Genomic DNA, 57671 nt, shown 5'->3' with positions numbered 1-57671 from the left:
TATCGCGAAGAGCACGATATAAACAGAGAAATGATCGAGCAAATTCCTATTTTCCTAAAAATCAGAGAGATTTTTTTATATGTTTTGTTTTTAGAAAAGTGGGATTTGCAGAATCTTAAGGATTGGCAGACATTTACTCTTGAAGATTTAAAGCATAAAATCGGGAATAATTTACCCTATTCAAATGTCGATTTTAATGAATTGATTGACAATATTAGTTAATATTAAATAAAATATAACTATCAAACGAAAAGGAATGAATTTGGGCCGATGAAGTTATAATCTTATTTTTCAGAACATGATTCGAATAAACGAAAAATGTTGAACCTGAAGAATAGGATGAGTGTGTCCTTTTTTATGTCCTGATCGCATACCCATAAAAGGCCTTATTAGGCTTATTTGTCGACCGATCATACATAAAACTCTCTTCAGGTTCATTTGAAGGGAGTTTTTTTATGAATAAAAATCATGGTACCTTATTAAAAGTAAACGGTTTAGATATAAGCTTTAACTTACGAAAAATTTTGGACAATATCCAATTTGAAATTAAAAATGGGGATCGAATTGGTCTTGTTGGTTATAATGGCACTGGAAAAACAACGTTAGCCAATATTTTAACGGGAAAAATTCCGCCTGATAAAGGCAGCATGGAAGCCTCCAGCGATTTAAGAATCGGTTATTTAACCCAGTCGATTGATTATCAAATGAGTGATTTTCACCAGTCACTAACGCTTCATACGGAAAATGAAGTATTGCAGCATGCCAGCGAATTAGGTCTTAAAAAAGCCTATGATTGGGAGGAAGATCGATTATCCAACTTAAGTGGAGGAGAAAAGCTTAAACTAGCCTTGTCCATGGTTTGGGCTTCAAAGCCAGGTTTTTTAATCCTCGATGAACCAACAAATCATCTGGATTTTAAAGGAATAGATTGGCTAATTTCAGAATTGGAGAAATTTAAAGGAGCGGTTCTAATTATCTCTCACGATCGGCATTTTTTGGATAAGACGGTTTCGAGAATATTTGAGATAGAAAACAAAAAAATCCATTTTTTCAATGGTAACTATAGTGAGTATCAAAAGCTGAAACAAAAGCAATTAGAGGATCAACAACATCAATATACCGTGCAGCAAAAGAAAAAAGAAGAAATCGAAATGCAAATTGATCAGCTAAAGTCGTGGTCGGACAAAGCTCATCGTAGTTCCTCAAAGCAAAGCAGAGATTATGGCTTTAAGGAATATCACCGGGTAAAAGCAAAAAAGCGTGACGCACAAGTAAAATCAAAAATGAAACGGCTGCAGAATGAATTGGAAAAAAATAAGATAGAAAAGCCTTTAGATGAAGCAAAGGTAAGATTTCAGTTTGAGAATCAGGGAAAAAGAGGCAAGCGGATTATTGAGGCAAAAAATCTCGCAAAATCATTCGGTGATCGAGGTCTATTTAAAAGCTCTCAGTTTTACATTAATCAAGGTGAGCGAATTGGATTATTAGGGGAGAATGGCTGCGGAAAAACCACCTTGATAAAGATGTTTCTTGGGCTTGTTCCTCATTATGAGGGTGAACTATGGCTAAGTGATTCGCTAAAAATAGCGTATTTAAGCCAAGATGTCGATGACTTACTTGTTGAAAAATCGGCTCTTGAGACACTTGGATTTACAGATCGAGATCACATCCTTCAAGCTCGGACCTTGTTTGCTAATCTCGGCTTGAAAGAGCAGCATATCACGGCGCCTATTAGCACTTTAAGTCTTGGTGAAAGAACCAGAGTAAAATTGGTCGATATGTTGATGAAGGACTATGATGTCCTTATTCTTGATGAACCCACCAATCATCTTGATTTACCAAGTCGTGAGCAGTTAGAAAAAACACTAAATGAGTTTACCGGGACGATCATTACCGTTTCCCATGACTATTATTTTTTAAATAAGCTTTGTGACCGGATACTTGTGTTCGAAAACCAAACCATTAAACGGATTGAAATGAAGCCTGAGGAATTTTTAAATAAAGATGCAAAAAAGAACAATCACGAAGAGACACTTCTGGTTATTGAAAACAAAATTGCCACTATTTTAGGCGAATTATCAATTATTGATCAAAAAGACCCTAAATATGTGCTTTTAGACCAGGAATTTAACGAGCTTTTAAAGCAAAAAAGAAATTTAATCGGTTAGAATGTGAAAAGAGCAGGGGATTCCTGCTCTTTTTGCACCGCTAAGGAATTTTATCTGCGTAAAAATCAGGTTTATCTGCGGAAATTAGAGTTTTATCTGCTAAAAGATTAAGTTTATCTGCGAAAAACGCTCATTTATCTGCGAAACAACTTATCGCATTAATTTTGCGCCAATAATTGAAGAAGTTTTCTCTCTTTTTCTAATCGCAGACCCGATTTCCATTCATCGGCCGACAACGTTCTAGTTTTTTCCCATGCAAAGATATCAGTAAGACTGTCTTCCAGTGGTCTAAACGTAAGTCCGTTTGCAACGGCCTTATCAATATTGATAGAAAAAGTACCTTTCCAAGGCACTGTTAAATCAGAAGCTAAGGGGTAATTCTCAGGTACATAAAGAGGCAATTCCGTCCAAGGCGCCACCCCTTGATCTACAAGAAATTTTTCATCTGCCCAAACGAGTTCAGCGTCAGAACCCGTTACTTTGATACACGCTTCAAGAAACTCACTCATACTTAATGGGTAATTTGGTCCTGTTGCATTGAAGGTTCCAGCTGTTCCAACCTCCATCATCGACAAAATCCATTTAGATAGATCTTTATTGTCAATGACCTGAACTCGGCGCATAGGACTTCCAGGTGCGAGAACTTTGCCGCCCTTTGAAATTCTATGTACCCAATATGGAATTCGGTCCGTATAGTCATTCGGACCAATCAACTGTCCAGCCCGAATATTTAAAACACGTCCAGGTAAATTTTGCAAGGCAATCCGCTCACATAATGCCTTAAAATGCCCATAATGTTCATAAACCGGACCGTTTAAATCTTTAGTAAGAACATTTGCTTCCTCAAGGGACATTTCTAATACTGGATAGGTCTCATCTAAATTTTCTGGAATCCAGTCTTTATAAACAGAAATACTCGAGATAAAAGTATATTGCTTGACCCGATCCTTCAATAATTTAGTTGTATTTTGAACAGTAAAGGGAATAAAACCACTGGTATCCAATACCGCATCCCAATATCGATTCCCTAATTCCTTTAAATCACCAAATCGATCCCCCTTAATGATCTCAACATCTTTAAAACCATCATTTTGATTGCCTCGATTAAAAATCGTCACGTCATGATTTTTTGCAAGCGCTTCTTCTACAAACGTTCTTCCTAAAAAGCGACTTCCGCCTAAAACGAGAATTTTCATAAAATCCCTCCTTTTTCGATATTCATTTTAGCGAATTTTCAAAAAATATCAACAATGAAATGCACAATTTCTCAAAAGATAAATGTATTGCATCTATTCAATATATTGTTACAATAACTATTGAATGTAAGAAAAATCAGCCATAGATGCAACTTATACATATTGATGAGGAGATGTTCATAAAGTGGAAAGCTCATTTTTACAATCAGTTTATTATGAAAACGGCATATTAAAAATATTAGATCAAACCAAAATTCCTAATGTAACGGAATTCCTTGAAATCACGAAAATAGAAGATGCCTGGGATGCCATTAAACAATTAAAGGTACGCGGGGCTCCGGCAATTGGGATTGCAGCGGCATATGGGTTATTACTTGGAATCCAAAGTGCGCCGGAACATTCATTTGACGACTTTTACAAAGCATTTAAAAAGCAATTAGACTATTTGGCTACTTCACGCCCGACGGCAGTAAACTTGTTTTGGGCATTAAAAAGAATGGACGAGCGGGCTCAAAGAGAGAAGGATCAACCAGTTGCAATCATTAAACAAGGGCTTGAAAATGAAGCCCATCTGATTCGCACTGAAGATGAGGAAGTCTGCCGCACGATTGGCGAGCATGCATTAACCCTTCTACACGATGGAATAGGCATACTGACACACTGTAATGCTGGCGGCATTGCAACAGCACGATATGGTACGGCACTTGCCCCGCTTTATTTAGCCCAAGAAAAAGGCTGGGACATCAAAGTTTTTGCCGATGAAACAAGACCATTATTGCAAGGTGCCCGTTTAACAGCCTGGGAACTGATGCAAGCAGGGATTGATGTCACGTTGATTACAGACAGTATGGCAGCCATGGTAATGCAAAAAGGCTGGGTTCAGGCAGTCATAGTTGGCTGTGATCGGGTTGCGGCTAACGGAGATGTAGCAAACAAAATTGGTACCTACGGTGTTGCACTGCTTGCAAAGGCCCATAATATTCCGTTCTATGTTGCTGCTCCTATTTCAACCATTGACTTAGAAACTAAAACCGGCACAGAAATTCCAATTGAAGAAAGAGATGCTTCCGAAATTACAGAAGGATTCGGAAAAAGAACGGCACCAGAGGGTGTAAAAGTATTTAACCCGGCATTCGATGTGACACCGCATGAATTGGTTACAGCCATCATTACAGAAAAGGGTATACTAAAAGCAAATTATCAAAAAGAGCTTCCTAAACTTTTTAAAGCGTAAGGATGGTAGGCTGGATGGCGTTGAAATCTGAAATTCAATACAAACAACAAATTTGTGATATCGGCAGAAGAATTTATGAAAAAGGTCTTGTTGCAGCAAATGACGGCAACATTTCAATCCGCGTCTCTAACAATGAATTTCTCATCACCCCTACAGGAGTCAGTAAAGGGTTTATGACTCCTGATATGTTATTAAAGGTAGATGCAGATGGCAATGTGATCGATGGCAATAACCGGCCAACTTCAGAAATGAAAATGCACTTGCTTGTTTACCAGGAGCGGCCGGACATTAATGCCGTTGTCCACGTTCATCCGCCCTATGCCACGGCTTTTGCGATTGCTGGCCTTCCATTAAACCAGGCCATTTTGCCGGAATCGGTCGTTTACTTAGGAACCATACCGCTAGCAGAATACGGAACTCCATCTACTCAGGAAATCCCAGATGCTGTTCAAAAATATGTTCATCACCATCAAGGAGTATTACTAGAAAACCACGGAGCCTTGACATGGGGAAGGGATCTGGAACACGCCTATTATTTAATGGAATCAATGGAGTTTACAGCACAAATCAATTGGATTGCCAAACAATTAAATGGCGATAGAGAGCTATCAACTGAACATGTCCAAACTCTGCTTGAAATGAAAAGGAAGATGGGTATAAAGGGTCTTTCACCACTGGGAGCAAATGTTCCCGAAGGACTACATGCAATGAAAATCACACCTTCACTCGAAAAATCCCTAACAGAACACGATTTAAACTTTATTGTTGGTAAGGTTACGAGAAACGTCATAGATGAATTGAAAAAATTACTATAGTAACGGATTCATTTGTCACAGAATCGGCATAACCAACCTTTGTTTCAACAGGGATTATAGTGTAAAATCGTAGGTAGCAAATAATGATTGAATGAAGGAGAGTTCGGGATGATGAAAAAAATCATTGCTGCTGTTGTATTAATTTCCTTATTAACTGTAGCAATTGTACAAGCAATGGAAAAAAAGACAGAACCCGATTCCGCAAGTACAACAACAGCTGCCAAAGAAGGGCTGGCCATAGGGGCAAAAGCACCTGATTTTGAACTAAAGACATTAACTGGTGAAACAGTAAAGCTATCAAGCCTAAAAGGGAAGAAAGTAATGCTTAACTTCTGGGCAACATGGTGTCCGCCATGTAAAGCAGAGATGCCTGAAATGGAGCAATTTTACAAAGAAAAGGGTAAAGATATCGTCATCTTAGCAGTTAATATAGATCCGCAATTAGATGTACAGAAATTTATCGATGAAAATAAGATTACTTTTACCATCCCACTTGATACAGAGGACAAAGTAAATGGTGCCTATCAAGTTTTATCAATCCCAACTACTTACTTTATCGATAGTAATGGGATTATCCAGAATAAATTTACTGGAGCTATGACCCTCGATAGCATGAAGGACTATTCAAGTAAATTAAAGTGAACACCTGGCATTGGTTTAAACCAATGTCTTTTTTTTATAATTTAAAAATAAAAAACATTATAATTTTCAAAAAGTTGTAATAATTGCAACCGTTTCCGGGCATAATAACTGTTACAATAGGACATAAGGAAGGTGATAGTGATGAGAAAACCTAGAAAACGCTCATTCGCAGAACTTGTATCAGAAAATAAATCTCAACTTTTGAAAGACCGTGCTGCGATGGAAAAAATTGAACAGCGCTTAGAAGAAAAACGCCTCGGTAAAGCAGAGTAATCACAATGTTTTCCAATCATGGTTCGTAATCCTTATGGGCAAAATGTAACTAAGGAGGGATTATGACTATGGGTAAAGGCTATCAAACAAAACGGTTTAGACCTGATCATCTTGGGACACAACCTAAAGGGATTAGTGGAAATAAAGGAAATAAAATGAATGATACATCTGGAAAGCATGCTCAAGTAATACAAACAAAAGGTGAATAATTTTATGGATACAAGACCCTAAAGGCTAACGCCAACGGGTCTTTTTTGTTGAAAATAATCACATAATTTTTGACCTCCGTTACAAACTATATCTGTACCCTTTACAATTACAAGGAGGACTTACAAATGGAATATAATAACAAGCCAAACCCAGATGATCGCAGTGATAATGCGGAAAAATTGCAGGCAATGATTCAAAATACACAGGATAATATTCAAAAAGCTGAACAATCGCTTGCTTTTACAGATAGTGAACAGCAACGCCAGCAAATTGAAGCAAAGAATGAGCGCCGACGTGAAAGTGTTGAATCCTTCCGTGCAGAAATTCAGGACGAAACTTGAAAAATTAACAGCAAACCTGTAACAAGGATCTAGTCAATCGACAGGTCCTTTTTTTAGTGCCAATCCTTATGGTATGTTAAGATATAAGAGAAATTTTTTATAAAGAAGTGATGACCATGAATCTCCGAGTAAACAACCAAGAAATAAACGCCCAGGACATCATTCGCTGGGAGAAGGAATTAGACGAAACGGGTTTTATATCGGATGAAAGTAAGTTAATAAATACTTTAGGACAAGTAAGAAATCCGATCACCTTATCAAAGCTTTTAACCATCGCTGCTATTTCGCGTAAGGGTAGAAATTTAGAGGATTCATTGGCCGTTGTTTGGTTGGAAAAAGCATTAGAGTTGAACCCGAATAATCTGAAAGCAAAAGAATATATGCTTCAGTCCGATTGGAAAAAATACAAGGAAATTCTATCTGCCCTTACCTTTCCCCCTATCCGTGAAACGGATAATCGAACGGCTAAAAAGAAAACAGCTGAACAATACATACAAGTGTGTCAAATATTTTTGGAAATTGCAGACCACGCACAAAACGAACTAGCAGAAAAAATGAACCTGTCAAAAACGCTTCCTGATAAAAAACTTTCGAGAAAGTATCAAGAGTTATTCGAATTGATTTCATCTGCGGTTGAGGAAACAGCAAATCTGTTAAAATCTGCCGAGGAATATGATCAATCGATAACAGGTGTTTTTCATACCTCCACCTTTTATGATGATTTAAAATCACATTTAGCTTCTGTGGAAGATATAAAAGGGCAATGGCAAGAGCAATTTCTAGAGGAAGAGTCCTCAGATGAGACCATCACCATAAATGCCTTGGACCAACTTAACACCATGGTGGGCATGGAACAGGTTAAACAGCGGGTTAATGATTTTTACCGATTTATCAAATACCAAAAGTCGCGGAAGGAATTAGGTTTTCAAATTAAAGATGATCTTAGCCTAAATATGATCTTAACTGGTAACCCGGGAACCGGAAAAACAACCCTTGCCCGGCTTCTAGCCAAAATCTATCATGAATTAGGAGTATTGCCTCGTGAGGAAGTGATTGAGACAAATCGGTCACAGCTAGTAGGGGCATTTGTTGGACAAACAGAAGAAAATGTTCGAACTATCGTGGAACGCTCGCTTGGCGGCGTGTTATTTATTGATGAAGCTTACAGTCTTAAGCGTGAGGGCCAGTCTGGAAATGATTATGGTCAAGCTGCTGTAGATACACTTGTTTCTTTAATGACAAGTAAAGAGTTCGGGGGAAAGTTTGCCGTTATTTTAGCAGGGTATCCCGATGAAATGCGTTCCTTTATAAACGCTAATCCCGGTTTACGAAGTCGTTTTCCACAGTCTAATTTTATTCATCTGCCGAATTATTCAAATGAAGAACTAGTCTCGATTGCTGAAGAAATTGCTACTGATAATGATTATTTTCTAACAGATGAAGCGAAAATCGAAATTATCAACCGCCTTGATATGGAGCGCGTTGACGAAACTTTTGGAAATGCCAGAACCGTTAGAAACATCGTGATGGATGCCATTTTTAAAAAGGGATCAGAAAAACAGGTTAATACCGTCGACTTTCTAGATTATATGTTATTAGGCCAGGAAGATTTTCAGATTGAGAAAAAGAAAACGACTAATTCTCCAAATGATCAATTAAACAGCTTAATTGGCCTTAATTCCATAAAAGAGGCAATGAAATCACTGATATCTTTCGTAAAGATGCAGCAATTCAGAAGGAATCAAGGATTTCCAACGTTACCGATTCAGTTACATGCGGTGTTTACAGGAAACCCGGGGACAGGAAAAACAACAGTAGCTAAACTTTATGCTGAGCTGTTAAAAGAATGTAGCATTTTAAAAAGAGGTCATCTGATCGTCGCTAGCCGGGCTGATTTTGTGGCAGGATATGTCGGACAAACAGCCGGAAAAACAAAAAAGAAGATTAAGGAAGCCCTAGGGGGTGTTCTTTTCATTGATGAGGCCTATTCGCTTTTGGGCCATACCACTGGTGATTTTGGAAAAGAGGTCATTGACACCCTTGTCGATGAAATGACCAAGCACAACGAAAATTTGGTTGTCGTACTGGCTGGATATCCAAATGAAATGGAAGATCTCCTTGAGAGTAATCCAGGACTTCGTTCACGATTTAAGAAATTCTTTTTCTTTCCTGATTATTCACCTGAAGAGATGCTCGCGATTATGGAAGCATACGCTGAAAAATTCCAATATCATTTAACCGAAGAAGCAAGACTGTTGTTATTGGAGACGATCAAAGCAGGAAATTTTAAAGGGAATGGCCGTTTTGCAACTAATTTAGTCGATGAAATCATTCAGGCACAAGCCTCTCGATTAATGAGTGGAGAGGAAATAAATCTGCTCGAACAATCATTATATCTTGAAATTACCGATGTAAAAAACGCCTTAATAAAAATGTAAAATTATAGGTTAAGAAAGGAACATTTTTGTGGATAACTATTTTGTTTCACTAAGAGAAATTCAGCTTTACTATGCAGATACCGATATGATGGGTGTCATTTATCATGCCAATTATTTAAAATTTTTTGAACTTGGCAGAACCGGATTTATTGAAGATATAGGCTATAGTTATTTGTCCATGGAGGAGGCCGGTTATTATGCTCCTGTCTACGATATACAAATCACCTATAAGAAGCCGTTACGCTATGGTGATAAAGCTTTTGTTAAGACGTGGGTGGAACTAAATGACGGTATTAAAACCATCTATGGGTACACCATTATCAACGGGGATGAGGAAGTATGTGCAGAAGGGACCTCAACACATATTATTGTAAAAAAAGATAATTTTAGACCAACTTCTTTTAAAAAATCATTTCCGGAATGGTATTTAAAGTACGAGGAAATCAAGAAAAAGGATTAAGGCACCTGAGGTGATGAAATGGCTTTTGGCATAAAAAGGCAAGATGTAAAGGACTGGAAGCGAAAAATTGATAACGGTGAAATTGCATTTTTAACACATTATTGGCTTGATGACCGATTCCCTGAGTGTAAAACTGTCACAAAAGTAGGCTGTCAGGATCTGGATAGATTAGCAACTTGGGGCAGGAAATATGGCTTAAGAAGAGAGTGGATTCATCACCGAAAGGATGGCTATTCTCATTTTGATTTACTGGGAGAGCGGCAAAAGGAGATCCTAACGCAAGAGGGTCTAGTGGAGCATATTTGGAAAATTTAAAAAGGCACAGTTGAGAAATAGCGATTTTTCAACTGTGCCTTTTTATTATCCTTGTTTTTTATATTCAAAAACAGGCTCCTCGTAATCGGAATGATAGTTAATAAATAAATCGTGATCGTCAAAATACCATAAATCTTTTTCTTCAATGTAAAAAGTAATGTCATCCATTGCCGTTTTAGCCCCGATATCGACAGGCTCTTCAGTGGAAACACCAAGTGAAAATCCACTTTGGACCGTGCTGCATCCACCATATCTTACAAAAAACCGGACAAAGTCACCGTTTTTTAAATTTAGTTCCTCTTTATACCATGCTGCTGCAAAATCAGAAATCTGAATATTCATATTTGCTCCTTTCCATTTCCTTTTGATTATATATGAATTTTTTAAATAGGTATAACAATGACTCCTGTTATAAACAAAAGGGTTGTCACAAAGCCATGAACGATGATCGAGGGAAAGATACTTTTCGATTTAACGGTCAATGCTCCTAAAAGAATTCCCAAGCAGGAAAAACCAAAAATTAATAATGGAGAAATTCCATACATGGTTGTATTCACTCCGAATGCTACGCTTGTTACGAAAATAGCAAATTTATTTCCTGTAAAGCTGGATAGGCTCGGGAGGAACATGCCTCGCCACAAAAATTCTTCTAGTACCGAATTAATAATTGAAAGCAATAATATATAGAAAATAGCTTGGCCATGTAATTCGTCTTTATAAACGATAAACAGAATAAGAATCAAACATAAACCGATACATGAGATCACGATTATCTTTAGTTTGATTTTCGGTCTGTTACAAAATATAAAAATCTTATGATTAAATTTTTTGAAAATATATGAAACCATTATGATTGGTATTAGCACCAGTAATTGGCCCGTTATAACCAATAAGATAGAAGATAAATTAAACCCTTCTATTAATGTGTCCATATAACCAAGCAGCAAATACCCAATAAAAAAGGCAATAATACTCCAAGTAAAAATCCGTTCTTGTTCATTTAAGAATGCCAGCAAAATCAATATTATCATAAGAAAAATAAAGAAAACTGAATACAATCCCCTTGTGAATACGTATGTCATGATGATAAATTGTAAACTTAGCAACATTCCTTTTATATCAATTGCCTTCATCCCAATTCTCCATTCTTAATTAAAAGGCCCCGCATTATCGGAGCCATTGAAGCATATATGCTTGAATTTCTTTGTATTTAGCATCTGCATTTTGCAGTCCAAACCCGCCTGCTTTTTCTAATGGTACCACACGGAAATGATGATATTTTTGGCTTGATACATACGTCGGATAAAATACTGGATTCGAAAGCTCAATGGAACTCTTCTTTTCTGAAATATGTTTGAAAATATCGATAGTGGCTAATCCGCCAATATCCTTATAATTTCCGTATTGGGCTGAAATAAAATTGCCTAATGAATATACAACAAAGGTCTTTCTGCCATCTTTTGTTTGAATCCAATCCATTGGCTGAAGTACATGTGGATGTGATCCAAAAATGATATTTACGCCTTGATTTGCGAGAAAATTTGCTAGATCCTCTTGCTCCTTCGTAGGGATTCGTTGATACTCATTTCCCCAGTGAAGGCTCATCACAACCACATCTGCTTCTTTTTTGGCCCGCCCAATTTCTTCCGCCATTTTGTCCCGATTAATCAGGTTAACAAGAAATTCCTTTCCTTTTGGAACAGGGATTCCATTAGTCCCGTATGTATAGGCAAGAAAAGCAATCTTAATTCCATTTTTATTAATAATCCGTAATTTTTGCCGATCCTTTTCATTGATGTAACTCCCAACATGAGGTAAGTTAATACGATCTAAATAGGCCGATTCCGATTGGATTCCTTTTTCTCCTTTATCTAAACTATGATTATTAGCCGTAGATACAATGTCGACTCCAGTATCAACCAAGGCATTTGCAACCTCATGGGGACTGTTAAACCGAGGATAACTGGACAGCCCGAGTTCCGTTCCACCTAATATACTTTCTTGATTGGCAGTTAGGACATCTGGATTTTCTAATAATGTCTTGACATTTTCGAACATTGGGACGAAATTATAGGAAGCACCGGTGAAAGCATCTTGATAAACCGGATTATGGATGAGAATGTCACCAATTGCCCCGATTGTCACTTTTTCTGTCATTTTTCTTTCAACAATCAAGGATGGGCGCAGCCGATGAGTTTTATAAGGATGATATTTTTCCTTTTTGTCAGTGTTTTTCTGCTGAAACAGGAGGTAGACGACTCCGAAAATACATATAAAAATAATGATGAAAGATTGGACAATGACTCTTTTTTTCATATGTTCTCCTAACAGTGGTTAGTTCGTTATTATTACTATATAATATTTAGGATAAAGAATAAAATCATTCTCCAGAAATAAAGAAAGCGGAGATTCCAGTTAATGGCAGCTCCGCTTTTTCAAAGAATTATTCATTTTGGTCCATATATATAAGAAACTCAAGTAATTCATCAAAATCTCTGGTCACCTTTTTTTGTTCGGTGTCGGAAGGTTCAGATGGTGAAAATTCAACAATAAATTCATTCACATCCGTACTATCTGAGACAACAGTAGAAAAAAGATAGTCTTGCTTAATCTTTTGCATCTAAAACACCTCCAAGAGGATGTATGATTGATAACTTTATTTTACCTTAAATAACACGAAATGAATGGAATAATTATGAAAATTCTATGAAAAAAGCTCTAAAGGACGTTTGGACGCCTTTAGAGCCACTTTATTTTCGGTTCGGTTTTGTTGATGATTCGTTTAATATTTGCACGGTGCCTGTATATGACAAACGATACTAATAATATGACTGCAATAAGCAGCGGCATGTCCCATTGGTAGGTTATACCTGAAATTAAAGTAAATAGTATGGCAATAAGACCTGCAATCATCGAAGACAGTGAAACATATTTCGTTATGTACAGACTGATAAAGAAAGCGACCAATACTGTAATAAACATCCATGGAGCACAGAATAATAGAACTCCGCCTGACGTGGCTACTGCTTTTCCACCGCGAAACCCGGCAAAAATAGGGTAAGTGTGCCCAACTACAGCAAAACCACCAGCCAGTAACGGATTTAAGTCAATATGAAAAAGGTGTGGCAATGAAGCGGCTAATGTTCCTTTTAAAATATCAGCAAGAGTCACTACTAAACCTGCTTTCACCCCAAGTGTACGAAAAGTATTCGTTCCACCTAAATTTCCGCTCCCATGTTGACGAATATCCGTTTTATAAAAAGCTTTTCCAATAATTAAACCGGAAGGGATCGAGCCAAGCAAATATGCCAGGATCAAAACTAAAATAATTTGAACCATTCATGATTTCTCCTTCTATAATAGATCCAGTCCTTTTATTTTACCATGTATTTTTGAAAAAACACTATTTTGCATGAAATGGTTTTCGAAAAAAGAAATATTACTTTCTCAGGAATCGTTTTTCCAATCGTAAAAATACTTTCTCAATATCTAAAGATGCCTGACGATTAAAACAAAGGGGAAAACTCATGGCTCGTGTTGACTATCATAAAACAAATATAATATCAAAAAAGCTAATAATCAGCGGTTTAATTGGTGCCTTATTGCTCATCATTACATCGATTTTTCTATTATTCTATCCTTTTGCCTCAACCGAGAAAGAAACCTATTTTCAAGGTCAGTATCCGATCCTTTATCAAGGAAAGCAGCATGGGAATGCCTTTATGTCAGGTAATACCGTGTTTGTTCCACTTTCATTTTTAAAAGATAAAATTGATCCTACTATCCTTTATGATGAAAAATCAACATCCGTTATCATCACTACGAAGGATAAAGTCGTGCAAATGCCGACCGATTCTTTGACCTATTTTGTCAATCAAAAGGAGGTCAAATTGCAACTGTCGCCAATTCTATCAAAGGATGGAGAAATTTTCGTTTCACTGGATTCGATTCTTTCCTTTTTCCCGATTCAATATAAGAAATTGCCGGAAAGTGAAGCTATATGGATTCAAAGGGATAGAGAAAGATACGTGATTGCAAGAATAATAGATCAGGACACGAACAAAGAAAAAATTAGACTTCGTACAAAGCCAACCTTGCAAGCACCATATGTAGCAGAGATGAGCAAAAAAGAAACTGTCAGAATCGAAGCTGAAAAGGAAGACTACTATCTTGTCAGGAAGTCGGACGGGAGAAGCGGTTATATCAAAAAGGACTACATACAAAAGGGGAATACCGAGAAGATCACCATAAACCAGAAAAGTAAGACCTTTCAACTCCCTAAAATAAATGGGCCAATCCAATTAACATGGGAAGCTGTTTACAATAAAAATCCAAATACTGCAAAAATGCCTGAAATGGCGGGTGTTAATGTGGTTTCACCCACTTGGTTCTCTCTTGCTGGAAACGATGGGTCCATTAAAAATCTTGCTTCAAATGATTATAGCAAATGGGCGCATGCAAAAGGTTATCAAGTCTGGGGAGTGTTTTCAAACGCCTTTGACCCTAAGCTAACTCATGAGGCACTGAAAAATTTTGAAACAAGGCAAAATCTGATTCGGCAATTACTGCATTATAGCCAAATGTATCAATTGCAAGGGATAAATTTTGATATCGAAAATGTAAGTCCGGAAGATGGTCCGCTTGTTACTCAATTCATACGTGAAGCAGCCCCCTACTTGCATGAAGCAGGGTTAATCGTTTCCATGGATATCACATTTTCCGCTGGTGAGAATAATAACTGGTCGTCCTTCTACGAAAGAAGAAAACTTGCAGAATTGACCGATTATTTAATCGTAATGGCCTATGATGAGCATACTGGAGAGTCAACTGGTTCAGGTAGTGTCGCAAGTTTACCCTGGGTTGAACGCAATTTGCAAAATCTGCTCAAAGAGGTTTCTAATGAAAAATTGATTCTTGGTGTTCCTTTGTATGCGAGACTTTGGAAGGAACAAACCATGTCCGACGGCACGATTAAAGTAACGGCCACGGCGCTGTCTATGGATAAAGTAAAAGCTTGGCTGTCTGAAAAAGGAATTCAGCCATCGTACAATGAGGAAACTGGTCAAAATTATGCAGAGTATTATGCTGAGACGGAGAAATCTTCCTATAAAATTTGGATTGAAGATGACCAGTCACTAAAAAAGCGGGCTGATTTAGTGATTAAATATAAACTTGCTGGAATTGGAACATGGTCTAGACTTTTTGGAGATCAAACGGCCTGGACAGCCTTGAATTTATATTCAGAAAGGGCCGTGTCGAAAAAATAGGGTTGGTAAAACTAGCGTAGGCCGGTTTTTTATTTCAAAAGTAAGAACATTTATAGGCAAATTTATTACAAAAATATGGAGAATTTTCAAACCATTTGTTAATCCATTGAAAGCCATGCATACTCCCCATATAATTTAGGTAAAATCAACTGTAAATATTAGAAGTGAAACCGGCAAGGTCGACATAATCAATGGTCGGTTTATCTTTATATAGTGGAGTAAGTCTATCATTTAGGGAGTGAGGGGTATGAACAAGCAAATGGAAAACGAATGGAGCTATCAAGAATTACTAGAACAATACAAGGAAAACATTAAACTGAATAGATATTTAGAGAAACGCAATCAGGAACAGTCCATAGAAATTAAACAAAAGGAGCAAATGTTAATTCACCAATCCCGATTGGCAGCAATGGGGGAGATGTTAGCCAGTATAGGTCACCAGTGGCGCCTTCCTTTAAATAGTTTAACCTTAATGATCCATGACCTAAAGGATGCCTTGGAATTTGGTGAAATTAACGACAAATATCTTGATCGTTTCTCAAGAGAAAGCATGAATCTTATTACACAAATGTCAGAGACGATAACTGATTTTCGAAAATTTTACAAATCTGATAAAGAAAAGGTCCTATTTTCTATTGGTGATTCCATCGAAGATGCTCTATCTATTTTTTCATTAAGCCTGCAAAATCATGGGATTGAGGTCCAATTTGAATACAGAGGCCAACAGATGGCTTATGGGCTGCCAAATGAATTTGTCCAGGTAGTGCTTAATATTTTAACCAATGCTCGGGATGCCTTCATCTATAAAAACATTTCAAATCGAAAAGTAACCATAAAATTAACAGAAACAGACAAAATTATTAAAGCAGAATTCACTGATAATGCTGGTGGAATCGACTCATCTGATATTGTTAAAGTGTTTGACCCATATTTTACTACAAGGCAGCAAGGTACGGGTCTGGGCCTGTATATGACAAAAATGATTATCGAGAACATGAACGGCTCTGTAACGGTTGAAAATACCAGCAATGGTGCTCGATTCAGCTTGTTAGTTCCAAAGGTGCCAGCCTCTAAAATAATAGAACCAGTTTCTGTTAAATAAATTCTTCTAGAACTGTATGATTATGTTTTTCCGTTTGAAAAAGGTAAAATAAAGAAAATACAGGAGTGGAAATGATGGCGATTGAAAATCCAAGCCGCGAAGAAATTAAGGATATATTAAAAAAAGCTAAAAGGATTGCTGTAGTTGGGTTAAGCAATAATCCAGATAAAACTTCTTATCAAGTTTCTGCAGCTATGCAAGATGCTGGATACGAAATTATTCCGGTGAATCCGACGATTGATCAGGCACTTGGCGTTAAAGCGGTGGCATCATTGAAGGATGTTGAAGGTCCAATTGATATTGTTAATGTTTTCCGCCGTTCTGAACAGTTATTTGATGTGGCAAAAGAATTTGATGGGATCGGAGCGCCAGTCTTTTGGGCTCAGCAAGGACTTGTCAATGAAGAAGCCTATGAATTCTTAAAGGCTAAAGGCTACACCGTCATTATGGACCGTTGTATTAAGGTTGAACATGCTCTAACAAAATACTAAATTTTTACCAAAAAGCTGCTGACAAAATGAGCGGCTTTTTACATTTTTCCTCCTAAAAAGGTTCCAAAATCTTATTACAAAAATATGTTGTTTTAAAATACTTATTTGCCAAATCGAAATAAATCGCTAAAATAAAGCATAGACGCCACAGGAACTTGTGGTAAAATTATGTAGCAAACACTCGTTCTAATTTATTGGATTATTATTTTTATAAAAGATTTATTTTTAGCAAATAGAGAAGTTGTTTTCTTTTTGTAGGGAATGAAAGGGGTATTTTAGTGGCAAGGAATCAGCAAGCTTTTGATTATAATGATGACGCCATACAGGTACTGGAAGGTCTAGAAGCCGTAAGGAAGCGTCCAGGTATGTACATTGGCAGCACCGATTCACGAGGTCTACATCATCTCGTTTATGAGATTGTAGACAATTCAGTCGATGAAGCTCTCGGCGGATTTGGTGATCACATCATTGTAAAAATACACAAAGACAATTCAATCAGCGTTATCGATAAAGGGCGCGGAATGCCTACTGGAATGCACAAAATGGGGAAACCAACACCTGAAGTTATTCTTACCATTCTTCATGCAGGCGGAAAATTCGGCCAAGGCGGTTATAAGACAAGCGGTGGTTTGCATGGTGTAGGTGCTTCTGTCGTCAACGCTTTATCCGAATGGTTAACTGTAACGATAAAAAGAGACGGTTTTATCTATGAACAACGGTTTGAAAATGGCGGGAAGCCGGTTACGACACTCGAAAAAATTGGTAAAACCAATCAAACGGGAACTACGATTCATTTTAAACCAGATGAAACCATTTTTTCGACCACAACTTATAACTTTGAAACCTTATGTGAGAGGTTAAGAGAGTCTGCCTTTTTATTGAAAGGATTAAAAATCGAAATTATCGATGACCGTAATAACCTTCATGAAGTTTTTCATTATGTAAATGGAATTGAAGCCTTTGTTGAATACTTAAACGAAGAAAAGGATGTCCTTCATCCTGTAGATAGCTTTGAAGGTACACAAAATGGCATTGAGGTTGAATTTGCTTTTCAATTTAACGATGGTTATTCCGAAAATGTTTTATCCTTTGTCAATAATGTCCGCACGAAAGATGGCGGTACACATGAAGCGGGCGCCAAAACAGCTATGACGAGAGTGTTCAACGATTATGCCCGTAAGGTTGGATTGTTGAAAGATAAGGATAAAAACTTAGATGGTTCTGATATTCGCGAAGGATTATCTGCTATTATTTCCGTGAGAATTCCCGAGGAGCTGCTTCAATTCGAAGGGCAAACAAAAGGGAAATTAGGTACAAGCGAAGCAAGATCTGCTGTAGATGCTGTTGTCTCCGAACAACTTTCTTATCTGTTAGAGGAAAACCCAGATATAAGCTCCCTCCTAGTGAAAAAGGCAATTAAAGCTTATCAAGCGCGTGAAGCAGCAAGAAAAGCTCGTGAGGATGCTAGAAGCGGCAAAAAACGAAAGCGTTCCGAAACCGTTTTATCTGGCAAACTGACACCTGCCCAATCAAGAAATCCTCAAAAAAATGAGCTTTATCTTGTAGAGGGTGATTCCGCTGGTGGTTCTGCAAAACAAGGACGTGATCGTCGGTTTCAAGCAATACTTCCTTTAAGAGGTAAAGTTATTAATACTGAAAAAGCGAAGCTCTCTGACATTTTTAAAAATGAAGAAATCAATACCATTATTTATGCTATTGGCGGTGGAGTAGGTACTGATTTCAATGTTGAAGATATTAACTACGATAAAATCGTTATTATGACCGATGCCGATACGGATGGTGCACATATTCAAGTATTATTGCTTACATTCTTTTATCGTTATATGAAACCGCTCGTTGAAGCAGGAAAAGTGTTTATCGCCCTTCCACCACTTTATAAAGTGAGTAAAGGAACAGGCAAAAAAGAAATCATTGAATATGCCTGGAATGAAGAAGAACTTCAGGATGCATTAAAAAAGGTTGGCAGAGGTTACATCATTCAACGTTATAAGGGTCTTGGTGAAATGAATGCCGATCAACTTTGGGATACGACAATGAATCCGGAAACACGGACGTTGATTCGTGTAAAAATCGATGATGCTGCAAGAGCGGAGCGTCGAGTTACAACCCTAATGGGTGATAAAGTAGAACCACGACGAAAATGGATTGAAAGTAATGTGGCATTTGGATTAGAAGAAGATGATTCCATTTTAGAAAATGAAAATATTACTGTCGTTGAGGAGGGGACTGAAGGATGAGTGCAAGCGAAAAATTTCGTGACTTACCTCTAGAAGATGTTCTGGGTGATCGTTTTGGTCGCTATAGTAAATACATCATTCAAGAACGTGCCCTCCCAGATGCCAGAGACGGTTTAAAGCCTGTGCAGCGAAGAATTTTATTCGCGATGCATGTTGAAGGAAATACCAATGATAAGGGTTTCCGTAAATCCGCAAAAACGGTTGGTAACGTAATCGGTAACTACCACCCGCACGGTGATTCCTCTGTTTATGACGCAATGGTGCGGATGAGTCAGGACTGGAAAGTCAGAAATGTTCTCGTCCAAATGCATGGAAACAACGGAAGTATGGATGGAGACCCACCTGCGGCTATGCGTTATACAGAAGCAAGGCTTTCCGCCATTTCTGCTGAATTATTGCGCGATATTGACAAACGAACAGTTGATTTTATCCCAAACTTTGACGACACAGCAAATGAACCGACTGTATTACCGGCGATGTTCCCGAACTTACTTGTCAATGGATCTACTGGAATTTCAGCTGGTTATGCAACGGAAATTCCTCCCCATCATCTTGGTGAAGTCATCGATGGCGTCATTATGAAAATGGATCAGCCGGATATTTCCGTGGATGAATTAATGACTGTTATCAAAGCTCCTGATTTTCCGACTGGCGGGATCATTCAAGGTATCGATGGTATTAAAAAAGCCTATGAAACTGGTAAAGGAAAAATCATTATTCGTGGAAAAGCGGAGATTGAAGATGTTCGCGGCGGCAAGCAGCAAATCGTCGTCACAGAAATTCCTTACGAGGTCAATAAAGCGAATCTTGTTAAAAAGATGGATGAGTTTCGTCTCGACCGTAAAGTAGAAGGTATTTCAGAGGTTCGTGATGAAACGGACCGCACGGGTCTACGCATCGTCATCGAACTAAAAAAAGACGCCGATGCTGAGGGTGTTTTAAACTACTTATATAAAAATAGTGACCTTCAAGTTCCATACAATTTTAATATGGTTGCGATTCACCGGAAGCGCCCGAAACTTATGGGGTTACGCGATTTACTTGATGCCTATATTGAACACCAAAAGGAAGTTGTTACAAGAAGGACTGAATTTGATCTTACTAAGGCTAAGGAACGACAGCATATTGTTGAAGGCTTAATGAAGGCTTTATCCATCCTGGATGAAGTCATCGCTACTATCCGAGCGTCAAAGGATAAGCGCGATGCGAAAGACAATTTAATTGCCAAATATAGCTTTACAGAACTGCAGGCGGAAGCGATTGTTTCTTTACAGCTTTATCGCTTAACCAACACTGATATCACGGCACTAAGAAATGAAGCTGAAGAATTAGCGAAAAAAATTGAAGAGCTTACAAGTATCTTAGCAAGTGAAAAGAAGCTTTTCTCTGTTATTAAAAAAGAATTGAAAGACGTTAAAAAGCGCTTTGCTGATGAACGTCGTTCAAAAATTGAAGCAGAAATTGCCGAAATTAAAATTAATCTTGAAGTTACGGTGGCTAGTGAAGATGTGATCGTAACCGTTACGAAAGATGGTTATGTAAAACGGACAAGCCAGCGCTCCTATGCAGCTTCAGGCGGTCAGGACTTTGCGATGAAGGAAACAGACCGATTGCTGGCACAGCTTGATATGAATACGAAGGATGTCCTGCTCCTCTTCACAAACAAAGGAAATTATTTATTCTGCCCTGTTCATGAGCTTCCGGATATCCGTTGGAAGGATCTTGGACAGCATGTTGCTAATATCATACCGATTGATCGTGATGAAGAAATTATTCAGGCGATTCCGGTGAAGGATTTCGACTCGGATGCCTTCTTAGTGTTTGTGACAAAAAACGGAATGGTAAAGAAAACCGAGCTAAAAGCCTATAAGGCACAGCGTTACTCCAAACCACTTGTCGGGGTAAATCTGAAAGATGATGACCAACTCGTGGATGCCCATCTTACGGATGGAACGAAGGAAGTCTTCTTAATTTCCCATTATGGCTATGCCCTATGGTTTGATGAGGAAGAAATCAGTGTAGTCGGTCAAAGGGCTGCAGGTGTGAAAGGAATTAACTTAAAGGATGGCGACTATGTTGTAGGCGGAAAAATCATTTCTCCTGAAAGCAGTGAATCTGTTGTTATTGCTACTCAGCGCGGGTCTGTGAAACGAATGAAATTGAAAGAATTCGAAAAGGCAACTCGTGCCAAACGTGGTGTAGTCATCCTAAGAGAGCTTAAAGCGAATCCGCACCGTATCATGGGCTTTGAAATGGCAAATGATCAAGATGATATTTTTATCCAAACAGAAAAAGGATTTATTGAGACATTGAAAACGGCAGATATTCGATTTAGTGACCGCTATTCAAATGGTTCGTTTATCCTTGATGAAGGAGATAACGGAAAAGTGACGACCGTCTGGAAAGAGGAAAAACAGGAATCTCCAAGTGAATAATGTTATTGAATAGACTCTCTTATTAAAGGGAGTCTATTTTTTTTCTATAGAATTTCTCATCAAACTTTAATCCAAAAATCATTTAGTTAAAATTGACGATGATTTTGTTGAGGAATATAATTAGGCTACCTAATTATTAGGAAGGTAAATAAAAATGGAGGTGTGATGATGGCAGACCGTGAAAGCCCCACTGCACAAAAACTACTTAAATCATTTATTCAATTCAGAAAAACAGGATGGCATGATAAAAAAATAAACGGATATAATCCAAGCGAGTACAAGGTACTTGCAGTCATTTATGAGGGGGCGAATAAGAAAAAAACAGAAATGAAGGTTTCTGAAATTAGCCAAAAATTAGAGGTCACGCCTCCGACCGTAACCCAAATTATCAATAACCTTGATAAAGGCGGTCTAGTTGAAAGAACTATCGATCCTGAAGATCGGCGTGCTGTCAGAATTAAACTTACCCCAAAAGGAATAGAACTAACCGAGAACGCAAGAAAAGCATTTATGGAAAAATATCTGGGATTAGTTGATTACCTGGGCGAAGAGGACAGTGAGAAGTTGGCTGATTTATTAAACAAAGTCCATAAATATTTTTATGAACTAAAACGTTAAATGGAGGGAGTGGAAGAACCATGTTGAAATTAAGAAAATTCCTAAAGCCATTTCGATTGCCCATTATTTTTGTTTTAAGTCTTGTCCTTCTGCAGTCCATTTCTGAACTCTATTTACCAACCTTAATGTCCGATATTGTTGATAAAGGAGTCGTAACTGGAGATACCAAATACATTTGGAAAATTGGTGGATTCATGCTTTTGGTGGCAGCAGGCGGTATGATTTGTTCCGTTACGGCAAGCTTTTTTTCCGCCAAAGCAGCATCGGGATTTGGTAAATTATTGCGAACAAAAATATTTTCTCATGTTGGAGATTTTTCCTTACATGAATTTGATAAACTTGGAACGGCCTCATTGATCACAAGAACAACGAACGATATTACTCAAGTTCAGCAGGTATTGGTAATGATGCTCAGGATGATGGCCATGGCTCCGATGATGTGTATCGGCGGCATTATTATGGCCTATTCAAAAGACGCAAAATTAACTTTGGTACTAGCAGTGGCTATACCGGTGTTAGTTATTGCCATCGTTATAATTGCAAAGACAGGTATTCCACTATTTAAAGCAATGCAGGTAAAGCTGGATAATTTGAATCGGGTGTTAAGAGAAAATCTTTCAGGGATTCGAGTCATTCGTTCGTTCAACCGGATTGGGCATGAGAAAAAACGGTTCAACGATGCGAACTGGGATTTAACACAAACAGCGATAAAGGTTAATAAAATTATGGCTTCCATGATGCCTATAATGATGGTTGTCCTAAACCTAACAACTGTTGCGATCATCTGGTTTGGCGGCATTAGAATCAGCAATGGGCACATGCAGGTTGGCGATATGATGGCATTTATCCAATATGCGATGCAAATCATGTTTTCATTCATCATGTTATCGATGATGTTTGTCATGATACCAAGAGCATCCGTATCGGCTGTCCGCATTAATGAAGTACTCCAGACAACCGCGGATATTACGGACCCAGCTGTACCTTTAACAGGAGAAGACAAAAAAGGGCATGTAGAATTTCATGATGTTACGTTTAGCTATCCAGGGGCTGAAATGCCAGCCATTTCAAATATTTCTTTTACAATGAAACCAGGTGAAGTGACTGCGATTATTGGTGGAACCGGATCTGGTAAATCGACCTTAATTAATTTAATCCCTAGATTTTATGATATTGATAGCGGTAAAATCGTGGTTGACGGTGTGGATGTCCAGGAAATGACTCAGGAAAGCCTAAGGAAGAAGATTGGTTTTGTTCCGCAGCAAGCAGTTCTTTTTACCGGCACGATTGCCGAGAACATTCGTTATGGAAAGGATCATGCTTCCGAAGAAGAAGTCCAGCATGCAGCCGAAATTGCTCAAGCTACAGAGTTTATTAGCACTATGCCAGAAGGTTTTCAATCGGTAATTGCTCAAGGGGGAACAAATGTTTCCGGCGGACAAAAGCAGCGCTTATCTATAGCAAGAGCCCTTGTTCGTAAACCGGAAATTTATATATTTGATGATAGCTTCTCCGCATTGGATTTCAAAACAGATGCTAAGCTTCGTGCAGCCTTGAAAGAAGAAACGGTCGATTCAACTGTATTAATCGTGGCGCAGCGGGTGAGTACGATTATGGATGCAGATCAAATTATTGTCCTCGAGAATGGCGAAATTGCTGGAATCGGGAAACATAAAGAGCTATTAGAAACTAGTTCCGTTTATCGTGAGATTGTGATGTCACAGCTTTCGGAGGAAGAAATCGCATGAGTAAAGAATCCAATAAACAAAGACCAGGACCAGGGTTTGGACCTGGCGGCCGTGGATTTGGACCTGGCGGCATGGGCATGCCAGTCGAAAAAGCAAAGGATTTTAAAGGGACACTTAAAAGATTAATCGGTTATTTGAAACCGCATTCTTTACAGCTTTTGGCTGTGTTGGTCACAGCGATTATCAGCACTGTATTTGCGATTGTCAGTCCGAAAATTATGGGGAAGGCCACAACCAAGCTTTTTGAAGGCTTAATGATGAAGCTTAGAGTTCCGGGAGCAAAAATAGATTTTGATTATATTGGCCAAATCATTTTGCTATTAATAGGATTATATATTTTAAGTGCGATTTTTTCTTACATTCAACAATTTATCATGGCAGGGGTCGCACAAAAGACCGTATATAATCTTCGGAATGAAGTGGTTGATAAGCTTAACCGATTGCCGTTAAAATACTTCGATGCGCGGACACATGGTGAAATTCTAAGCCGGGCTGTCAACGACATTGACAATATCAGCACGACCTTGCAGCAAAGTTTAACGCAGCTTATTACGTCAATTGTTACCCTAGTCGGTGTAATTGTGATGATGCTTACCATCAGTCCCTTAATGACATTGATTGTGGTTGTGACACTCCCTTTGAGCTTTGTGGCGACAGCTAGTATTGCTAAAAAATCACAAACCTATTTTAAGGGACAGCAAAAATCACTCGGCCAGCTTAACGGTCATGTAGAAGAAATGTATACAGGGCACAAGGTAGTCAAGGTTTTTGGCCACGAGAAGAAGTCGCTTGAAAAATTTGAAGAAATCAATGATCAATTATATCAATCTGGATGGAAAGCACAATTCGTTTCCGGAATGATCATGCCGTTGATGTCGTTTATTAATAATATTGGGTATGTCTTCGTTTCAGTGGCAGGCGGTATTTTGGTTACGAAAAAAGCAATTGAAATTGGTGATATTCAAGCCTTTATCCAATATGCCCGCCAATTTTCCCAGCCGATTACACAAACTGCCATGATTGCAAACGTCATTCAGTCCACAATTGCAAGTGCAGAGCGTGTGTTTGAAATCTTGGATGAAACAGAAGAGGTGCCTGAAGCGAATAATACGTTAAAGATTGAGGAACCAAAAGGAGACGTGAAATTCGAACATGTTTCATTCGGTTATAAGGAGAATGAGACGTTAATCGCTGATATGAATATTGATGTGAAGCCAGGTCAGAGGGTTGCTATTGTTGGCCCAACAGGTGCTGGTAAAACGACGTTAATAAATTTATTAATGCGATTCTATGAAATTAATTCTGGTAAGATTTTAGTTGATGGAATCGATACCCGGGATTTAAAACGAGAACAGCTTAGAGGAATATTCGGGATGGTTCTTCAGGACACATGGCTATTTAATAGCACCATTCGCGACAATATAGCTTATGGAAGGGAAGGAGCAACTGAGGAAGAGATTGTGGCAGCGGCGAAGGCAGCCAATGCTGATCATTTTATCCGTACGCTTCCAGATGGCTATGATACCATTTTGAATGAAGAGGCCTCCAATATTTCACAAGGCCAAAAGCAATTATTAACAATAGCTAGGGCGATTCTCGCTGATCCAGCCATTTTAATCCTTGATGAGGCTACTAGCAGCGTCGATACTAGGACGGAAGTACAAATTCAGCGCGCCATGAACCGCTTAATGCAAGGGCGCACAAGCTTTATCATTGCTCACAGACTGTCAACAATACGAGACGCTGATTTAATCCTTGTTATGAATAATGGCAGTGTGATTGAGAAGGGGAGCCATGTTGAATTGTTAGAAAAAGACGGTTTCTATGCAGATTTGTATAATAGTCAGTTCTCGGGTGGAAATCTTAAGAAAAATGTTGGGTAGGAAGGAGGCGATTAGAAAGTCTGGAGACTTTCTAATCGCTTTTTTTGGTTAAGATATGTAAATTTGGGGGGGGGGGATTCAGTATTATCTAATAATTATGGTATTAGAATGGATTTATGTAGAATCGCTCATGTTTTTTGTAGGATACCCAATGATTTTTGTAGAATTATTATTTAATTTCGTAGAATCAACCTTAATTTTTGTAGAAACAATCGGATTGGAATTCCTTAATAAAATTTCTTTGTCTCAATTTCTTAAGTATACTTAGGAAATGAGATAAACCCAAATAAGTTAACTATAAATATATTATGTAAACTGATAAAACTCAAAAAACTGCCACCATTTAGTGACAGAGCTTTATTCTATTTCTTCCTTCGGCATATCCATCTTGTCAACAGCAATCTTTAAGTCATCATTCTTAATATGTGTATAGATCATCGTCGTTTGTATCGACGAATGGCCTAATTGCCGTCTTAATTTTGGCACATCGTTAATTTCGGCATGGTATCTGGTTGCAAATGAATGCCGCAACTTATGTACCGATAAGGATGGTTTACCAAATGCCGTTGCATATTTTTCAATAAGTTTTTCAACTGATCTTGCTGTTAGACGTCTTGATTTACCTTTAGGACCCATCTGCGCAGAAATGAACAATGCTTTATTGGTTTTATCTACTTTATATTTAGCCGCTCTAACGGAGAGGTATTCCTGGAGATCCGCCATCGCAACCTGGCTAAAATAAACAAATTGCTCTTTATTTCCTTTACGAATCACTCTGACACAATACTTGCTAAAATCAATATCATCTAATTCAATACCGACTAGCTCTGAGAGACGAAGTCCAGAACCTAAAATTAACGAGACGATCGCCGTATCACGTTCTTTATTCAATTGGTAAAAGTTAGAGATTTTTTTGTTTTCTTTGTTCAATTCGCCATAATCATTGGCAACAAATATTCGAAACTTTTCATATTCATCGCCAAGTAAGATTTTGCCTTCCATTTTCGTCGCTTTGGTTTCCATGCTGTCTTTCACTTCATTAAATTCAATTTTCGCCATTACATTTCGATTAATATAAGGCTTTAAATCTGGTGTTTCAGCGATATTTTGCAGGTAATTAAACAGTGATTTCAAGGCCGATAATTTACGATTCACCGTTAATTCCTTGTTACTTAATTGATAATGAAGATAGTTTAAAAAACTTTCAACCTCTAAAACTGTCATTTGCTCCAGACGTTCTAACGGGATATCCTTAACAGACCCTGGATATAACTGTTCAGAAATTATCCAATTAAAAAAGATTTTGTAGTCGTGACAATAATTAAATAAAGATGCAGTCGAAAGTTTACGCAGCTTGTGATTAATATATTCCTCAACATACCAAGGGAGTTCGTTCAGCAACGTTTGTAATTTTTTAAAATTGGTTTGTTTATCCTGATTTACCATAAAAACACCTCTCTTCCATTTTATCTGATACCATTTATTACGTCAAATTTATATTTTACGTAATAATCTAAAATTAAGAATTACAAGTAAATATATGGTAAAATTTATACTTTTCCAGCGACAAGAATCCCCCACCGTTACGACAAGACCTCCCTAGTCTTCAAGCGTACTTTTCTTCACTATATGATTAATAATTAAAATAAAAAAAGCACTTCCTAAGTAACAAAATTCTTCTTAGAAAGTGCTTTAAAGATTAAATAATTAAAAATGATTCCTATAATTTAAATGTAATTCATAACAAATCTATAAATAATTCCTCAAGTTTATAAAATGGTTATCCATGTCTTCACTGCAGTACTCAAAATTAATATCCCCATAATTATTTGCAACACTTTGGTATTAACTCTTTTCCCAGCGTTTGCTCCTATTGGTGAAGCAATTAAACTAGCAACAACCATAATAAGTGACGGTAAAATTGGCACTTGTTCTGTTGCGATTTTTCCAGTAACAGCCCCAATCGATGAAATAAGTGTAATAGCTAAAGATGAGGCAATAGTCATCCTTGTTGGAATCTTTAACACAACAAGCATGATTGGCACTAACAAGAATGCTCCTCCGGCTCCTACAATACCAGCTCCAATCCCCACGATAAAAGATATTAGCGCTGCAAGCCATTTGTTAAACTTGACTTGTTCCAACGGAATATTATCAATTCCTCTTTTTCGTACAAACATCATGATAACAGCTATCAACGCTAAGATACCATATACAATGTTGATTCCACTTTCCGGCATGTGAGTGGATCCAAATCCCCCAATAAAACTTCCAATTAAAATACTTATGCCCATGTATGCAATAAGTGATTTATTTAAATATCCACCTTTTCGGTATGCCAAAACACCACCAATTGTTGCAAAAAACACTTGGATGGCTGTAATACCTGAAACTTCATGTGCTGTAAAATGACCCACACCAAGCATGACTGGGATATATAACAACATCGGATAGTTGATGATAGCTCCACCTATCCCTAGCAATCCAGAAATAAATGAGCCTACAAACCCCATTAGGAAGATCGTAATCATTAAGCTAATATCCATGATGTCCTCAACTCCTCCCATTTGTCGGCTTAACGAACCGCACAACGGTTTGGTCCGATCTCCATCTCGCGTTGTTTATCTAAGTCAGGGTTTGTTTTCCCCATATTTGTTTCACGAATTTCTTGATACGCATTTGGCTGTGGTGGTAAGTTTTCAGTCACCAATTTTCTAAATTCATTTTCATCTTCAATATTGAGCCCGTGATTTTTAGCAAAAAGTGTCCCCAATTTTTCTGATACACTACCATCCTCATTTAACTCATCAACAATCATAAAGTGAGCTGGTAGAACGATAAGCTCTTCTGATAATTCTCTATAACGTTTATAAAGAGTTTCCCTCAAATCTCCTACCCAGTCTTCCGCCTTTCCTGCTAGGTCCGGTCTTCCGATTGAATCAATGAATAAAATATCACCTGAAAGCAGGAACTTTTCATCCACTATAAACGATGTGGATCCGATCGTGTGACCAGGAGAATATAAAGCATGAATATTTATAATAGTTTTGCCGATGGTTACGTCATTACCGTCTTCTAATGGTTGATAATCAAAAGTTACCTCTGTTGCATCTTTTGGTGGAAGCCAGTATGTTGCTCCAGTTTTCTCAGCAATTTCACGCCCGCCAGAAATATGGTCAGCATGTAGGTGTGTATCAAATACATGAGTAAGTTTTGCACCGATGCCTTCGGCAAAATCAAGATAGATAGCCGTCATACGTGTTGCATCAATCACTGCTGCTTCACCGTTTGAAACCACCATGTAAGATAAACACCCTTTACCGATTCGTACAATCTGATAAATTTCGCCACCATCATTTAAATCTCCCACTTTAACAGGTTCTAAATGTTCACTCCATGCTTTCATTCCACCCTTAAGGTATGACACGGTTAACCCTGCATCAGAAAGCATTTCTGCTACCATTACCGATGATCCTTCCTTTGCACAAACCACTAAAACCTCTTTATTAGTAGGAATTTTATCCATGATTTCTTCTACACCATCAAGTAGTTCGAAATAAGGAATATTTAAATACTCAAAGTTTTCACCTTCGATTTTCCAATCTTTAAAATCACTTTCATTCCGTACATCAAGAATAAATAACTCTTCCTTGTTAAATACTTTTTCCGTTACCTCTTTTGAAGTCATTACATTTATAGCCATCTACGAATTACCCCCTACGGTATTATCAGATTTTAAAAAATATGCTGATTTAAAAGTCTTCGAACTAGTTTTTCTGTTATTTTTTGATACCTGATGTTCTCCCAGTCCATTGACTCATACCAGGAACAACATTGAAAACATTCGTAAATCCATTTTCCGTTAATTTTTGTGCTGCAAGATCGCTGCGGTTGCCTGTGCGGCAAACTACGTAAATTTCATCTTGTTTGTTTAATTCATTTAATCTGTCTTCCAATTCACCTAATGGAATTGAAATCGCGTTTGGAATATGGTTAAAAGCAAATTCTGCAACTTCTCTTACATCTATAACTAAGATTCTTTCATTTGCTTCAAGCTTTTTCTCCAAACCTTCATTATTAATAACATTTAGGTGCATTTTTTCATTGGATTCATCATTAGAAGATTTGCGAAGATAATGCTTCAGCACTTCGCCTTCTTCGATTGTTCCCAAATATTGATGTCCTGAACTCTCAGCCCATGCTTTCATGTCAGCTTTAGATCCTTTATCTGTCGCTTGAATTTCTAATACTTGACCTGCCTCTAGGTTATTCATTGCCTTTTTTGTTTTTACAATTGGCATCGGACATGCTAATCCTTTTGCATCTAAAATGTTATTTGCTGTTATGTTTTTCATGATAGTCCTCCTGTTTATATACCTATAAGGGTATTATTTTTATTAAAAAATTTATTCAACTTTACCTTCCCAAGCAAGCATTCCACCAGCCATGTTAATCACCTTAAATCCATAACTTTCAAGGAATTTCGTGGCACGACCGCTTCTACCGCCAGAACGGCATACCATGATATACTCCTTTGATTTATCCAATTCATGCATGCGAAATTCAACTAAACCTAATGAAATGTTTACTGCACCTGGAATTTTGCCAGTAGCAACCTCATCCACTTCACGTACATCAATGATATTTAATTTCTTTCCTTCGTTTAATAATGTTTCAACATCTTTTGCTGTCATTTGTTTCATTTTAAATTCCTCCTATAATTTCTTTAAGACCAAGCACTCATTCCGCCTTTAACATTTGTTACTTTTGAAAATCCTTTTAGAATCCTACTAGCTTGCTGGCTCCTCATACCACTTTGACAAATCCCCCTTATTATATGAACAGATTTACATTACCTTCCTCTGCATCAGCTAAATAAGCAGCAACTCCTGCATATTCAATGTTATCTAACAGTTCTTCCTCTTTAAGGCCTAACAAATCCATTGTCATAGTGCATGCTACAAGCTTTACCTCTTGTTCTTGAGCCATTTCAATTAATTGAGGTAAAGGCATCGCGTTATGCTTTTTCATAATATCTTTGATCATTTTGGGACCGAATCCGGCAAAGTTCATTTTTGAAAGTCCCATTTTATCCGCGCCTCTTGGCATCATTTTGCCAAACATTTTTTCCATGAATCCTTTTTTCACCGGAATGTTTTCCTCTTTACGTAAGGCATTTAATCCCCAAAAAGTATGGAAAATTGTTACCTCATGATCATAAGCAGCTGCACCATTTGCAATGATATAGGCTGCCATTGCCTTATCGTAATCTCCACTAAATAGAACAATTGTTGTCTTTTTCTTTTTTGTCATGTTGTAACCTCCTGAATGAAATTCTTTTACATATACCCGTATAGGTATTTATATAATTAAAAAATTTATCCTTTTTTAATCCAAAATTTTAAGACATCTTTTTCTTCTTCATGTTTCAACAGTTCATGACCACCTGATTTAGCCCAGGCTGTAAGGTCATTTTTAGCACCTTTATCCGTTGTATGAATTTCTAACACTTGACCGGATTCCAGTTCATTCATCGCTTTCTTTGTCTTAATAATTGGCATTGGACAAGCTAAACCTTTTGCATCAACTACTTTTGTAATATTCATTGTTTTATTCCTCCTAACAGTAAATTACCATTACCCCTATGGGTATTTATATTAGTAAAAATAAAAGAGGGTGTCAACCCTTTTTTATCGGCTTTTTACAAGCAAATTAACAGCTTCTTTTACTAATTCTTCCATACTCTTTTCACCTTGAATTTCCGCTTTTTGAACACATTCCACTAAATTGGAACTAACAATTACCCCAATCGTACGGTCAATGGCACTTCTTGTTGCAGATAACTGGGTGATAACTTCTTTACAGTCTTTGTTTTCTTCCATCATTTTTAAAATTCCTCGTAACTGTCCTTCTATCCGTTTTACTCTGTTTTTCATTTGATCATTGTAATCCATTGATTATGCCTCCTTTAACAATTAGTTTCTATTTTCAAGGAATTTTCCTTTAATAATAACTTTTGATGAAACCATGTAATTGACAAGCTCTATATTATACCCCTATAGGTATAATGTCAATAGATTAGTTTATCACATTATTATTTTCTACAACTGTTTCCCCTCGGTCGTTTGTTGTGGCTTCAACTTTTTTGTTTATATTGCTTCCGTATACAGAGGAATATGTTTTCCAACCACCATCTAAATTAATAGCCTTAAACCCGCTATTATTCAAGATACGTGTTGCCAGATATCCTCTTAAGCCAACCTGACATGATACATAAATTGGTTTATCCTTAGGCAATTGAATCATTTTACATCTTAAATCATTTAGAGGAATATTGATTGAACCCTCAATAAATCCAAATTCACGTTCCATTGGCTCACGAACATCGATTAGTAGTCCCCCATTTGCAATAATCTTACCAATTTCATGCCACTGAATCAATTCCAATTCGCCATCCATGATATTGGAAGCCACGTAACCAGCCATATTTACGGGATCTTTCGCTGAAGAATAGGGTGGTGCATAAGACAATTCCAGATTTGTCAAATCTTCAACCGTTAGTCCACCTTTAATAGCAGTGGCGAAAACATCAATGCGTTTATCAACCCCATCAGCTCCAACCGCTTGTGCACCAAAGATTTTTCCTGTTTCTTTATCAAAAATTAATTTTAAAGCAATCGGTGCTGCTCCAGGATAGTACCCTGCATGAGAGCTTGGATGAATATGAACGACTTCATAGGAAATGCCTAAACGTTTCAATGTTTTCTCATTGTTACCGGTTGCTGCTACCGTTAAATCAAACACCTTCGCAATGGAAGTACCTAATGTTCCTTGATACTTTTCCTTTTTGCCCATTATATTGTTAGCTGCAATTCGCCCTTGACGGTTGGCTGGTCCTGCAAGTGGTATCATTGCTTTTGTACCGCTTATATAATCGATAACCTCTACCGCATCCCCAACAGCATAAATATCAGGATTAGAAGTTTGAAGAAATTCATTTACAACGATTCCTCCACGCTCTCCTAGCTCCAACCCAGCAGCCTTTGCCAATTCATTTTCCGGTCTGACACCGATAGAAAGAATTGTCATATCTGTCTTGATTTCTGTTCCATCAGAAAGAATAACCTTCTTACCTTGATCGGCAAATGACTCAACACCATTTTCTAAGTGTAACTTTACGTATTTTTCTTTTAAATGAGTGTGTAATATACTAGCCATTTCTATATCAATTGGGGTCATGATTTGATTACCTTTTTCGATGATCGTGACTTCTATTCCTCTATCTGCCAAGTTTTCAGCCATTTCAATCCCAATAAATCCTCCACCGATTACAATTGCTTTTTTAGGATTATAAGAATCAACATAGTTTTTAATTTTATCTGTATCAGGAATATTTCTTAACGTAAATAATGTCTGATTTTCAGTTGATCCTGGAATAGGGGGTACAATTGGTCTTGCTCCTGGTGATAATAATAACTTGTCATAGAATTCCTCGTACACTTCACCAGTTTGTAAATTCTTTATCGTTACATTTTTGGCTTCAGGATTAATGTTTACTACCTCGCTTAAATTGCGGATATCAAGGTTAAATCGTTCCGACATTCCTTTTACAGTTTGTACTAATAATTTGCTTCTGTCCTTGATCGTTTCACCAATGTAATATGGTAATCCACAATTGGCAAAAGAAATATGTTCTCCACGTTCGACAAGAACGATTTCCACCTCTTCACTGATTCTTCTTAATCTTGCTGCTGTTGTTGCTCCACCAGCTACTCCACCTACTATGATGACTTTTTGTGTCATGTTATTCCCTCCAAAATTACAAATGTTAATTACTTTTCTTTATAATTTTATTTCATTTTAGATATACCCCTAAGGGTTTAATACCTATAGGGGTATTATATAGTCTTAAAAAAAAATGTAAAGTCCTTTGGTGAGAACTTCACATTTTCGTAAAAAAACTTTGTTTAAATTAATTCGAAATCTCATCCGCATCTGCAGGTCGTCGTGCTAGATTTCCCTTTATTCTTTGATAAATTCCTTTGTACTTCTCATTGTATCAATTGGGCGAACTAATTTTTCTATTTCCTCACGTTTAGGCTCTAAGAATGGGGGTAAAGATAATTTTTCCCCGAGCGTTTCATAAGGTTCGTCTCCCATAAAACCAGGACCATCAGTAGCGAATTCAAATAAAATTTGTGGTGCCACTCTTGCGTATAAGGACTCAAAGAAGTGACGATTTACATAACCCGATGTATGGAATCCAAAACTACTCATCCGTTCAATCCATTCTTCTAAAACAGTGCGATCCTCTACACGGAATGCCGCATGGTGAACGGTGCCAAAACCTTGTCGGACTTCAGGAAGAATGGCATTATATTCTACAATGACCGAGGCACCATTCCCGCCTTCCCCCACTTCAAATAAATGGAATGAACCTTCCTGATCAGTCTCTTTAAATAACAGGACTTTTTCCATCATTTCTTTAAAGTAGTTAAAGTTCGCAATACGGATAAAAACAGGTCCTAAACCCGTAATCGCATATTCCAATGGAATAGGGCCTTTTTGCCATGGTGTGCCAGATTCCACCCCTTTATTGAATTCATCTGAAATCAATTGATATTGCTGATCATCAAAATCAACAAAAGAGAGGGCTTTCTTGCCAAATTGCTCTTTGATACCAGTATGTTTGACTTCTAAACGATCAAATCGTTTTACCCAATAGTTTAAGGCTTCATCACTCGGTACACGGAAAGATGTCTTTGAAATCTCGTTTGTACCATGTACACCTTTAGAAATGCCCGGAAAATCAAAGAATGTCATGTCTGTGCCTGCGCTGCCTTTATCATCTGCAAAGAATAAATGATACGTTTGAATATCATCTTGATTGACTGTTTTTTTAACTAAACGCATCCCTAAAACATAGGTGAAAAATTCATAATTCTTTTCTGCACTGCTTGTAATAGCTGTTACATGGTGTATTCCTTTAAGATGGTTCATTATAGATTCCTCCAAGATTTAATTTAAGATTAATGGTCGTAATTTTTCTTCGATCTCTTTTCGATTTGGTTCCAAAAATGGTGGAAGTGATAGTTTTTCACCCATTGTTTCCATTGGTTCATCTGTCGCAAATCCTGGTGTATCCGTTGATAATTCAAATAAGATACCATTGGGTTCCCTGAAATATAATGCCTTGAAGTAATAGCGTTCCACTTTCCCTGAATTCGGTAATCTGTATTCTTTCAAACGCTCTGCCCATAGATTATATTCTTCCTCATTCGGAACACGGAAAGCAACATGGTGAACACCTCCACGACCTAAGCGCACTCTTGGTAAATCAGGTCTTGTTTCAATATGAACTTCCGCACCGCTGCCGCCTTCTCCAGTTACATAAATTAATAAATCTGGATAATCTCCTTCAAGGGAAGGATAAGAACCAGCAAATCGAAAACCTAAAACTTCTGTTAAAACACCGATAGTTGGTTCAGCAATTGCGACTGTGAGTGTAACAGGTCCTAAACCAATAATGGCATGTTCAAGTGGAATATCATCCCTTTTCCAAGGTATCCCTGCTCTCACACCTTTTTCGCCGTTATCGGCTACCAGTATTAAGCGAGTCCCCTCAAAATCTCTGAATGCCAATGTATCACGATTTGCTCTTTTTTGAATATCATCATATTCAACACCAAATTGGTTAAAACGTTCTTTCCAAAATAACAATGATTCCGAATTTGTAACTCTTAGTGATACAGTAGAAATATCTGAAGCTCCCCTATAAGTTTGCCCAAGATGAGGAATGTCAAAGAACGTCACTTCAGTTCCTGGGGTTCCTTCCGCGTCAGCATAGAAAAGATGATAGGATTCCGTATTATCTTGGTTTACAGTTTTCTTTACCAATCTCATTCCTAAAATTTTTGTATAAAATTCAAAATTTTTTTCTGCTTTTCCTGTTAATATTGATACATGATGTAGTCCTAAGAGTTCCATCTCACTTCACTCCTGTCACAATATTAATTTAATTCTCTTGTTCGAAATTAAAGTTCCCCTGTAATTGGTAAAGGTCTAATTCAAGACCGATATGGTAAACAAACTTATTATCTATCATCAGTTAATGTCACATTTATCACCCGACGGTCATCTGGACAGGCATTTCGGTCAAACATTTCCTCTCCATTTAGTACACCCTCTTTTAAAATCTTGAATTAAAATATCTTGAATCTGAGATAATAATAATACTTATAAATTTTTTTGTCAATAACTATTTATATTAATGATCTAAACTGACCCTTTCCAATCGTATTTAGAGAAAATCTTTTCTCTTTCATAACTCATTCATTTCTGTTTTCCTCTTTCGTGCGTAGTTTCCATTTAACTGCCCATACTTATATTAAAGGGTATTTCGGCTTACTTGTTCGCTAGGATGAGTGGTCACACAAACAACATCTCTCTTTACATACGGAGCAGATATGTTTTCGTTTGAAAAGTTAGACTGAGTTTACACATCATTTTCATTTCTTGTTCCTGAAAAAAGAGGATTAGGAGGCGATTTTATGAAAACTATTTTGATTGCCCTGGCCATCCTTGTAATAGGGATTGGCGGATTTTTTGTACTCAGTAACGTGCAATCCGAAAAAGAAACTGCAAAAGAAACACCTACTCAGCATGAAGGCCAAGAAGAAGCAGGAGGAGGAGGAGCGGTATCAAAAGTGGACGGAGAATCCATCTATAAGAACACGTGTGCAGGCTGTCACGGTGATCAATACCAAGGCGGAGTTGGACCATCTTTAAAAGGAGTTGGCTCCCGTTTATCGGAAAAGGAAATCGAGAACATCGTCCAACACGGCAGAGGCAATATGCCAGCTGGTTTGGTCACCAAAGAGGATGCCCCAGGCATGGCGGCATGGCTGAAAACACTTAAATAATTCTCCGCTAAATAATATAAAAATGGGAACTTGAATGAAATTAAGTTCCCTTTCGCCTGTTAAGATAAAATTTGATAGTTAAAAAAATCCAATAACATAAAAAACCATGTTTTCCTCCTTTTTTAGGAAATCTGGGTCTTGCTTTTAATACGCTATTGATGTGTTACGATTACCTAGAACCTAAGGCGCCGACAAGAGGATGTGGAACATAAGGCTCTTCTAAATACGCAACTTCTTCATTGGTTAACCTAACCGATAATGCACCGACTGAATCTTCAAGATGAGAAATTTTCGTAGCACCAATAATAGGAGCTGTGACTGGTTCTTTCTGAAGTAGCCATGCAAGTGCTATTTGGGATCTTGGCACACCATATTTTTCTGCCAATTCCGCCACTCGTTCCACAACAAAACGGTCATTATGTTCCGTTGAACCGTACTTAGATTTTTGAGTTTCATCCGTTTCAGAACGAAGAGTGTCTTCCGACCAATCACGAGTTAATCTGCCTGATGCTAGAGGGCTGTACGGAATTACACCAATTTTTTCTTTCTTACATAAAGGCAGCATCTCCCGTTCCTCCTCACGGTATATGAGGTTGAGATGATTCTGCATCGATACAAATCGGGTCCATCCATTTTTCTCAGCCACATGGTTCGCCTTCAAAAACTGCCATGCATACATCGCTGATGCACCTATGTATCTTACCTTACCAGCCTTCACTAGATCATGGAGTGCTTCCATAGTCTCTTCAATTGGTGTGTTGTAATCCCAGCGATGAATTTGGTATAGATCCACATAATCCGTTCCAAGTCGTTTAAGACTCTTATCAACTTCGCTCATTATATGTTTTCGGGATAATCCTTTGCTGTTTGGACCTTTGCTGTTTAAATCTGTTCCCAATGGGAAATAAACCTTTGTTGCAATAACAATTTCATCTCGATTTGAACATTCTTTAAGAGCACGTCCGAGAAATTCTTCACTCGTTCCATCTGAGTATACGTTCGCAGTATCAAAAAAATTGATACCTAACTCAAGAGCTTTTTTAATAACGGTACGACTGCTCTCTTCATCAATTACCCAAGGATGCATCCAACGTTCCTTTACTCCAAAACCCATACAACCAAGGCAAAGTCTAGATACATCTAATCCCGTGTTACCTAGTTTGGTATATTCCATTTGCAATTCCTCACTTTCCAAATGTTTTTAAGCTTTCTTCATTAATATAAAAATATACGTGATTCTTACAATTGTTAGTTAAGTAGAATTTGTTTATTAATGAAAAAAACCATCAAAGATGCTCCTCTAATTAGGAAAGAAATCATCTATAGGGTGCTACAAGGAGAACATGGAGGGTTGCTCAAACAAATAGCCATAGAAGGAAGTTCGACCAATCAAATTAGTGACGTGATTGAACAGATCATGAATAACTATGAAAAGTCTTTTAAGATTGAGGAACTTGCGGAAATAGCAAATATGAGTGTTTCGTCACTTCATCGGCACTTTAAAGAGGTGACCGCAATGAGCCCAATCCAATTCCAAAAACAAATGAGACTTCAAGAAGCCCGGAGCCTGTTATTATCAGAATCCGCGGATGCAGCAGATGTTGCATTCAGGGTAGGAAATGAAAGTCCATCACAATTCAGCCGCGAGTATTCGCGCATGTTTGGTTTACCACCAAAAGAAGATTTAAAGCGCCTAAGGGAGAATTATGACGAAACGATAAACGCGTGAATCCCCTTCCTGATGGTTGGGGATCTTTTTTGTGTAATTGCAACAATGGATGCAGTATCCTATCGATAGGAACACTAATTTTATTCAGTTTATCGAAGCTGCTAAACCAGGAGATAAAATAGTTGTCGGTCGACAGAAATAAGCCTAAATTGCAACTTTTAATACGACATAATTATTTATTACCTAAAAATCAAAAAACACCAGCGACTCAACCGTACTGATGTTTTTTGACATTTTATTAAAATAATTTTCCTAAATAATACGGCATTTGGCGTCGCCACCAAATCCAATCATGCGAAACATCTTCGCCCCACTCATCAAATCTTGCTGGAATTTGTTTTTCTTCAAAGGCTTCTTTTAAAGTAAAGTATGATGGCAGCCCATCCTGTTCCCAATCACCCCGCCCGGTACAAATAATGATATCTGCTGAACGATATCGCTCAATAAACCAGCCGTCATTTTGATTCCATATGTAATCACTCGGTGAATTTTCGTATACAAGCGGATCATTTCCGTAATCACCAAAAAAGTAACGCGCATCGTAAATACCGCTAAGTGCAACGGTTGTTTGGAAGACATCCGGATGTCTCAAGAAAAAGTTCAACGCATGATAGGCCCCCATACTACAACCCGTTGTCATCATTGGATCAAACCAACCTGTTTTATGTTTAATAAATGGAATAGCTTCTGAAATTACGTAACGGTCATATGCCTCATGAGCTAATGCACGGTCATGCGCCGGTTTTGAGTCGTGCAGCCAACTTTCACTATCGATACTGGCCAATGTAAAAAACTGAACTTTTCCGGATTCAATAAAGTCATGACAGACATCAATCATACCAAAATCATAGTATTCAGTATGCGTCCCTCCAGATGAAGGAAAAACTAAAATTGGCATCCCACTGTGTCCATATCTGTTTAATGGCATTTCACGTCCTAATTCGCCACTCCAATGATGTAAATGTTCTATATGCATTGAAAAATCTCCTATTCCTCATTTTTTCGTTCATGTACAAAACGGATAATGTCATCGACTTCTTCCTGCGAATCTGCATTAATCGCATAAAATTGATTTCCTTGGAGTTCCGCAAACGCATTTGGAATGCGCTGTTCAAACTTCACACGGTCGCCAAATTGTTCAAAAATAGCATTCGTATCATGTTTATACTTATACGCATCACGCTGTGTTACACCGACACAGAACTGGTTTTCGGAATCGGATTCCTTAAATTCTCCTCCTGTCACAAGAGAAGCATACTGAGCAAATAAATCAATGGAATACGCGAAATTGTACATATCAACCGTATAGCCGCCAGCCAAGCGGTTATTATATTCAAGTGCAACATAATCCCCATTTTCCAATTTAAAAAACTCAATATGGAAAAAGCGTTCTTTCATGCCAAAAGCTTTCACAATCGCCTTTCCATAGGCTTCGAGCTTTGGATCAATTTCTTTTTGAATCACATAAGCTAAATCCAACTGACCCTTAAAGAGTTCTAGAGTTGGCACATTATAGGTAAAGCTTGTTTGGAAAACAATGTTCCCTTGCTGATCCACTAAACCATCAAATGTACAAAGCACGCCTCCTTCGACATAGGGTTCTAAGAAGTACACTTGTTCTTCTCCCCATTCTTTCTCAAAATGACGTACATCTTTTTCTGAACTTAATTTAAAGGTTGCAGCAGTTCCAACTCCATTATCCGGTTTAGCGATAACTGGCAGTCCTAATTCATCAATGGCTTTAGATAAATCTTTATTAGTTTTAACGATTCTTCCTTCTACAACAGGCACACCTGCTTTTTTAAATAGCTTCTTCATTTCAGATTTATACTTAACTTTTTTCAAGTCATCCGGTCTATTGCCATACACGTTAAATTGCTCACGCAGCTGCGCATCAAGTTCTAACCAGTATTCGTTATTGGATTCAATGCGGTCAATTGGACCATGTTTATAAAATAAAAAGGCAACAGCACGTTTCACTTCATCTACATCTTCTAAATCATTTACACGATAATATTCTGTTAAAGCGTTTTGTAATTCGGAACCTAATTGGTCATATGGCTCTTCGCCAATTCCAAAAACATTAACACCTGCTTCTTTTAAACGAAAAGCAAATGGTTGAAAATTACCTGGATAATATGGTGATATCAAAATATAATTCATAAAAAATGCTCCTCCCTCAGAATCAAAAAATTCATTATTTTCACAACTAAGGTACAATTATTTCAACATTTAAAATTAATCTAAACTTCAAAAATACTCAAAAAAAGCGATAGATTCCTTCAGTCAAATATATTTTTCAGTTCAATCAGGACCACTTCTCACTTAAAAAACGTAAACATTCTGGCAAGTGTTTTGCCCAAGCTTTTTCATTATGTTCTTCATCCGCAAAAATATTTAAACAAATGCTATCAATTGGAACGGATCCCTTTATCAGTTGTTTATAATACTTAAGCGAGCAATCGATATATGCCTGCTTCATATTACCATACATCAATTGGCGATCGGCATCATCGCCTTCCTGGGTCCCAACTTGAATGTAAACGCGTTGTTCAGGATCCAACTCTTTTCTAGCAATATAACTATCAAAGGCATTACTTGTAATCCAATTGGCCAAAGAAAAAATGCCTAAACCACCAATTTGATCTTTATATTCAATACCCATAAAAGCAGAAATATTTCCTCCAAGTGAACTGCCAATCAAAGCTGTATGATATTTATCCGATTTAGTTCTGTAATGATTATCGATAAACGGTTTCACGACTGTCATGACAAACTCTGCAAACTCCGCTCCTCTTCCGCCTAGTTCAATATCTTCAGGAAGTGGGCTTTCAGTAATTTTCCAAGGCGTATATTCATTAATTCGATCTTGTCCAGCATTATCGATCCCCACAACAATCATCTTTGGTAAATCGGGGTTTTGTTTAATTGCCGGAATAACTTTCCATGAATACCCGCTATACGATTCACTACTGTAGAAAACATTTTGTCCATCATGCATATAGACAACTGGATAATATTCAGTCGCATCATTATAATAATTTTTCGGCAATAAAACACGCACGCGTCGTTCTTCATTTTTATAAGACATATGTATTTGATGTGTTTCTAGTTTTAAATAAAAATAGGATTGATTCATTTTACCTTCCTCTCTCCTGTGACATTACATTAAATATACTGAATAAATCTAATGTTCACAATAAAAATCAAAAGAAAAAGCGGGCAAACTAATTTACTATTTTTCTAAATGGCGAAAAATTGTAGTGCGAGACACGCACTGAGAGAGCACTATAACAAATGCCGCCATTAATGGCGGCAAAGATTTACATTTAAAAAGCTCTTTGAATAAACCAAACTAGCCCAAAAGCTAATATCGCAGCTGATGTACTAGGGATGACCCATTGGATTGGTCTATATCTTAATTTTCTTATCCACAAAATTAATGGAAAAGCTAAGGACACGATTACTAGCTGACCAATTTCTATTCCTATATTAAAGGATAGAAGAGACATAGCCATATGATTGCTATCTAATCTCATTTCCGATAGAATTCCTGCAAATCCAAATCCATGTATGAGTCCAAAACCAAAGGCAAGCCATGGTTGGTGTTTAGAGTCCTTATTAAATATGTTTATAAGTGCAACATAAATTATGCTTAATGCGATTGCTGACTCTACAAATCTACTTGGGAGCTGAACAATATTAAAAGTCGCCAGAGCCAATGTAATACTATGTGCGATCGTAAAGGCTGTGACTAAGGAAAGAATGTGACGAATCGTCCTAGCTCCAAAAAGCAAACTAATGACAAACAAGATATGATCATAACCAGAAAATATATGCTCTAATCCTATAACTACAAACTGTTTTACGTTTTGTAATAAACTTATTTCGCCAATTTCTAATTCCCTTGATTCAAAGGTTAAAACCTTTTGTTGTTGTTTCCCATCCAATTTAACCGTTGCATAATTCGCATGGCTTGGGTCAGAATCATCCATAAACATATTATACTCAACCACTAATTTTTCTGGTTTATGTTCTATTTTATACACTAAGTTAATCACTGCAAATGGTCTTTCTCTAATCATCTCTATATCGTTTTTTTCTACTCGGCCTTAAATAAGTTTGCCATCCGCATAAAGTTTTATATGGGAATTGTTATATCCTTGTTCGATTTTGTTATCAAAATAAAACCTCTCCTATTATCAAAAACGTTAATCCCTGAAAATCAGGAATACCTAATCATCTTTTAAATGGAGATCCTTTAGGCAGCGAACTATTTTATAGTAAAGCTTTTGTTTTTGGGGAAGGTAATAATTAATGTTACCTTACACCTTTTATCAGAGAACCTAATAAGCCTAAAAATGATTGGAAACATTGGAATTAATCTACTAAAGATTTATCCTCATTATCCTGATATATTATCTCTTGTCGCTTCTGAACGAATGGATACACATGAAATGGTGAGTAGTCGCGGTTCCTTTATAGGAGCTGAGGAAAGTCCAGGCTCGCACAGTGCTGAGATGCCTGTAGTGTTCGTGCCATCTGCAAGGATGGGCAGTCGATCAAAAGTTTCGGCTGACGGCGGTGAAATCATGCTAAGTCCTTCGGGATATGCTGTGAATAACCTGAAAGTGCCACAGTGACGAGCTTTTCTGGAAACGGAAAAGATGGAACGGGTAAACCCCACGAGCGAGCAACCCAAATTTAGGTAGGGGCATCATCCTGCGGAAAATGAACCTAACGGATGGATTGGCCATTGGCCGATAGTTATATGACTACTACTTCCAGTACGAGGCTTGCAGCCGTTTGCAGTACAGAAGTACAGAACCTGGCTTATAGCCATTTCATGAGCAATTGATTGTTTATAGAAGCACTATGATAGCGGGGAGGACTATGTTCGTACTAATCACTCAATAGTCCTGGAATCAATAGCTGTCCCGCATCAAAATACATAAAAAATACTTTTCGTTTCCCCTGAAAGGATTGGCAGATTTTCAAAAAAACGAAGCAAATTACATTTATCTACAAAAATTCATCATCCTATTCCACCTATTTTAATGATTCCATGTGTTTGACAGGATGATCCAATGCATTTATTACAGGAACTAATAAAATCGCTAGTTTGATGACATCTCATCAAAAGAACATTCCTTTAGTGGAACGACCTTCGTTTTATGAACGAATTTATACCCAATCCAAAATGCCAAAAAGATCGGTAAGCCAATATAGGACACGGCTACTCCATACCAATCTATCTCATTAGTTAAAAATGCTTGATAATTTTGGCCGAAAATGACAATGATACACATCGCAAAAGCGAGAATCGGACCGAGTGGAAACCATTTTGCTTTAAATTTCAACTCTTTCATATCCCTGTCCTGGGCGATATATGCTTTTCTAAATCGGTAGTGGCTGACTGCAATTCCAAGCCATGCGATAAATCCAGTTAATCCTGACGCATTTAATAACCATGTATAAACTTGATCTCCAAAAATGGACGTTAAAAAAGCCAAGCCTCCAAAAATAGTTGTCAGGACAAGAGCATTCATAGGAATCCCGCGATTATTTACTTTTTGTAAAAATTTCGGTGCCTGACCGTCTTTTGCCATGTACCAAAGCATGCGTGTTGATGCATATAAACCGGAATTCCCCGCTGATAGGACCGATGTCAAGATAACAGCATTCATCACAGATGCAGCAAACGCAATTCCCACTTTGTTAAATACAAGGGTAAAAGGGCTGACTGCGATGCCGTCGACATCCCTTCCTAATAGGTTAGGACTTGTAAATGGAATAATGAGGCCAATGACAGCAATAGCAACGATATAGAATAGAAGAATACGCCAAAATACTTGTCGAATTGCCTTAGGTACGTTTTTCTCGGGCTCTTCACTTTCTCCTGCAGCAATCCCCACGAGTTCTGTTCCTTGAAATGAAAAACCTGCGATGAAAAAAATACTTAAAATGGATAGAAGACCGCCATGAACCGGAGCATCTCCGATCGTAAAGTTCTTAAACCCAATAAACTGCCCTCCTAGAATGCCGAAAATGGTGAGCAATCCGACTCCAATGAAAACGATGATTGTTACTACTTTTATTAAAGAGAACCAATACTCCGATTCTCCGTAACTTTTTACTGATAAGGCATTCAATAAAAAGATTAGTCCTAAAAACAATGCACTCCACACGATGCTCGGTACATTCGGCAACCAGAACTTCATAATAATAGCGGATGCAGCTATTTCAACCGCCAGTGTAATAGCCCAGTTGAACCAATAATTCCATCCGAGTGCAAAACCTAATGCCGGATCAACAAAGCGGCTGGCATATGTAGAAAAAGAGCCCGAAATCGGCATAAAAGTTGCCATTTCCCCGAGACTTGTCATCAAAAAGTAAACCATGATGCCGATAGCTCCGTATGCGATTAGCGCTCCACCAGGTCCCGCTGTTTGAATGGACGCCCCTGTCGCTAAAAATAAACCTGTCCCAATTGAGCCTCCAATCGCAATCATCGTCATGTGACGTGCCTTTAGATGGCGTTTAATTTCTTTACCATCTTCATTATTCTGATATTTCTGATTATTTTCGTCATGTTTATAGCTTTTAAGTGCTTCCATTCTTGTCCTCCTTCAATTTTGAACGATAAGGATCTCTCTTACTTTTTAGAAAACCTATGTTCATTTCCATCTGCTTTTCCGATGTATTTACTTAGATGACAAGAAAACGCATACAAATAATTGATAATAAAAAACCTCAATCGGTTGGATGATGTGATCCCCTACTGATTGTTAGCTAGGACAATTTATCCCTTCATGAGGATGATAGGGATAAATTGTCCTTCAGAATAAAATTCATGACTGTTTAAGATCAAAAAACGGGATACATCTCGCTACTTATTTGAAAAATCAAAGTAGTTTCGCTTCAGTAAGCGTGGAGTTGCCATAAGTGTTTCATACGTCATACTTTTTTCGAACTTTGAGGTATCAATTAAAAATAGCTGATCCTCAATTTCTTTTACCGTATGATCAGTTTGATAGTTCATTCCGCATTCTAAGCATTGAATGGATGGTGTGTCCTGAATTTCGATCACTTTTGTCCCATCTGGAAGTTCCCAATACACTGTGTTGCTCGATTCACGTGCTGTGTCAGATTCGCACCATTGACAAATCAAAATTATTCCTCCTTTGCTCCCACTGTCTCGTACTTGTTCATTTGCGCCTGGAATTTTTTCTCTTTCAACTCGTCACGTTTATCACGTTTATTCTTTAATGAGCTATGTTCAGGATTTTCCTTATAGGTTTTGCGGCGGTCTAACCGTTTTAATCCTTCTGGAGTAAGGTTAAATTTCGTATCATCAATAATCGATAGAACGCCGTTACTTTCAAACTTTTCAAACACTTCAGGATAAACCTTTTTATAATAATCCTCTGCACTGCCGGCCTCATAATTTTGTGGTTCTGGATAGGATGTGATCACACCTTCAAAGTTACGTAAAACTACTTTATTGGAACTTTGAGAAATGATATAGTTCGGTTGCAATGGGATTTTACCGCCACCACCCGGAGCATCAACAATAAATGTAGGAACGGCATATCCAGATGTATGGCCGCGCAGTCCTTCCATGATTTCCAATCCCTTGCTGATTGGTGCACGGAAATGACCGATTCCTTCTGATAGATCACATTGGTAAATATAATATGGACGTACGCGAATTTTTACAAGATCATGCATAAGCTGTTTCATGATTGGTACACTGTCGTTTATGCCTGCTAAAATAACCGACTGGTTCCCAAGCGGGACACCAACATTTGCAAGCATTTCACAGGCTCGCTTTGAATCTTCCGTAATTTCAATTGAAGTATTGAAATGTGTATTCAACCAAACTGGATGATACTTTTTCAAGATATTACAAAGATTTTCAGTAATACGCTGTGGAAACACGACAGGTGCTCTTGTACCAATACGAATAATTTCTACATGCGGAATATCACGTAAATTCTTTAAAATATATTCTAATATATTGTCATTAATTAAGAGTCCGTCTCCACCGGAAATCAGCACATCTCGAATTTGCGGATTAGAAGCGATATAATTAATCGCTGTGTCTAACTGTTTCTTTGGTACGCCCATTCCGATTTGTCCAGAGAAGCGTCTTCTTGTGCAGTAACGGCAGTACATGGAGCATTGGTTTGTTACTAGGAACAACACACGATCAGGATATCGATGTGTTAACCCAGGTACTGGTGAATCTTCATCTTCGTGAAGGGGATCTTCTAAATCATATTTTGTTTTATGCAATTCCTCAGAAATTGGAACAGACTGCATACGAACCGGACATCTTGGATCATCCTGATCCATAAGTGATGCATAATAGGGCGTGATGTTTAATGGAATCGTTTTAGTTGAGATTAACACCCCTTCTTCTTCCTCTGGTGTTAAGTTGACTACTTTCTTTAAGTCTTCTAAATTTTTGATTGTATTTGTCAATTGCCAAACCCAATCGTTCCATTGCTCGTCCGTGACATCCTTCCAAAGTTCGATTTCTTTCCAATGTCTTTTTGGCTTGAATAAAGTGTTTCTCATCATAACCCCTCCATGAATTTACATACTTTTTATGACCGTTTTTTTGATTAGTTCTCCCGAGGTAATTCAATTATTTAGTAATGTAGTACTCCATATAATAGCGATTTTCCCCTTCGCCAAATTCATCGGATCTCGTCTCTTTGATAACGAATCCTAATTTTTCATATAACTTGACGGCTGCTGTGTTTTTAGTACTAACCGTTAAGCAGACCTTTCGAAAACCATCCTGCTTTAGAATCGGATAAATGTCCTGTAAAAATAATTTCCCGATTCCTTTCCCTTGCTGGTCAGAACGGACATAAAACCCAAAAATGTAGGCCTTTTGAAAATCATGGTAATCTCTCATCAATTCACAAATGGCGATTGGTCTTGAATCATTAGACTGTCGATATTGAATGAGTTTCCCATAGCGAGTAAGCGGAACAAGGGTTTGTTCATCTACTGCTCCCATTCCTGGAAACGCATCTTTCTCAAGCTCCATCATCATGCTTAGTTGATCTGGTTTTAAGGAAGCCGGTATTTCAACATAATAAGTTTTGTTCATTGTTTCCATGTTTCTTTCCCCCTTTGTTCCATTTCATATTGGATATCATCCAGCGGCCAAATTGGCCTTGGAATGTGACGATACGTAAAAGTTGTTAAACGATTGGAAGCAACACCAGGTGCATCCACATAAATAATACGGCCTACAATCGGCTCAAACGCTGCCCGGAAATGATTTTTAGCTTTTAACCCTAGAATTCTCTTTGTCTGCGGCTCAAGGCCAATATGACGAAACATTTCTGGATCATTCGCTGACATCGGCCTTCCTATAAGGAGGACATCCATCCTACCTACGCGAATGTGTGCCGTTCCCTTTAAATCCACTTTTAAATGCTGATTGAAGGGACCAGAATTGTAAAAAACACCATCCGATAACGCCACAACCGTTGCATCGACTTGAACGGGTTCGCCAAATTCTGGCGATACTTTTCCTCCAAGGTGCAGGGAAACCTTGTTTCCGATTCCAGCCTGACGACAAGCCTCAATCGATTCGGGATCATTGAGTCCTCCAAACAGTGTGTTAGGAATATCCATGTGCACCATCTCCCGAAGCAGTTCTGTTGTATCCCCGCTCCCGCAGCTTAGAGGATTATCCGAGATGTCCGCCAGCACGACCGGTTTGTCGTCTTCAATCGACATGGCCAAAGCGAGCCCTTCTTTTACACCGGGCAAATCCATGATAAATTCTTCTCTTACGCTCCAGAACAAGGAAGCTATCTTTTGGGCGGTCTCTTTTCCTTTTTGCGAATTGAGAGAAACAACAAGTACACTTGCACCGACTATGGGAATATCCGAGTAAGGAAAGCCACCAAATACGGACACATGATAAATACCTGCTTCCTCTTCGGCTTGTTTCGCCCACTCTATCATTTTGTGCATCGGGCCTTCTGCAGTTCTCATATTGATAGAGGGAGGCATCATCGGCAACTTTTCAAAAGAAGCGTAGTAAGTCACACCTTCCTTTAATTGATTTAACAAAGCGATTGCCGCATGAATACCTTGTTCGTACATATCAATATGCGGATATGTTTTAAATCCAAAATGAAGTGGTGTGTAATCAATCATTTTTTCACTTAAATTAGCGTGCATATCCAGTGTTGTAGCAATCGGGACATTCGGTCCGATAAGCCCGCGAATTTTTCCGAGTAAATGCTCTTCTGGATCAAAGAGGTGCTCGACGACCATCGCTCCATGCAGTGCAAGCAATAATCCGTCCAGCCTTCCCGCCTGCTGGATGGACTCTAGCATTCGGCTTTCGATGATGGAATACGCTTCTGTTGACACCATTCCAGATGGAACCGCAGCCGCGCAAAGTAGTGGGACGATTTCCACATCCTCTTCCTTGCTCAATACATCCAGGAACCCTCCTACTTCCGTTTTCGTCCCTGTGTAGGCATTATAAATTTCATCGCCGATAAAGTAGCCTTCATTTCGAAACTGTTCGATTTCCGTTTTCATCGGGCTGAAACTGTGGGACTCATGGTAAAAGAATGCGATACCAATACGCTTGTTTATCATGGTTTCCCCCTTTGTATTAGGCATAGCCGTTTTTTAATAGTTCGTATAAATCGACTTCCATTCTGTCATGACATCGAATGCATGATGGGAAACTTCCCGGTGACCGTTTCCGGACATTTTCATCCCCCCAAACGCCACACCCATCTCAGCATTGGACGTTCCGTTATTAATGTATACAAGTCCGCTTACAGCTTCCTTTGCAGCACGGTTCGCATAATGAAGGCTTTCGGTATAAATAGAAGTTGATAACCCATAAATTGTTCCGTTATTTACTTCCATGGCTTTCTCATATGAATCTACTTCAATGATGGCAAGAACAGGACCAAATATTTCTTCCTGTGCAATGGTATCATCCGGCTTCACATTCTCAATGATGGTCGGCTCATAATAATAACCGCCTAATTCTTTGACACGCTGCCCGCCAGTCACAATGTTTCCACCCTCTTCAATTGCTGTTTTTACATATTTTTCGACAGTATGGAGCTGGTCTTCATTTACGAGTGGGCCGACTTGATTTCCTTCTTCAAGTCCATTTCCTATTTTCATAGACTTTGTTAAGTCTACTATTTTTTGTACGAGCCGTTCCTTTACTGTTCGCTCGACGATTACTCGACTTGCCGCAGTACAGCGCTGCCCAGTTGTCGTAAACGCAGATTTTACGATTCCGTCGGCCGCCTTGTCCAAGTCTGCATCCTTCAAAACAATCACAGCATTTTTTCCACCCAATTCCAATGAAATACGTTTTAACGTTTTACTGCTCATTTCTGCCAGTTTCTGTCCGACTTCTGTTGAGCCCGTAAACGAAATGACTTTAATATCCGAATGCTCTGCAAGTGTTTGTCCGACTTTTCTCCCTGAACCGGTAATTAGGTTCACAACCCCTGCAGGCAATCCTACTTCATCTAAAACTTCTACGAAAATTTTTGCCGATAGAGCAACCTCTGAAGCAGGCTTCCATACGACGGTATTCCCAGCAATCAAAGCTGAAAAGATTTTGTAGGAAGCAAGTGCAACCGGGAAGTTCCAAGGTGTTATGCACGCCGCAACTCCAAGTGGTTCACGAACCATCCTTACGTTCCGGTCCGGAAAGCCAGCAGGGACCGTTTCTCCAAAGAGGCGACGTCCCTCACCTGCCATATATTGAGCAGTCGCGATGACCACTCCAACTTCGCCTAAAGACTCAGGCAGAACTTTGCCCATTTCCTTTGTCATAACAGAAGCAAGTTCCTCTTTTCGTATTTCAAACAATTGCGCTGCTTTCATTAAATAAGCCGCTCGTTCTGGTATTGAGGTGTCCCTCCATTGTGAATATGCCTCGTTTGCTTTAGTGACGGCCTCATTCACTTGCTCAGATGTAGCGGCCGCACAGATGCCGACAAGTTCCCCCGTTGCCGGATTTAAGCTTTCAAAGTAGGCCTGGTCCGGCGCACTAACCCATTTTCCGTTTATATAAAGATCTCCCTGAAGAATATCTGTTTTGATACGACTAGACATTCACTTGACCTCCTTTTTCGTGGTTTTCCATGGTAACGTAAATTAGTTTCCTGAAATTGTATCTGCTATCACATCTTCTAAAATCGTTAAACCTGCATCAAGAACATCTTCTTGAATATTAAGAGGCAGCATTAGTCGAATCGTTTGCCCGCTTACACCGCAGTTCATAATGAGCAAGCCATTTTCCAGTGCTTTCGATTTAATTTTTGGTACAAAGGCAGCGGCAGATTGCGAATCGAATTCAATACCAATCATCATGCCGACACCCCGCACTTCAACAATCCCCGGTAAATGTCCTACCGAGTTGTGAAGTCGGCCGACAATCTCGGCACCGAGTTTAGCACTTCGTTCTACTAACTTCTCTTCCTCAATTACCTCAATGTTTGCCAATGCCGCAGCACACGAAATTGGATTTCCTCCAAAGGTCGAACCATGACCAGCAGTCGGCCATTTTTCATGAAGCTCACGATTTGCCACTATGGCACCAAGAGGCATGCCACCGGAAAGCGCTTTTGCCAGTACCAAAATATCAGGAGTCACATCCGCATGCTCTGCTGCGAACATTTTCCCTGTACGGCCAAATCCGGTTTGTACTTCGTCAAAGATAAGCAAAATGCCATGATCCTCTGATACCTTTCTTAAAGTCTGTAAAAAGCTTGGCGGTGCCGGATAATAGCCGCCTTCACCCATTACCGGTTCAATGATGATGGCCGCTACACGTGAAGGATCTACGCGTAAATCGAACAATTTCTGAAGCTGATTTAAACAATATTCTTCTACTTCTTCTTCTTTAATGTTTTTCAGCTGGCTTGGGTACGGATATGGAACGTGGTAAACCTCGCCTAAAATCGGTTCATAATAACGACGGTATTTAGAGCTTGATGCCGTAATCGCTGTTGCTCCTAATGTACGGCCATGAAACGATCCTTCAAAAGCAATAATCGCTGGTCTGCCAGTGGCTGCCTTAGCTAGTTTGAGCGCACCGTCAATAGCTTCAGCACCGGAATTGGAGAAAAAGACAGTGTCTAAATTTCCTGGTGTGATATAAGCAAGCTTTTCCGCCAAATTTGCTGCGGTTTCATAATAACCATAGTTCAATCCAAGATGAATCAAGGATTCAGCTTGTTTTTTAATGGCTGCCACCATTTTTTCGTTCGTATGTCCAACTGCATTGACTGCCACTCCTGATACGAAATCGATATATTCTTTTCCGTCTGTTGTCCAAAATTTGGCGCCATGCGCTTTTTCAATGACAAGATCGGTCACCCTTGTCATGACAGGTGATAAATGTTTTTTTGCTTTTTCTTGAATCTCTTCTGTTTTATTTTGTAATTTCATAGATTTCATCCTTTCTTAATTGACCCTTAAATATCGTGAATGCTTCATCTAAAATTCTCACAATCTCATCAATTTCTGTTTTCGTGACATTTAAGGGAGGGCTGATGATAAGGTGCTCCCCCTTTGTTCCGTCAATGGAACCGGAGCCGGGATAAAAAACCGCACCGAGTTCCATTGCAATATTATTCAATCGTTCAGCAGCTTTTTCAGATGGATCGAATAACAGATCTAGCCAACGATCCTTCACAAGCTCCATACCGATTAAAAGGCCTCTGCCACGAACATCAGATATGTAAGCATGCTTTTGCTTCAGTTCCATAAGTCGATTGACAAGGTAAAGGCCTTGTTTTTTCACATTTTCCAGCACCATGTCTTGTTTATATACTTCCAATGCAGCAAGACCGGCTGCGACCGCCACTGGATGCCCGCTATAGGTGTAACCATGAATGAATTTCCCGTCGCTGTTTTGCATGAGCCCCTCAATTAACCGATCATGAACAATCATTCCGGCTAGCGGGGCATATCCCGCTGATACCCCTTTTCCGAATGTGATGATATCAGGCTTGATTCCAATCTGTTCGGTCGCGAAGTTGGTACCAGTGCGGCCAAATCCTGTCATCACTTCATCGATGATTAAGACGATTTCGTAACGGTCACAAAGCTCCCGAACTTTTTTAAAATACCCCAGTGGCGGTGGGACAGCCCCCTGCTGGCTTCCGACAATCGGTTCGGCAATAAATGCCGAGACATTCTCAGGTCCAAGCGCAAAAATGGTTCTTTCAAGATCCGTTACACACGTCCAGTTTTGGTTAGCGAGACAATCATCTTTTTGACGATCGTATGGACATCGGTGACAGTAAGGAGAATAGACATGGGCATAGTTTAAAAGATTAGGCGTGTAGGCATGTCTTCTTTTAACGTCTCCGCCTGCTGATAAAGAGCCGATGGTGTTGCCATGATACGACTGCCAACGCCCAATCACAATGTGTTTTTGGGGTCTGCCGGCATCCCGATGATATTGCCTTGCCAACTTCAAAGCACTTTCATTAGCTTCGGAGCCTCCGGTTGTAAAATACACTTTATTTAAAAGGTCTGGTGCCATTTTTCCGATTGTTTCAGCCAGTTCATGCAACGCTTTCGTCTCGAACCGCATGGTATGGACGAAAGCGGCTTTTTTTGCTTGTTCTGCCATGGCCTCTCCTATAGAAGAAATCCCATGGCCCAAGTTGGCCGCAACCGCTCCCGAGCAAGCATCCAAATATTTTTTCCCATTCTCATCGAAGAGATAGACCCCTTCACCGTGAGTAATGATCGGATACTCCTTGTTTAAATCCCGGTGAAACACATAGTCATTTTTTATTCCATCCATCTTTCCACCACCATTGCCATTCCTAATCCCCCTGCCACACAAATCGTCGCAAGGCCATATTGCCGTTTTTGTTTTTCAAGCTCATGACATAATGTCGTAATGATTCTTGCACCGGAGCACCCAAGTGGATGGCCTAAGGCAATTGCCCCTCCGTTTACATTCACGTTGTCTCCTTTAATGCCCCATTCTTTTAAACATGCAAGACTTTGAGCAGCGAATGCTTCATTTAATTCAATCAAATCGATATCTTCCAAACGAAGACCCGCTTTTTTCAAAGCGATTTCTGATGCAGGAACCGGACCGATTCCCATTTCTCTTGGTGATACACCCGCTGCAGCAAAGGAACGAATCCTTGCCATTGGGGCCACTCCAAGTTGTTTCGCTTTTTCTTCTGACATCAACAGCAGCATAGAGGCTCCATCATTTCTGCCGGATGAGTTTCCGGCTGTTACCGTACCATCCTTTTGAAAAACAGAACGAAGAGTTCCTAACGTTTCGATGTCCGTCAATCTTGGGTACTCATCTATCGCGAAGTTTCTGATCCCCTTTTTTCCTTCCTTAACCGGAACAGGAATGATTTCTTCCTCAAACTTTCCCATTTCAATCGCACGTTTCGTTTTCTGCTGACTTCTAAAGGCGAATTCGTCTTGTTCCCGGCGGCTGATGTTATATTTTGCAGCCAGCCATTCGGCTGTTTGCCCCATGGTGAAGCGACCGTATATCTCCTCTGGCTGCGATTTTGGCTGACTCTCCGTATTTGAATCATACAGCGTCACATCTCCCATCTTAAGGCCGAATCGAGAACCGACCAGATAATGAGGAGCTTGTGACATACTTTCGACCCCTCCTGCTAAAACGACGTCCGACTGACCTGTCAAGATGGACATCGCCCCGTTCATAACGGCCTGCATACCTGAACCACACTGACGATGAACGGTATAAGCAGGAATCGATTCTGGAAAATGGGCAAGTAAGGCAGCGACTCTTGCAATATTTGGAGCATGTGCACTTTGCTTGGTTTGACCGACGATAACTTCATCGACAATATTGGCACCGTTACCTGAAGACGATAGGTTATTCTTCATGATGAGGGATACCAGTTCTTCTGGAAGTGTAACCGACAGAGATCCGCCGAAACTTCCAATAGCCGTCCGATATGCATTTACAATGACAACCACTACGCGGTCACCTCTTTGGCTTTTTTGAAAGATTCAGCAATATGGAAAGGTGCGTCGGTTTTCTTTTGAACTTCCTCAAGGGAAACTCCAGGGGACAGCTCGATAAGATAAAGTCCATCCTCCTTTACGTCGAACACCGCCAAATCAGTAATAATTAAATCCACGCTTCGTTCCGATGTGATTGGATAGGTTAATTCCTTGACGATTTTTGACTCCCCCTCGTTATTCGTATGCATCGTTGTGACAATCACCTTTTTGGAGCCTTCCAATAAATCCATCGCCCCGCCTACACCAAGAACACTTTTTCCTGGTACGGCCCAGTTCGCGATCTGCCCCTTTGCATCGATTTGCAGCACACCCAAAATTGATACATTTACATGCCCTCCGCGAATCATCGCAAAAGAGGAAGCACTATCAAAAAAGGATGAACCTTCCAATACTGTGACAGGCAGTTTCCCGGCATTGACAAGATTAGGGTCAATATGCTCTGAATCTGGGGTAGGACCTACGCCAAGAATGCCGTTTTCCGAATGTAAAAAAACTTTCACATCTGAGGGAATATAATCCGCCACTAGCGTTGGAATCCCTATCCCCAAATTGACAATATCGCCTTGTTTTAATTCCTTTGCTGCTCTTGCAGCAATGTATTGCTTTACGCTCAAACTAGTTACCTCCTTTCACCACGATATAATCAACGAATAGATGGGGGGTCACAATTTCTTCAGGAGAAATTTGGCCTACCTCCACCATTTCATCCACCTCTGCAATAACTACATCCGCAGCAGTTGCCATCATCGGATTAAAATTTCTTGCTGATTTGTTGTAAATGAGATTCCCTAATTGGTCCGCCTTTTTCGCTTTAATGAAAGCAACATTAGCTTTAAGAGGCTCTTGGAACACATATTTTTTACCGTTTAGAGTGCGCTCTTCTTTGTTTTCAGCGATTTTCGTTCCTACACTTACCGGTGTATAAAACCCTCCGATTCCAGCACCCCCCGCTCGAATGGCTTCAGACATCGTTCCCTGCGGAAGAAGCTCCACTTCCAATTCTTTATCCTGATAGGCTTTAACCACCTCTGGGTTGGAGGTAAAATAGGAACCTATCGCTTTTTTTACTTTTTTTTGTCGTACTAGAACTCCAAGACCTCTGCCTGGTTCTCCAAGGTTATTACTAATAATCTCTAAGTCTTTTACTTCCGTTTGAGCTAAAGCGTCTATTAAACTAAGTGGACAGCCTACAAGACCGAATCCCCCCACCATAATTCGAGAGCCGCTTTTAACCTTTTTTACAGCTTCATTGCATGTAATCAACTTGCTCATCTTTTTTCACTTCCTCTCCATCGATTATTGGGATGTTAACAGTTCGGAAATATAAAAAACCGAGCAAAACATGAATCCTCTATAAAGAATGTCGTTCTAACGAACATTCCTCACAAAGTGTTCATGTTTGCCCGGTTTTAATAAGACCATGGGAAGAGGTCATCTTCCCACTTTATTATAACCAAACGTTATGTATTCATTTGCTTCACGTTATCCCAGTAACGTTGAACTGCTGCTTGAAGAGCAACAATGATCGCTTGCTGGGATGGAGCAAAATAAAAGCTTTGAATCCGTTCAATCAGCGGCTCAACACCGTCTTGAAGTTTGTAGCCTACCAATAGTTTTTGAAAATAATTTTTCGTTAGGTCTGTTACGAATGTGAATTCAGCACCGATAATTTGATGTTCTTTCAGATCCACTTCGAGGACAATTCCTGCATGCTTATACATTTCATACATGGAAGTTCCCTGTGGAGCTTTTGCATATCCTGTAACAATCACTGTTTCCAGTGTTTGCATGCCCCTAAACCACCTTTCAAAAAACAACAGATTATATTGTTTTTCTAACCCGAGTATACTGGGCAATAAAAACAATGTCAATACAAATATTCAAAATTTTCAAAAATGTTAAAGCGTTTTCACTAATGAATTAGTACTTCCCAATATTTTATTGACAATAACATTTAATCATAAATTCTCCATTATATTTCGAAATCCTTCTAGATAGATATGAATTTTTTTAGCCGGCAATACTTCCAACGAAACAACCATGTTCACATAGCAGCCCGAAGTAATGCGAGTACTTCAACCTTAACGTTTAGAAACGACTTACCAACCCCGGTCCTGCATACGGGCTTCAGGAGACAGAGTCGAAATTTCAATACCTTTCATCGCAATTCCAAGATTTTTTGAAATCTCTGCAATTAGTTGATAGTCCTGGTAGTGGGTTGTTGCTTCAACGATTGCTTTAGCGAATCTTGCTGGGTTATCAGATTTGAAGATTCCAGAACCAACAAATACTCCGTCAGCACCTAACTGCATCATAAGTGCTGCATCAGCAGGCGTTGCTACTCCACCAGCTGCAAAGTTTACTACAGGCAGGCGTCCAAGACGTTTAATCTCAAGAAGTAGTTCATATGGAGCTCCAAGTAACTTTGCCTCTGTCATCAATTCATCTTCACTCATTGAAATGACCTTACTTACTTGAGCATTTACCTTACGGATATGACGAACAGCTTCTACGATATTACCAGTTCCCGGCTCTCCTTTTGTACGAAGCATGGATGCACCCTCACCAATACGACGAGCTGCTTCGCCAAGATCACGGCAACCACAAACAAATGGAACAGTATAAACTTTTTTATTTAGATGGTACTCTTCATCTGCTGGTGTTAAAACTTCGCTCTCATCTATATAATCAACACCCATTGCTTCAAGAACCCGGGCTTCAACGATGTGTCCAATACGTGCTTTTGCCATAACTGGAATGGACACCGCATTCATAACTTCTTCAGTAATTCGTGGATCTGCCATTCTTGCCACTCCGCCAGCTGCCCTGATATCAGAAGGAACGCGCTCCAATGCCATTACAGCTACCGCTCCTGCTTCTTCTGCTATTTTCGCTTGCTCAGCATTCACCACGTCCATAATGACGCCGCCCTTTTGCATTTCAGCCATGCCTCTTTTTACACGATCCGTACCAGTATTCAATGGTAAGCCCCCTTAGATGAATATGATTTAATTTTTTGGCTCTGTTTAATTTAGCTGTTGATTTCCGCTCCAGG

Annotated in this window: 55 protein-coding genes, 1 other RNA gene and 2 pseudogenes (1 of these 58 running past the window's edge); 22 read left to right on the top strand and 36 right to left on the bottom strand. The window is 38.7% G+C overall.

Annotation, left to right across the window (positions count from 1 at the left end; all coding sequences use genetic code 11):
* Positions 1–222: the final stretch of a phosphotransferase enzyme family protein gene (locus tag ABES02_RS23910; RefSeq protein WP_430140234.1), read on the top strand. The gene continues 729 nt to the left of window position 1, outside the view; only the last 222 of its 951 coding nucleotides appear in the window; its start codon lies off the left edge, out of view; its stop codon occupies positions 220–222.
* Positions 223–455: 233 nt separating this feature from the next.
* The gene (abc-f, locus tag ABES02_RS23905) at positions 456–2168 is read left to right on the top strand and encodes a ribosomal protection-like ABC-F family protein (RefSeq protein ID WP_430140232.1); all 1713 of its coding nucleotides are present in this window, start codon (positions 456–458) and stop codon (positions 2166–2168) included.
* A gap of 158 nt (positions 2169–2326) precedes the next feature.
* Here the strand turns inward: abc-f and ABES02_RS23900 are convergent, their stop codons facing one another.
* Entirely contained in the window at positions 2327–3364 is a 1038-nt protein-coding gene (locus ABES02_RS23900) for an NAD-dependent epimerase/dehydratase family protein (protein ID WP_430140231.1), read from the bottom strand.
* A gap of 184 nt (positions 3365–3548) precedes the next feature.
* Between ABES02_RS23900 and mtnA the strand changes: the two genes are divergently transcribed.
* The 9 genes from mtnA (at position 3549) to ABES02_RS23855 (ending at position 10092) form a co-directional block, all read left to right on the top strand.
* The gene (mtnA, locus tag ABES02_RS23895; protein WP_430140229.1) at positions 3549–4598 is read left to right on the top strand and encodes an S-methyl-5-thioribose-1-phosphate isomerase; all 1050 of its coding nucleotides are present in this window, start codon (positions 3549–3551) and stop codon (positions 4596–4598) included.
* Between the two features lie 14 nt (positions 4599–4612).
* Entirely contained in the window at positions 4613–5413 is an 801-nt protein-coding gene (locus ABES02_RS23890) for a class II aldolase/adducin family protein (RefSeq protein ID WP_430140227.1), read from the top strand.
* A gap of 108 nt (positions 5414–5521) precedes the next feature.
* Entirely contained in the window at positions 5522–6055 is a 534-nt protein-coding gene (locus ABES02_RS23885; protein ID WP_430140225.1) for a redoxin domain-containing protein, read from the top strand.
* A 141-nt stretch (positions 6056–6196) separates the two neighbouring features.
* On the top strand, positions 6197–6328 hold the full coding sequence (locus ABES02_RS23880) for an FbpB family small basic protein (protein ID WP_007087036.1): 132 nt from the start codon (positions 6197–6199) through the stop codon (positions 6326–6328).
* 68 nt (positions 6329–6396) lie between these two features.
* Positions 6397–6537 carry an acid-soluble spore protein N gene (locus ABES02_RS23875; RefSeq protein ID WP_430140249.1) on the top strand — a complete coding sequence of 47 codons (141 nt, stop codon included), beginning with the start codon at positions 6397–6399 and terminating at the stop codon, positions 6535–6537.
* Positions 6538–6663: 126 nt separating this feature from the next.
* Entirely contained in the window at positions 6664–6879 is a 216-nt protein-coding gene (gene tlp / locus ABES02_RS23870) for a small acid-soluble spore protein Tlp (RefSeq protein ID WP_430140224.1), read from the top strand.
* A 116-nt stretch (positions 6880–6995) separates the two neighbouring features.
* Positions 6996–9317, top strand: a complete 2322-nt coding sequence (locus ABES02_RS23865) for an AAA family ATPase (RefSeq protein WP_430140223.1) — start codon at positions 6996–6998, stop codon at positions 9315–9317.
* Positions 9318–9345: 28 nt separating this feature from the next.
* Positions 9346–9777 carry an acyl-CoA thioesterase gene (locus ABES02_RS23860; RefSeq protein ID WP_430140221.1) on the top strand — a complete coding sequence of 144 codons (432 nt, stop codon included), beginning with the start codon at positions 9346–9348 and terminating at the stop codon, positions 9775–9777.
* Positions 9778–9795: 18 nt separating this feature from the next.
* Complete coding sequence (locus ABES02_RS23855) at positions 9796–10092, top strand: hypothetical protein (protein WP_430140220.1); 297 nt, start codon at positions 9796–9798, stop codon at positions 10090–10092.
* A gap of 45 nt (positions 10093–10137) precedes the next feature.
* On the opposite strand, the gene ABES02_RS23850 is transcribed toward ABES02_RS23855, so the two are convergent.
* The 5 genes from ABES02_RS23850 to plsY all read right to left on the bottom strand — a co-directional run bounded on the left by ABES02_RS23850 (position 10138) and on the right by plsY (position 13431).
* Complete coding sequence (locus ABES02_RS23850; RefSeq protein WP_430140218.1) at positions 10138–10434, bottom strand: HesB/YadR/YfhF family protein; 297 nt, start codon at positions 10432–10434, stop codon at positions 10138–10140.
* Positions 10435–10475: 41 nt separating this feature from the next.
* The gene (locus tag ABES02_RS23845) at positions 10476–11225 is read right to left on the bottom strand and encodes a CPBP family intramembrane glutamic endopeptidase (protein ID WP_430140217.1); all 750 of its coding nucleotides are present in this window, start codon (positions 11223–11225) and stop codon (positions 10476–10478) included.
* Positions 11226–11259: 34 nt separating this feature from the next.
* Positions 11260–12408 (bottom strand): CapA family protein, encoded by a 1149-nt coding sequence (locus tag ABES02_RS23840; protein ID WP_430140216.1) that lies wholly within the window; start codon positions 12406–12408, stop codon positions 11260–11262.
* Positions 12409–12535: 127 nt separating this feature from the next.
* On the bottom strand, positions 12536–12712 hold the full coding sequence (locus ABES02_RS23835) for a hypothetical protein (RefSeq protein WP_430140214.1): 177 nt from the start codon (positions 12710–12712) through the stop codon (positions 12536–12538).
* A gap of 119 nt (positions 12713–12831) precedes the next feature.
* The gene (plsY, locus tag ABES02_RS23830; RefSeq protein ID WP_430140213.1) at positions 12832–13431 is read right to left on the bottom strand and encodes a glycerol-3-phosphate 1-O-acyltransferase PlsY; all 600 of its coding nucleotides are present in this window, start codon (positions 13429–13431) and stop codon (positions 12832–12834) included.
* Positions 13432–13619: 188 nt separating this feature from the next.
* On the opposite strand from plsY, the gene ABES02_RS23825 reads away from it, so the two are divergent.
* The 8 genes from ABES02_RS23825 (at position 13620) to ABES02_RS23790 (ending at position 25894) form a co-directional block, all read left to right on the top strand.
* On the top strand, positions 13620–15359 hold the full coding sequence (locus tag ABES02_RS23825) for a glycosyl hydrolase family 18 protein (RefSeq protein WP_430140211.1): 1740 nt from the start codon (positions 13620–13622) through the stop codon (positions 15357–15359).
* Between the two features lie 247 nt (positions 15360–15606).
* On the top strand, positions 15607–16461 hold the full coding sequence (locus ABES02_RS23820; protein ID WP_430140209.1) for a sensor histidine kinase: 855 nt from the start codon (positions 15607–15609) through the stop codon (positions 16459–16461).
* A gap of 80 nt (positions 16462–16541) precedes the next feature.
* Entirely contained in the window at positions 16542–16952 is a 411-nt protein-coding gene (locus ABES02_RS23815; RefSeq protein WP_430140248.1) for a CoA-binding protein, read from the top strand.
* 278 nt (positions 16953–17230) lie between these two features.
* Positions 17231–19210: a DNA topoisomerase IV subunit B gene (parE, locus tag ABES02_RS23810; RefSeq protein ID WP_430140207.1), complete on the top strand. Its 1980-nt coding sequence runs from the start codon at positions 17231–17233 to the stop codon at positions 19208–19210.
* Complete coding sequence (gene parC / locus ABES02_RS23805) at positions 19207–21645, top strand: DNA topoisomerase IV subunit A (protein ID WP_430140206.1); 2439 nt, start codon at positions 19207–19209, stop codon at positions 21643–21645. Before parE ends, parC begins: the two co-directional genes overlap by 4 nt.
* A 168-nt stretch (positions 21646–21813) precedes the next feature.
* A complete protein-coding gene (locus ABES02_RS23800; RefSeq protein ID WP_430140205.1) occupies positions 21814–22263 on the top strand; it encodes a MarR family winged helix-turn-helix transcriptional regulator in 450 nt (149 codons plus the stop codon).
* A 20-nt stretch (positions 22264–22283) separates the two neighbouring features.
* A complete protein-coding gene (locus ABES02_RS23795; RefSeq protein WP_430140203.1) occupies positions 22284–24011 on the top strand; it encodes an ABC transporter ATP-binding protein in 1728 nt (575 codons plus the stop codon).
* On the top strand, positions 24008–25894 hold the full coding sequence (locus ABES02_RS23790) for an ABC transporter ATP-binding protein (RefSeq protein WP_430140201.1): 1887 nt from the start codon (positions 24008–24010) through the stop codon (positions 25892–25894). The genes ABES02_RS23795 and ABES02_RS23790 overlap by 4 nt, the downstream gene beginning before the upstream one ends.
* A gap of 357 nt (positions 25895–26251) precedes the next feature.
* Here the strand turns inward: ABES02_RS23790 and xerS are convergent, their stop codons facing one another.
* The 12 genes and pseudogenes from xerS to ABES02_RS23730 all read right to left on the bottom strand — a co-directional run bounded on the left by xerS (position 26252) and on the right by ABES02_RS23730 (position 35881).
* Entirely contained in the window at positions 26252–27340 is a 1089-nt protein-coding gene (gene xerS / locus ABES02_RS23785; protein ID WP_430140200.1) for a tyrosine recombinase XerS, read from the bottom strand.
* A 323-nt stretch (positions 27341–27663) separates the two neighbouring features.
* Positions 27664–28440, bottom strand: a complete 777-nt coding sequence (locus ABES02_RS23780) for a sulfite exporter TauE/SafE family protein (RefSeq protein WP_430140199.1) — start codon at positions 28438–28440, stop codon at positions 27664–27666.
* A gap of 29 nt (positions 28441–28469) precedes the next feature.
* Positions 28470–29597 (bottom strand): MBL fold metallo-hydrolase, encoded by a 1128-nt coding sequence (locus ABES02_RS23775; protein WP_430140198.1) that lies wholly within the window; start codon positions 29595–29597, stop codon positions 28470–28472.
* Between the two features lie 76 nt (positions 29598–29673).
* Complete coding sequence (locus tag ABES02_RS23770) at positions 29674–30249, bottom strand: sulfurtransferase TusA family protein (protein ID WP_430140197.1); 576 nt, start codon at positions 30247–30249, stop codon at positions 29674–29676.
* 51 nt (positions 30250–30300) lie between these two features.
* A complete protein-coding gene (locus tag ABES02_RS23765; protein WP_430140196.1) occupies positions 30301–30597 on the bottom strand; it encodes a rhodanese-like domain-containing protein in 297 nt (98 codons plus the stop codon).
* A 23-nt stretch (positions 30598–30620) separates the two neighbouring features.
* A pseudogene (locus tag ABES02_RS23760) lies at positions 30621–30719 on the bottom strand (rhodanese-like domain-containing protein); the annotation flags it as partial.
* A gap of 8 nt (positions 30720–30727) precedes the next feature.
* Positions 30728–31207 (bottom strand): DsrE/DsrF/DrsH-like family protein, encoded by a 480-nt coding sequence (locus ABES02_RS23755; protein WP_430140195.1) that lies wholly within the window; start codon positions 31205–31207, stop codon positions 30728–30730.
* Positions 31208–31272: 65 nt separating this feature from the next.
* Positions 31273–31500 (bottom strand): sulfurtransferase TusA family protein, encoded by a 228-nt coding sequence (locus tag ABES02_RS23750; RefSeq protein ID WP_430140194.1) that lies wholly within the window; start codon positions 31498–31500, stop codon positions 31273–31275.
* A gap of 84 nt (positions 31501–31584) precedes the next feature.
* Positions 31585–31848 carry a metal-sensitive transcriptional regulator gene (locus tag ABES02_RS23745; protein ID WP_430140193.1) on the bottom strand — a complete coding sequence of 88 codons (264 nt, stop codon included), beginning with the start codon at positions 31846–31848 and terminating at the stop codon, positions 31585–31587.
* 124 nt (positions 31849–31972) lie between these two features.
* Positions 31973–33697: a CoA-disulfide reductase gene (locus tag ABES02_RS23740; protein ID WP_430140192.1), complete on the bottom strand. Its 1725-nt coding sequence runs from the start codon at positions 33695–33697 to the stop codon at positions 31973–31975.
* A gap of 219 nt (positions 33698–33916) precedes the next feature.
* Positions 33917–34894, bottom strand: a complete 978-nt coding sequence (locus ABES02_RS23735; protein ID WP_430140191.1) for a ring-cleaving dioxygenase — start codon at positions 34892–34894, stop codon at positions 33917–33919.
* 18 nt (positions 34895–34912) lie between these two features.
* Positions 34913–35881: a ring-cleaving dioxygenase gene (locus ABES02_RS23730; RefSeq protein ID WP_430140190.1), complete on the bottom strand. Its 969-nt coding sequence runs from the start codon at positions 35879–35881 to the stop codon at positions 34913–34915.
* A gap of 563 nt (positions 35882–36444) precedes the next feature.
* Here ABES02_RS23730 and ABES02_RS23725 point away from each other — a divergent pair.
* Positions 36445–36816, top strand: a complete 372-nt coding sequence (locus ABES02_RS23725; protein ID WP_430140189.1) for a c-type cytochrome — start codon at positions 36445–36447, stop codon at positions 36814–36816.
* 169 nt (positions 36817–36985) lie between these two features.
* Here the strand turns inward: ABES02_RS23725 and ABES02_RS23720 are convergent, their stop codons facing one another.
* Positions 36986–37990, bottom strand: a complete 1005-nt coding sequence (locus tag ABES02_RS23720; RefSeq protein WP_430140188.1) for an aldo/keto reductase — start codon at positions 37988–37990, stop codon at positions 36986–36988.
* A 120-nt stretch (positions 37991–38110) separates the two neighbouring features.
* Between ABES02_RS23720 and ABES02_RS23715 the strand changes: the two are divergent.
* Positions 38111–38545: pseudogene (locus ABES02_RS23715) on the top strand (helix-turn-helix domain-containing protein); the annotation flags it as partial.
* Positions 38546–38783: 238 nt separating this feature from the next.
* Here the strand turns inward: ABES02_RS23715 and ABES02_RS23710 are convergent.
* From ABES02_RS23710 to ABES02_RS23695, 4 genes are all read right to left on the bottom strand, one after another.
* Positions 38784–39521: an esterase family protein gene (locus ABES02_RS23710; protein ID WP_430140187.1), complete on the bottom strand. Its 738-nt coding sequence runs from the start codon at positions 39519–39521 to the stop codon at positions 38784–38786.
* Between the two features lie 11 nt (positions 39522–39532).
* A complete protein-coding gene (locus ABES02_RS23705) occupies positions 39533–40708 on the bottom strand; it encodes an ATP-grasp domain-containing protein (RefSeq protein ID WP_430140186.1) in 1176 nt (391 codons plus the stop codon).
* Between the two features lie 145 nt (positions 40709–40853).
* Positions 40854–41684: an alpha/beta hydrolase gene (locus tag ABES02_RS23700; RefSeq protein ID WP_430140185.1), complete on the bottom strand. Its 831-nt coding sequence runs from the start codon at positions 41682–41684 to the stop codon at positions 40854–40856.
* Between the two features lie 190 nt (positions 41685–41874).
* A complete protein-coding gene (locus ABES02_RS23695) occupies positions 41875–42606 on the bottom strand; it encodes a HupE/UreJ family protein (protein WP_430140184.1) in 732 nt (243 codons plus the stop codon).
* A gap of 395 nt (positions 42607–43001) precedes the next feature.
* On the opposite strand from ABES02_RS23695, the gene rnpB reads away from it, so the two are divergent.
* Positions 43002–43386: RNase P RNA component class B (gene rnpB / locus ABES02_RS23690), an RNA gene on the top strand.
* Positions 43387–43662: 276 nt separating this feature from the next.
* Here the strand turns inward: rnpB and ABES02_RS23685 are convergent.
* From ABES02_RS23685 to pdxS, 13 genes are all read right to left on the bottom strand, one after another.
* Entirely contained in the window at positions 43663–45162 is a 1500-nt protein-coding gene (locus ABES02_RS23685; RefSeq protein WP_430140183.1) for an amino acid permease, read from the bottom strand.
* 272 nt (positions 45163–45434) lie between these two features.
* Positions 45435–45716 (bottom strand): YokU family protein, encoded by a 282-nt coding sequence (locus ABES02_RS23680; protein WP_430140182.1) that lies wholly within the window; start codon positions 45714–45716, stop codon positions 45435–45437.
* Between the two features lie 2 nt (positions 45717–45718).
* The gene (ablA, locus tag ABES02_RS23675; protein ID WP_430140181.1) at positions 45719–47128 is read right to left on the bottom strand and encodes a lysine 2,3-aminomutase; all 1410 of its coding nucleotides are present in this window, start codon (positions 47126–47128) and stop codon (positions 45719–45721) included.
* 70 nt (positions 47129–47198) lie between these two features.
* Positions 47199–47681, bottom strand: a complete 483-nt coding sequence (locus tag ABES02_RS23670; RefSeq protein ID WP_430140180.1) for a GNAT family N-acetyltransferase — start codon at positions 47679–47681, stop codon at positions 47199–47201.
* Positions 47669–49189 (bottom strand): M81 family metallopeptidase, encoded by a 1521-nt coding sequence (locus ABES02_RS23665; protein ID WP_430140179.1) that lies wholly within the window; start codon positions 49187–49189, stop codon positions 47669–47671. Before ABES02_RS23665 ends, ABES02_RS23670 begins: the two co-directional genes overlap by 13 nt.
* Before the next feature lie 33 nt (positions 49190–49222).
* A complete protein-coding gene (locus ABES02_RS23660) occupies positions 49223–50683 on the bottom strand; it encodes an aldehyde dehydrogenase family protein (protein WP_430140178.1) in 1461 nt (486 codons plus the stop codon).
* Positions 50684–50725: 42 nt separating this feature from the next.
* Entirely contained in the window at positions 50726–52021 is a 1296-nt protein-coding gene (locus ABES02_RS23655; RefSeq protein ID WP_430140177.1) for an aspartate aminotransferase family protein, read from the bottom strand.
* Positions 52005–53390, bottom strand: a complete 1386-nt coding sequence (locus ABES02_RS23650) for an aspartate aminotransferase family protein (protein WP_430140176.1) — start codon at positions 53388–53390, stop codon at positions 52005–52007. Before ABES02_RS23650 ends, ABES02_RS23655 begins: the two co-directional genes overlap by 17 nt.
* Positions 53378–54568: a thiolase family protein gene (locus tag ABES02_RS23645; protein WP_430140175.1), complete on the bottom strand. Its 1191-nt coding sequence runs from the start codon at positions 54566–54568 to the stop codon at positions 53378–53380. The genes ABES02_RS23650 and ABES02_RS23645 overlap by 13 nt, the downstream gene beginning before the upstream one ends.
* Complete coding sequence (locus ABES02_RS23640) at positions 54568–55230, bottom strand: 3-oxoacid CoA-transferase subunit B (protein ID WP_430140174.1); 663 nt, start codon at positions 55228–55230, stop codon at positions 54568–54570. The genes ABES02_RS23645 and ABES02_RS23640 overlap by 1 nt, the downstream gene beginning before the upstream one ends.
* A 1-nt stretch (position 55231) precedes the next feature.
* Entirely contained in the window at positions 55232–55888 is a 657-nt protein-coding gene (locus ABES02_RS23635) for a CoA transferase subunit A (protein ID WP_430140173.1), read from the bottom strand.
* A gap of 188 nt (positions 55889–56076) precedes the next feature.
* Positions 56077–56406 carry a DUF3870 domain-containing protein gene (locus tag ABES02_RS23630; protein WP_430140172.1) on the bottom strand — a complete coding sequence of 110 codons (330 nt, stop codon included), beginning with the start codon at positions 56404–56406 and terminating at the stop codon, positions 56077–56079.
* 309 nt (positions 56407–56715) lie between these two features.
* Complete coding sequence (gene pdxS, locus ABES02_RS23625; protein ID WP_430140171.1) at positions 56716–57597, bottom strand: pyridoxal 5'-phosphate synthase lyase subunit PdxS; 882 nt, start codon at positions 57595–57597, stop codon at positions 56716–56718.
* Between the last annotated feature and the right edge of the window lie 74 nt (positions 57598–57671).

This window comes from Neobacillus pocheonensis (genome assembly GCF_050477905.1).
Classification (GTDB): Bacteria; Bacillota; Bacilli; order Bacillales; family Cytobacillaceae; genus Neobacillus; species Neobacillus pocheonensis_A.
Note: the sequence above shows the minus strand (reverse complement) of the source record. Positions and strands in the feature narration are given on the sequence as shown.

Coding starts and splice junctions, on each gene's coding strand:
- ABES02_RS23710 (WP_430140187.1), bottom strand. CDS start 39,521: ATGCATATAGAACATTTACATCATTGGAGTGGCGAATTAGGACGTGAA.
- ABES02_RS23780 (WP_430140199.1), bottom strand. CDS start 28,440: ATGGATATTAGCTTAATGATTACGATCTTCCTAATGGGGTTTGTAGGC.
- tlp (WP_430140224.1), top strand. CDS start 6,664: ATGGAATATAATAACAAGCCAAACCCAGATGATCGCAGTGATAATGCG.
- ABES02_RS23900 (WP_430140231.1), bottom strand. CDS start 3,364: ATGAAAATTCTCGTTTTAGGCGGAAGTCGCTTTTTAGGAAGAACGTTT.
- ABES02_RS23725 (WP_430140189.1), top strand. CDS start 36,445: ATGAAAACTATTTTGATTGCCCTGGCCATCCTTGTAATAGGGATTGGC.
- xerS (WP_430140200.1), bottom strand. CDS start 27,340: ATGGTAAATCAGGATAAACAAACCAATTTTAAAAAATTACAAACGTTG.
- abc-f (WP_430140232.1), top strand. CDS start 456: ATGAATAAAAATCATGGTACCTTATTAAAAGTAAACGGTTTAGATATA.
- plsY (WP_430140213.1), bottom strand. CDS start 13,431: ATGGTTCAAATTATTTTAGTTTTGATCCTGGCATATTTGCTTGGCTCG.
- ABES02_RS23720 (WP_430140188.1), bottom strand. CDS start 37,990: ATGGAATATACCAAACTAGGTAACACGGGATTAGATGTATCTAGACTT.
- ABES02_RS23790 (WP_430140201.1), top strand. CDS start 24,008: ATGAGTAAAGAATCCAATAAACAAAGACCAGGACCAGGGTTTGGACCT.
- ABES02_RS23745 (WP_430140193.1), bottom strand. CDS start 31,848: ATGGATTACAATGATCAAATGAAAAACAGAGTAAAACGGATAGAAGGA.
- ABES02_RS23755 (WP_430140195.1), bottom strand. CDS start 31,207: ATGACAAAAAAGAAAAAGACAACAATTGTTCTATTTAGTGGAGATTAC.
- ABES02_RS23850 (WP_430140218.1), bottom strand. CDS start 10,434: ATGAATATTCAGATTTCTGATTTTGCAGCAGCATGGTATAAAGAGGAA.
- ABES02_RS23875 (WP_430140249.1), top strand. CDS start 6,397: ATGGGTAAAGGCTATCAAACAAAACGGTTTAGACCTGATCATCTTGGG.
- ABES02_RS23835 (WP_430140214.1), bottom strand. CDS start 12,712: ATGCAAAAGATTAAGCAAGACTATCTTTTTTCTACTGTTGTCTCAGAT.
- ABES02_RS23735 (WP_430140191.1), bottom strand. CDS start 34,894: ATGAACCATCTTAAAGGAATACACCATGTAACAGCTATTACAAGCAGT.
- ABES02_RS23765 (WP_430140196.1), bottom strand. CDS start 30,597: ATGAAACAAATGACAGCAAAAGATGTTGAAACATTATTAAACGAAGGA.
- ABES02_RS23630 (WP_430140172.1), bottom strand. CDS start 56,406: ATGCAAACACTGGAAACAGTGATTGTTACAGGATATGCAAAAGCTCCA.
- ABES02_RS23820 (WP_430140209.1), top strand. CDS start 15,607: ATGAACAAGCAAATGGAAAACGAATGGAGCTATCAAGAATTACTAGAA.
- ABES02_RS23855 (WP_430140220.1), top strand. CDS start 9,796: ATGGCTTTTGGCATAAAAAGGCAAGATGTAAAGGACTGGAAGCGAAAA.
- ABES02_RS23825 (WP_430140211.1), top strand. CDS start 13,620: ATGGCTCGTGTTGACTATCATAAAACAAATATAATATCAAAAAAGCTA.
- ABES02_RS23800 (WP_430140205.1), top strand. CDS start 21,814: ATGGCAGACCGTGAAAGCCCCACTGCACAAAAACTACTTAAATCATTT.
- ABES02_RS23635 (WP_430140173.1), bottom strand. CDS start 55,888: ATGAGCAAGTTGATTACATGCAATGAAGCTGTAAAAAAGGTTAAAAGC.
- ABES02_RS23740 (WP_430140192.1), bottom strand. CDS start 33,697: ATGACACAAAAAGTCATCATAGTAGGTGGAGTAGCTGGTGGAGCAACA.
- ABES02_RS23660 (WP_430140178.1), bottom strand. CDS start 50,683: ATGTCTAGTCGTATCAAAACAGATATTCTTCAGGGAGATCTTTATATA.
- ABES02_RS23880 (WP_007087036.1), top strand. CDS start 6,197: ATGAGAAAACCTAGAAAACGCTCATTCGCAGAACTTGTATCAGAAAAT.
- ABES02_RS23845 (WP_430140217.1), bottom strand. CDS start 11,225: ATGAAGGCAATTGATATAAAAGGAATGTTGCTAAGTTTACAATTTATC.
- ABES02_RS23840 (WP_430140216.1), bottom strand. CDS start 12,408: ATGAAAAAAAGAGTCATTGTCCAATCTTTCATCATTATTTTTATATGT.
- ablA (WP_430140181.1), bottom strand. CDS start 47,128: ATGAGAAACACTTTATTCAAGCCAAAAAGACATTGGAAAGAAATCGAA.
- ABES02_RS23700 (WP_430140185.1), bottom strand. CDS start 41,684: ATGAATCAATCCTATTTTTATTTAAAACTAGAAACACATCAAATACAT.
- ABES02_RS23670 (WP_430140180.1), bottom strand. CDS start 47,681: ATGGAAACAATGAACAAAACTTATTATGTTGAAATACCGGCTTCCTTA.
- ABES02_RS23890 (WP_430140227.1), top strand. CDS start 4,613: ATGGCGTTGAAATCTGAAATTCAATACAAACAACAAATTTGTGATATC.
- ABES02_RS23650 (WP_430140176.1), bottom strand. CDS start 53,390: ATGGATGGAATAAAAAATGACTATGTGTTTCACCGGGATTTAAACAAG.
- ABES02_RS23775 (WP_430140198.1), bottom strand. CDS start 29,597: ATGGCTATAAATGTAATGACTTCAAAAGAGGTAACGGAAAAAGTATTT.
- ABES02_RS23685 (WP_430140183.1), bottom strand. CDS start 45,162: ATGGAAGCACTTAAAAGCTATAAACATGACGAAAATAATCAGAAATAT.
- ABES02_RS23655 (WP_430140177.1), bottom strand. CDS start 52,021: ATGAAATTACAAAATAAAACAGAAGAGATTCAAGAAAAAGCAAAAAAA.
- ABES02_RS23730 (WP_430140190.1), bottom strand. CDS start 35,881: ATGGAACTCTTAGGACTACATCATGTATCAATATTAACAGGAAAAGCA.
- parC (WP_430140206.1), top strand. CDS start 19,207: ATGAGTGCAAGCGAAAAATTTCGTGACTTACCTCTAGAAGATGTTCTG.
- ABES02_RS23885 (WP_430140225.1), top strand. CDS start 5,522: ATGATGAAAAAAATCATTGCTGCTGTTGTATTAATTTCCTTATTAACT.
- ABES02_RS23750 (WP_430140194.1), bottom strand. CDS start 31,500: ATGAATATTACAAAAGTAGTTGATGCAAAAGGTTTAGCTTGTCCAATG.
- ABES02_RS23795 (WP_430140203.1), top strand. CDS start 22,284: ATGTTGAAATTAAGAAAATTCCTAAAGCCATTTCGATTGCCCATTATT.
- ABES02_RS23705 (WP_430140186.1), bottom strand. CDS start 40,708: ATGAATTATATTTTGATATCACCATATTATCCAGGTAATTTTCAACCA.
- ABES02_RS23665 (WP_430140179.1), bottom strand. CDS start 49,189: ATGATAAACAAGCGTATTGGTATCGCATTCTTTTACCATGAGTCCCAC.
- ABES02_RS23770 (WP_430140197.1), bottom strand. CDS start 30,249: ATGAAAAACATAACAGCAAATAACATTTTAGATGCAAAAGGATTAGCA.
- ABES02_RS23865 (WP_430140223.1), top strand. CDS start 6,996: ATGAATCTCCGAGTAAACAACCAAGAAATAAACGCCCAGGACATCATT.